56 protein-coding genes, 1 tRNA gene, 1 pseudogene and 3 other annotated features (1 of these 61 running past the window's edge) are annotated in these 57671 nt (G+C 44.1%); of the genes and pseudogenes, 49 read left to right on the top strand and 9 right to left on the bottom strand.

From position 1 onward, the window contains the following. Together ACQXR1_RS11160 and ACQXR1_RS11155 are read left to right on the top strand one after the other, a co-directional pair. A protein-coding gene (locus tag ACQXR1_RS11160) for an FtsK/SpoIIIE domain-containing protein (protein WP_430772128.1) crosses the window boundary here: on the top strand, window positions 1–511 show its final stretch. The gene continues 767 nt to the left of window position 1, outside the view; the window shows 511 of its 1278 coding nt (coding positions 768–1278); the start codon falls outside the window, past its left edge; the stop codon is at window positions 509–511. After that, a complete protein-coding gene (locus tag ACQXR1_RS11155) occupies window positions 498–1130 on the top strand; it encodes a hypothetical protein (RefSeq protein ID WP_430772126.1) in 633 nt (210 codons plus the stop codon). The genes ACQXR1_RS11160 and ACQXR1_RS11155 overlap by 14 nt, the downstream gene beginning before the upstream one ends. A gap of 8 nt (window positions 1131–1138) precedes the next feature. Here the strand turns inward: ACQXR1_RS11155 and ACQXR1_RS11150 are convergent, their stop codons facing one another. Beyond that, window positions 1139–1345, bottom strand: coding sequence for a helix-turn-helix domain-containing protein (locus tag ACQXR1_RS11150; RefSeq protein WP_317161304.1), 207 nt, complete (start codon window positions 1343–1345; stop codon window positions 1139–1141). A gap of 137 nt (window positions 1346–1482) precedes the next feature. Between ACQXR1_RS11150 and ACQXR1_RS11145 the strand changes: the two genes are divergently transcribed. Both ACQXR1_RS11145 and ACQXR1_RS11140 read left to right on the top strand, forming a co-directional pair. Then, entirely contained in the window at window positions 1483–2319 is an 837-nt protein-coding gene (locus ACQXR1_RS11145; protein WP_430772125.1) for a helix-turn-helix domain-containing protein, read from the top strand. 111 nt (window positions 2320–2430) lie between these two features. Next, a tRNA-Arg gene (locus ACQXR1_RS11140) sits at window positions 2431–2547 on the top strand. A 58-nt stretch (window positions 2548–2605) separates the two neighbouring features. Here the strand turns inward: ACQXR1_RS11140 and ACQXR1_RS11135 are convergent. From ACQXR1_RS11135 to cotQ, 3 genes are all read right to left on the bottom strand, one after another. Continuing rightward, window positions 2606–3430 carry a YsnF/AvaK domain-containing protein gene (locus ACQXR1_RS11135; RefSeq protein ID WP_071581549.1) on the bottom strand — a complete coding sequence of 275 codons (825 nt, stop codon included), beginning with the start codon at window positions 3428–3430 and terminating at the stop codon, window positions 2606–2608. Window positions 3431–3598: 168 nt separating this feature from the next. Continuing rightward, entirely contained in the window at window positions 3599–4060 is a 462-nt protein-coding gene (locus tag ACQXR1_RS11130) for a GNAT family N-acetyltransferase (RefSeq protein WP_326273023.1), read from the bottom strand. Window positions 4061–4219: 159 nt separating this feature from the next. Continuing rightward, entirely contained in the window at window positions 4220–4555 is a 336-nt protein-coding gene (gene cotQ / locus ACQXR1_RS11125; RefSeq protein ID WP_046160707.1) for an inner spore coat protein CotQ, read from the bottom strand. A gap of 446 nt (window positions 4556–5001) precedes the next feature. Continuing rightward, window positions 5002–5246 (top strand) — a binding site (T-box leader). Between the two features lie 121 nt (window positions 5247–5367). Here cotQ and ilvB point away from each other — a divergent pair. The 13 genes from ilvB (at window position 5368) to yihA (ending at window position 22458) form a co-directional block, all read left to right on the top strand. Beyond that, window positions 5368–7092, top strand: coding sequence for an acetolactate synthase large subunit (gene ilvB, locus ACQXR1_RS11120; RefSeq protein ID WP_069839666.1), 1725 nt, complete (start codon window positions 5368–5370; stop codon window positions 7090–7092). Next, on the top strand, window positions 7089–7607 hold the full coding sequence (ilvN, locus tag ACQXR1_RS11115; RefSeq protein ID WP_014664873.1) for an acetolactate synthase small subunit: 519 nt from the start codon (window positions 7089–7091) through the stop codon (window positions 7605–7607). The genes ilvB and ilvN overlap by 4 nt, the downstream gene beginning before the upstream one ends. Window positions 7608–7630: 23 nt before the next feature. Next, window positions 7631–8659, top strand: coding sequence for a ketol-acid reductoisomerase (ilvC, locus tag ACQXR1_RS11110; protein ID WP_003222549.1), 1029 nt, complete (start codon window positions 7631–7633; stop codon window positions 8657–8659). Beyond that, a complete protein-coding gene (locus ACQXR1_RS11105; protein WP_040082253.1) occupies window positions 8646–10202 on the top strand; it encodes a 2-isopropylmalate synthase in 1557 nt (518 codons plus the stop codon). The genes ilvC and ACQXR1_RS11105 overlap by 14 nt, the downstream gene beginning before the upstream one ends. Before the next feature lie 20 nt (window positions 10203–10222). Next, a complete protein-coding gene (leuB, locus tag ACQXR1_RS11100; protein ID WP_227098890.1) occupies window positions 10223–11320 on the top strand; it encodes a 3-isopropylmalate dehydrogenase in 1098 nt (365 codons plus the stop codon). Window positions 11321–11369: 49 nt separating this feature from the next. Then, complete coding sequence (gene leuC, locus ACQXR1_RS11095) at window positions 11370–12788, top strand: 3-isopropylmalate dehydratase large subunit (protein ID WP_040082254.1); 1419 nt, start codon at window positions 11370–11372, stop codon at window positions 12786–12788. A gap of 12 nt (window positions 12789–12800) precedes the next feature. Then, window positions 12801–13400: a 3-isopropylmalate dehydratase small subunit gene (gene leuD / locus ACQXR1_RS11090; RefSeq protein ID WP_014664869.1), complete on the top strand. Its 600-nt coding sequence runs from the start codon at window positions 12801–12803 to the stop codon at window positions 13398–13400. Window positions 13401–13518: 118 nt separating this feature from the next. After that, the gene (gene ddcA / locus ACQXR1_RS11085; RefSeq protein ID WP_430772123.1) at window positions 13519–14523 is read left to right on the top strand and encodes a DNA damage checkpoint antagonist DdcA; all 1005 of its coding nucleotides are present in this window, start codon (window positions 13519–13521) and stop codon (window positions 14521–14523) included. Between the two features lie 227 nt (window positions 14524–14750). Then, window positions 14751–16025 carry a trigger factor gene (gene tig, locus ACQXR1_RS11080; RefSeq protein WP_014480469.1) on the top strand — a complete coding sequence of 425 codons (1275 nt, stop codon included), beginning with the start codon at window positions 14751–14753 and terminating at the stop codon, window positions 16023–16025. Window positions 16026–16297: 272 nt separating this feature from the next. Beyond that, window positions 16298–17560, top strand: a complete 1263-nt coding sequence (gene clpX, locus ACQXR1_RS11075) for an ATP-dependent protease ATP-binding subunit ClpX (protein ID WP_003229613.1) — start codon at window positions 16298–16300, stop codon at window positions 17558–17560. A gap of 150 nt (window positions 17561–17710) precedes the next feature. After that, window positions 17711–19369 (top strand): ATP-dependent protease LonB, encoded by a 1659-nt coding sequence (gene lonB, locus ACQXR1_RS11070; protein WP_430772121.1) that lies wholly within the window; start codon window positions 17711–17713, stop codon window positions 19367–19369. A 180-nt stretch (window positions 19370–19549) separates the two neighbouring features. Further along, the gene (gene lon, locus ACQXR1_RS11065; protein ID WP_014664864.1) at window positions 19550–21874 is read left to right on the top strand and encodes an endopeptidase La; all 2325 of its coding nucleotides are present in this window, start codon (window positions 19550–19552) and stop codon (window positions 21872–21874) included. Then, window positions 21871–22458, top strand: a complete 588-nt coding sequence (yihA, locus tag ACQXR1_RS11060) for a ribosome biogenesis GTP-binding protein YihA/YsxC (protein ID WP_014114673.1) — start codon at window positions 21871–21873, stop codon at window positions 22456–22458. Before lon ends, yihA begins: the two co-directional genes overlap by 4 nt. A gap of 21 nt (window positions 22459–22479) precedes the next feature. On the opposite strand, the gene ACQXR1_RS11055 is transcribed toward yihA, so the two are convergent. Beyond that, the gene (locus ACQXR1_RS11055) at window positions 22480–22977 is read right to left on the bottom strand and encodes a hypothetical protein (protein WP_015714465.1); all 498 of its coding nucleotides are present in this window, start codon (window positions 22975–22977) and stop codon (window positions 22480–22482) included. A gap of 229 nt (window positions 22978–23206) precedes the next feature. Here ACQXR1_RS11055 and hemA point away from each other — a divergent pair, with 229 nt between their 5' ends. The 8 genes from hemA (at window position 23207) to cotN (ending at window position 32346) form a co-directional block, all read left to right on the top strand. After that, complete coding sequence (gene hemA, locus ACQXR1_RS11050; protein WP_014664862.1) at window positions 23207–24574, top strand: glutamyl-tRNA reductase; 1368 nt, start codon at window positions 23207–23209, stop codon at window positions 24572–24574. A 7-nt stretch (window positions 24575–24581) separates the two neighbouring features. Next, window positions 24582–25412, top strand: coding sequence for a cytochrome c biogenesis protein (locus tag ACQXR1_RS11045; RefSeq protein WP_003222575.1), 831 nt, complete (start codon window positions 24582–24584; stop codon window positions 25410–25412). 32 nt (window positions 25413–25444) lie between these two features. After that, the gene (gene hemC, locus ACQXR1_RS11040) at window positions 25445–26389 is read left to right on the top strand and encodes a hydroxymethylbilane synthase (RefSeq protein WP_014664861.1); all 945 of its coding nucleotides are present in this window, start codon (window positions 25445–25447) and stop codon (window positions 26387–26389) included. Beyond that, window positions 26379–27167 carry a uroporphyrinogen-III synthase gene (hemD, locus tag ACQXR1_RS11035; protein WP_429765242.1) on the top strand — a complete coding sequence of 263 codons (789 nt, stop codon included), beginning with the start codon at window positions 26379–26381 and terminating at the stop codon, window positions 27165–27167. The genes hemC and hemD overlap by 11 nt, the downstream gene beginning before the upstream one ends. Then, entirely contained in the window at window positions 27164–28138 is a 975-nt protein-coding gene (gene hemB, locus ACQXR1_RS11030; protein WP_014664859.1) for a porphobilinogen synthase, read from the top strand. Before hemD ends, hemB begins: the two co-directional genes overlap by 4 nt. A gap of 29 nt (window positions 28139–28167) precedes the next feature. Further along, a complete protein-coding gene (gene hemL / locus ACQXR1_RS11025) occupies window positions 28168–29460 on the top strand; it encodes a glutamate-1-semialdehyde 2,1-aminomutase (RefSeq protein WP_040082259.1) in 1293 nt (430 codons plus the stop codon). Between the two features lie 130 nt (window positions 29461–29590). Then, complete coding sequence (locus tag ACQXR1_RS11020) at window positions 29591–31288, top strand: LysM peptidoglycan-binding domain-containing protein (RefSeq protein ID WP_430772119.1); 1698 nt, start codon at window positions 29591–29593, stop codon at window positions 31286–31288. Window positions 31289–31320: 32 nt separating this feature from the next. Then, a complete protein-coding gene (gene cotN / locus ACQXR1_RS11015) occupies window positions 31321–32346 on the top strand; it encodes a spore coat protein CotN (RefSeq protein WP_069839659.1) in 1026 nt (341 codons plus the stop codon). An 18-nt stretch (window positions 32347–32364) separates the two neighbouring features. On the opposite strand, the gene ACQXR1_RS11010 is transcribed toward cotN, so the two are convergent. Further along, window positions 32365–32556 carry a hypothetical protein gene (locus ACQXR1_RS11010; protein ID WP_003222590.1) on the bottom strand — a complete coding sequence of 64 codons (192 nt, stop codon included), beginning with the start codon at window positions 32554–32556 and terminating at the stop codon, window positions 32365–32367. A gap of 165 nt (window positions 32557–32721) precedes the next feature. Further along, window positions 32722–32944 (top strand) — a binding site (T-box leader). Between the two features lie 59 nt (window positions 32945–33003). On the opposite strand from ACQXR1_RS11010, the gene valS reads away from it, so the two are divergent. The 16 genes from valS to rpmA all read left to right on the top strand — a co-directional run bounded on the left by valS (window position 33004) and on the right by rpmA (window position 47429). After that, window positions 33004–35646, top strand: a complete 2643-nt coding sequence (gene valS, locus ACQXR1_RS11005; protein ID WP_071581537.1) for a valine--tRNA ligase — start codon at window positions 33004–33006, stop codon at window positions 35644–35646. A gap of 59 nt (window positions 35647–35705) precedes the next feature. Then, a complete protein-coding gene (locus ACQXR1_RS11000) occupies window positions 35706–36998 on the top strand; it encodes a bifunctional folylpolyglutamate synthase/dihydrofolate synthase (protein ID WP_430772118.1) in 1293 nt (430 codons plus the stop codon). Window positions 36999–37137: 139 nt separating this feature from the next. Beyond that, the gene (locus ACQXR1_RS10995; protein ID WP_430772116.1) at window positions 37138–37884 is read left to right on the top strand and encodes a prepilin peptidase; all 747 of its coding nucleotides are present in this window, start codon (window positions 37138–37140) and stop codon (window positions 37882–37884) included. 133 nt (window positions 37885–38017) lie between these two features. Further along, a complete protein-coding gene (locus tag ACQXR1_RS10990; RefSeq protein ID WP_430772114.1) occupies window positions 38018–39016 on the top strand; it encodes an SPOR domain-containing protein in 999 nt (332 codons plus the stop codon). A 152-nt stretch (window positions 39017–39168) separates the two neighbouring features. Continuing rightward, window positions 39169–39738 (top strand): Maf family nucleotide pyrophosphatase, encoded by a 570-nt coding sequence (locus tag ACQXR1_RS10985; RefSeq protein WP_040082267.1) that lies wholly within the window; start codon window positions 39169–39171, stop codon window positions 39736–39738. Window positions 39739–39774: 36 nt separating this feature from the next. Then, window positions 39775–40470 (top strand): RadC family protein, encoded by a 696-nt coding sequence (gene radC, locus ACQXR1_RS10980; RefSeq protein ID WP_014664850.1) that lies wholly within the window; start codon window positions 39775–39777, stop codon window positions 40468–40470. 91 nt (window positions 40471–40561) lie between these two features. Then, entirely contained in the window at window positions 40562–41575 is a 1014-nt protein-coding gene (mreB, locus tag ACQXR1_RS10975) for a cell shape-determining protein MreB (RefSeq protein WP_003229650.1), read from the top strand. A 30-nt stretch (window positions 41576–41605) separates the two neighbouring features. Continuing rightward, the gene (gene mreC / locus ACQXR1_RS10970) at window positions 41606–42478 is read left to right on the top strand and encodes a rod shape-determining protein MreC (protein ID WP_040082268.1); all 873 of its coding nucleotides are present in this window, start codon (window positions 41606–41608) and stop codon (window positions 42476–42478) included. Further along, a complete protein-coding gene (mreD, locus tag ACQXR1_RS10965) occupies window positions 42475–42993 on the top strand; it encodes a rod shape-determining protein MreD (RefSeq protein ID WP_430772113.1) in 519 nt (172 codons plus the stop codon). Before mreC ends, mreD begins: the two co-directional genes overlap by 4 nt. A 52-nt stretch (window positions 42994–43045) precedes the next feature. After that, window positions 43046–43726, top strand: coding sequence for a septum site-determining protein MinC (gene minC / locus ACQXR1_RS10960; RefSeq protein ID WP_014664847.1), 681 nt, complete (start codon window positions 43046–43048; stop codon window positions 43724–43726). Window position 43727: 1 nt separating this feature from the next. Next, window positions 43728–44534: a septum site-determining protein MinD gene (minD, locus tag ACQXR1_RS10955; RefSeq protein ID WP_014664846.1), complete on the top strand. Its 807-nt coding sequence runs from the start codon at window positions 43728–43730 to the stop codon at window positions 44532–44534. 148 nt (window positions 44535–44682) lie between these two features. Next, window positions 44683–45477 carry a stage IV sporulation protein SpoIVFA gene (gene spoIVFA / locus ACQXR1_RS10950; protein ID WP_014664845.1) on the top strand — a complete coding sequence of 265 codons (795 nt, stop codon included), beginning with the start codon at window positions 44683–44685 and terminating at the stop codon, window positions 45475–45477. Beyond that, window positions 45470–46336 carry a stage IV sporulation intramembrane metalloprotease SpoIVFB gene (gene spoIVFB, locus ACQXR1_RS10945; RefSeq protein WP_014664844.1) on the top strand — a complete coding sequence of 289 codons (867 nt, stop codon included), beginning with the start codon at window positions 45470–45472 and terminating at the stop codon, window positions 46334–46336. The genes spoIVFA and spoIVFB overlap by 8 nt, the downstream gene beginning before the upstream one ends. A 57-nt stretch (window positions 46337–46393) precedes the next feature. Beyond that, window positions 46394–46469 (top strand) — a sequence feature (ribosomal protein L21 leader region). Window positions 46470–46482: 13 nt separating this feature from the next. Further along, entirely contained in the window at window positions 46483–46791 is a 309-nt protein-coding gene (rplU, locus tag ACQXR1_RS10940; RefSeq protein WP_010330275.1) for a 50S ribosomal protein L21, read from the top strand. A 2-nt stretch (window positions 46792–46793) separates the two neighbouring features. Further along, window positions 46794–47132 (top strand): ribosomal-processing cysteine protease Prp, encoded by a 339-nt coding sequence (locus ACQXR1_RS10935; protein ID WP_014477547.1) that lies wholly within the window; start codon window positions 46794–46796, stop codon window positions 47130–47132. 12 nt (window positions 47133–47144) lie between these two features. Beyond that, window positions 47145–47429: a 50S ribosomal protein L27 gene (gene rpmA / locus ACQXR1_RS10930; RefSeq protein WP_003222623.1), complete on the top strand. Its 285-nt coding sequence runs from the start codon at window positions 47145–47147 to the stop codon at window positions 47427–47429. 120 nt (window positions 47430–47549) lie between these two features. Here rpmA and ACQXR1_RS10925 read toward each other — a convergent pair. Beyond that, a pseudogene (locus tag ACQXR1_RS10925) lies at window positions 47550–47674 on the bottom strand (hypothetical protein). 77 nt (window positions 47675–47751) lie between these two features. Between ACQXR1_RS10925 and spo0B the strand changes: the two are divergent. Genes spo0B through pheA form a run of 4 tightly spaced genes read left to right on the top strand, consistent with a single transcriptional unit; the run spans window position 47752 to window position 51027 of the window. Continuing rightward, window positions 47752–48330, top strand: coding sequence for a sporulation initiation phosphotransferase Sop0B (spo0B, locus tag ACQXR1_RS10920; RefSeq protein WP_014664842.1), 579 nt, complete (start codon window positions 47752–47754; stop codon window positions 48328–48330). 32 nt (window positions 48331–48362) lie between these two features. Next, window positions 48363–49649, top strand: coding sequence for a GTPase ObgE (gene obgE / locus ACQXR1_RS10915; protein ID WP_014664841.1), 1287 nt, complete (start codon window positions 48363–48365; stop codon window positions 49647–49649). A gap of 60 nt (window positions 49650–49709) precedes the next feature. After that, entirely contained in the window at window positions 49710–50153 is a 444-nt protein-coding gene (thrR, locus tag ACQXR1_RS10910; RefSeq protein ID WP_003222630.1) for a transcriptional regulator ThrR, read from the top strand. 16 nt (window positions 50154–50169) lie between these two features. Further along, window positions 50170–51027, top strand: coding sequence for a prephenate dehydratase (gene pheA / locus ACQXR1_RS10905; protein WP_430772111.1), 858 nt, complete (start codon window positions 50170–50172; stop codon window positions 51025–51027). Window positions 51028–51051: 24 nt separating this feature from the next. Here the strand turns inward: pheA and ACQXR1_RS10900 are convergent, their stop codons facing one another. Both ACQXR1_RS10900 and ACQXR1_RS10895 read right to left on the bottom strand, forming a co-directional pair. After that, window positions 51052–51594, bottom strand: a complete 543-nt coding sequence (locus tag ACQXR1_RS10900) for a transcription repressor NadR (protein WP_014664839.1) — start codon at window positions 51592–51594, stop codon at window positions 51052–51054. Continuing rightward, on the bottom strand, window positions 51554–52741 hold the full coding sequence (locus ACQXR1_RS10895; RefSeq protein WP_430772110.1) for an IscS subfamily cysteine desulfurase: 1188 nt from the start codon (window positions 52739–52741) through the stop codon (window positions 51554–51556). The genes ACQXR1_RS10900 and ACQXR1_RS10895 overlap by 41 nt, the downstream gene beginning before the upstream one ends. Before the next feature lie 102 nt (window positions 52742–52843). Here ACQXR1_RS10895 and nadB point away from each other — a divergent pair, with 102 nt between their 5' ends. The 4 genes from nadB (at window position 52844) to safA (ending at window position 57622) form a co-directional block, all read left to right on the top strand. After that, window positions 52844–54436, top strand: a complete 1593-nt coding sequence (nadB, locus tag ACQXR1_RS10890) for an L-aspartate oxidase (RefSeq protein ID WP_069839616.1) — start codon at window positions 52844–52846, stop codon at window positions 54434–54436. After that, complete coding sequence (gene nadC / locus ACQXR1_RS10885; RefSeq protein ID WP_014664836.1) at window positions 54390–55259, top strand: carboxylating nicotinate-nucleotide diphosphorylase; 870 nt, start codon at window positions 54390–54392, stop codon at window positions 55257–55259. Before nadB ends, nadC begins: the two co-directional genes overlap by 47 nt. Further along, window positions 55246–56352 (top strand): quinolinate synthase NadA, encoded by a 1107-nt coding sequence (nadA, locus tag ACQXR1_RS10880; RefSeq protein ID WP_430772108.1) that lies wholly within the window; start codon window positions 55246–55248, stop codon window positions 56350–56352. Before nadC ends, nadA begins: the two co-directional genes overlap by 14 nt. 115 nt (window positions 56353–56467) lie before the next feature. Further along, window positions 56468–57622 (top strand): spore coat assembly protein SafA, encoded by a 1155-nt coding sequence (gene safA / locus ACQXR1_RS10875; RefSeq protein ID WP_430772106.1) that lies wholly within the window; start codon window positions 56468–56470, stop codon window positions 57620–57622. Window positions 57623–57671 lie beyond the last annotated feature (49 nt).

The following is a 57671-nucleotide window of genomic DNA, read 5'->3' as shown; positions in this document are numbered from 1 at the left end:
TGAACGCAGCAACCTGACGGAGCAATTCGAAATAAGCCATATCGACGAACTTCCGGACGATCAGCGCCGGCCGTATATAGTCGTCTGCATTGACGAGTTTCTTCTATTAAGAAAAGACGCCGAGATCATGGACGTATTAGCGGAGCTCGTCGCGATAGGACGTACGCTTGGAGTATTCGCAATTCTTTCGATGCAGCGTCCGAATGCCAAGACGCTTGATACGACTATTCGCGCGAATCTAACCGTAAGCATGGGCTTTAAGCTTCGCGATATAACGGAGGCCCGAATCGTCAATACGCCAGGCGCCGAGAAGCTAGACGTAAGCGGGCGGTTCATAATGGCGGCCGACAAAACCTACGAACTGCAGGCGCCGTATCTCGAAATGAACGAAGCAAAGGCGCTGCTAAATCCGTACTGCGTAATGAAAGCGCCGACCAAAGACGTAACGCCACCGGCAGCCGATCCGGAAATCTTAACGGAAAAGGACGTGTTTATCGATGGCCCTTACTAACCGAGATAAAGCGATCATTGCGGATCTTAATAAATTTCGCGTAATGGATCGCGATACAATTGCCGAGCTACACTTCGGAAATTTGCGCAGACCAAAATACGCAGCCAATAACGTTCTGCTGCGGTTGCTTAGGGACGGACATATTCAGCGATCGACGGCGCGCCAGCCTTACGTTTACTTTGGCGGCGAAACAACGATGAAAAAGAACAGCGCCAAGATCGATCATTTTCTTGCGATAGGTAACGTTTATAAAGAGATGCGGGGACAGTCGTTGGAGTCGTTCTTGGTGGAGCCGAAGTACGGCGAAAAGGGAACGGTCGAGCCGGATATATTTGCGTTATACCGGCGGACGCCTTTCTTTATCGAGGTACAGCGGTCGGTCTATTCGGAAAAACAGATGCGCGAAAAGTTAGACCGGTATGAAGCGTTTTTCCAGTCGGGCATTATTGCGCTGGAATCGTGGCAGAATCCTGAACGGATAATGTTTCCGCACGTACTGATTCTATCGGATACGCGATACGGACTTCCTTCGTTTCCGTTTAAGGTATTCCAGGCGCCGACCTTTACTGCGTTTATTCAGTCGATAACAAAGCCGAAAGAGAAAACGCCCGCGAATTAATCGTGGGCTTAATCGCGAAACTCAAACAATTCGTTCATATCCGTAATGCCTAAGCCCTTAGCGACTTTGGCGACATACTCGCGGTTTATTGTGCTACGTTGGTTTGCACACAGTTCAGAGATTACATTATTTCTTACGCCTATCTCTTCAGCGAATTTCGTTTTCTTTATTCCACGCTTTTCTAATATTTCCTCAAGCTTTATATAAAGGCGCATTTGTTCCACCCCTAGACATTTGATATTTATATTTTATCGCGTTATCGATATTTTGTAAATAAAATTATTGACTTATTGATAATTTGTTAATATTATTTAATTACTGATATATCGATAAAGTGAAAGGGGTTGGTGATATGCATTACTTAGCGGAACACCAAACGTTCGACTCTACGGCTCAACTTAACGAAGCTGTTTACGAACATATCAAGCGCAATACATACGAACTTAACGATACGGATCGCCAGGCGCTTAAGATGATCGCACGTTACGCGGTTAAGTTTAGCGGGGCGGCGCATCTCAAAGCGGAAACGTTGGCGAGCCTAATCGATAAATCCGTTAAGACGGCGCGGCGGGCGCTGAATAAATTAGCGAGGCTTGGCATCGTAAAGAAGGTCGCTACGACGAGGAAGATTAACGGAGGCAAAGGCGCGAACATAATCGTGATCCTGCCGGTCGGAAGCGGAGAAGAAAAACCGAAGGACGTACTTTTGTCCGAGGGTGACCAGTCGACAATGTCCAATCGCGGACAAGCCGAAAAGCCTACGGAATCAACGGTTGAAGCACCGAAAACGAAAAACGAACCATCGGATTTAATTAAGCGTTCTAAAAACCAAAATAACGTATTAGATACGGCGACTGTGCCGGCTGAAGCGTTAAAAGGCGCGCTTCCTAGCGAAATCTATAACGCAATGGCTCGCTACTTTGACGCAGATAAAATTTATAAATACTACGGAATTCTTTTGCGCGCTAAGGCAAGCGTAGACAGATCGATCAGACTCGAAGAACATGCGGCGCCTTTCGTTGAAGCGTGGCACGCAACGATTATGAAAGCGAAATCACACGAAATTAAGCGTTTCGACGATTACCTATACGCTGGGTTTAGGAAGGCGGCTTGGACGGTTAAGGCGCGCTTAAATCATGGCGGATCGCTTATGGAACGTTTCAGGAAGGCGTTTGAATCTGCGGAGTGACCTACGTTTGCCGTAGCGAGTTTCTTCTATTAATATTTACGCTTGACTATTTCGCCTACTATTCGCAATAATAGAGAACGTAGGCACCATTCGATCATGAACGTAAGACTAGCGTTTGTACGTCGGACCTTGAAATCCGATTGAATCAGCGTTTTGACATACCGAAGACATAACGAAAGGCCTTCTAAGCCGTCGGTCGGGAGTTCGAATCTCTCCTGGGACGTACCAAAAGAAAAACCTCAAATCCATTTAGGATTTGAGGTTTTTTGTTGTCGGCTTATGATTTTCATTTGTTATTTAACGGATCATCATCCAAGCCGTCAACTTTTCCTTCTTTATTCAGACGAGGTTCTTCTTTTTTCACAGTTTCAGAAATATGTTCATTTTCTTCAACAGTGCGTTTACCGACAACCACTTCATCAGTGACAACCGGTTTTTTAGTCACTTCCAGCTTTTCCTCAACGATTGGCACTCTAATTTCTTCCGAATCGTTGACGGGAGAAGCATCCGCTTTATTTTCATCCACTGGCCGGCGTTCGACATAAATTTCATCATGTCTCACCGGGATATCCATATCTCTTTTTTCTGTTTTTACTTCTTTTCCTATCTCTACTTCACCGGTTTGAACGTCTTCCTTATCGACTTTCAGCTGTTCTTCCCGGAGCGGCATCGTTTTTTCTTCTTTCGTTGTATAATCCGCCATTTCATTTGTGCTTGAAAAGCCGCCTGAAAGGGCATTGCCGTTATCAAGAGGAGCATTTACATCTGCATCTGTATCGACGGCTACCAGAAGTTTTCCGTCATCCAAATCTTCTTGATACTTGTCTATTTCATCCGTTTTAATATCCAAATCGGATAATGCTTTGCTGTGTGCAGCAGTATCATCCATTGTGAAATAATCTTTCAGTTTATCGAAAAAAGATTCAGATTCGCCCTGATGTGCATCGATGGCTTGATTGACCTCTGTTCCTGTACGTGACTCCAAATAATCTGTATCTCGCCGGCTTGTTACAACAGAGATGTCGTCAGAATCATAGCCTTTTGTGAGTAAGCCTTCAATCGCTGCGATGGTTTCCTGCGGAGTTTCGAATACACCAACTATGCTTTTCATATCAATCTCCTCCTTTATGAATTTGCATGATATCGTTCATGTCGTTTGTAATTCCCGCTGTTCTTTGAATTAAACAAAATTGAAAACATTGGGTGGGTATCAAAAGGGTGAAAAGTGTGTAAATACAAAAAAATAGATAAGACAGACTTTCCTCTGTCTTATCTATCTTCATAGTTGCAGCTCCTTCGTCATAAACACACTGTTCTGATCTTCAACATAGTCTGCAAACGGTTCGCAATACTGAAAACCAAAGCTTTCATACAATTTTCTTGCCGGCTCAAATGAAGTCATTGAACCCGTTTCTAAGCTTAGTCGCTCATAACCTCGCTTCTCGGCTTCTTCAATGATGTGCTGGAGAACTTGTTTGGCAACGCCTTTTCTTAAATGTGAAGCAGAAGTTCGCATTGATTTGATTTCTCCATGCCGGCTGTCCAGTTCTTTTAGCGCTCCGCAGCCGGCGAGTTCATCACCCTCCCAAGCGCTCCAAAATGTTATTTCAGGCTCTCTTAGTTTCTCTAAACCTAAGGCATGAGTGCTTTCTGGCGGGGATATAAGCGTCATGCTATGTAAATGCTCATTCACAAGTGAGACCACCTGACGTCCAGTTAAATCGTCTATTTTTATATGCAATTTTATTCCTCCTCAAACTTTGATCTTAATCATATTTCATCCTGTTTCCAACTATAAAGACAGAAAATCTGACAGTATTGAAGCCAATATATGAGTTGTAAAAGATGTTTGAAAGCAAAAAAAGAGGCCGAAATCGTTGTTCGGCCCTTGCAGTATTCTTTAATATCTAAAGCCTCCATGCACACCGGCTGTTCCGCTAAAACCGCCGACATGTGTCGCCGGAATACTGAACCCGCCGCTATGGCCGCTGAAGCCAGTGCCTGAAAATTGCTGTCCGAAAAAATCTGAAGTGTATGGATAAGAGGAGTACATAGCAGAGGGAGTGGTCAACGGGCTGTATGCCTGGCTGAACGGCTGTCCGTATCCGTATCCTCCAAATGGCTGCTGGCTTTGCTGGTAAAAGGCAGGGGAAGCAGGATAATGCTGCTGCGGAAAGCTGGGGAAGCTTGGAAAGCCCGCAGGAAATCCTTGCATGTCTGCAAATGATTTATTCATCGTATCACCTTTTCTTTGCAAGATACCATTAATGTATGCCGAGGGAACAAGGGGAGTGCCTATCCAGATTGAAATGGTTTGCAAGATGATCTGCCAGACTCAATTCCCATACGAATTATAGCGCGTTATAAAATCTTACACGTTTATGTAAAATTGAATTATTCTGGTGTATCCTTGATAGATTAATAAAAAAATTATAAAAACTTTTAACATTTGCAATTCCTTTTGTACCAATAATGAAAGCGTATACAATATAGATTGATTAATCAAAATTGTCTAATAATTTTAAAAAATGCTGTTGACACTGCGTCCAAAGCGGCGTAATATGAGTTCAACAAAAGATAAACGCAAGCTTCACAAGCGAAAATGATCGCAATATGATTCTGAAAAAATGAAAAACAATCGACCTTCTTGAACAGCTTGCAAGGCGTTCTGAAGGATGAATATGAAAAGCGCAGATGAGGATAAGTAGCCTTGATAAAGCTTTCCACAGAGAACCGGGTTAGCTGAGAACCGGCGAAGCTTTACAAGGTGAACTCGCCTCAGAGTGCCAGTCTGAAATGACAGTAGGACTTGGCCGGGTGAATTTGATTCACTCGTTACTAAAGCGGATAGAAATATCCATGAGACGGCCGACTAAGGCCATAAACAAGGGTGGTACCGCGGAAAGAAAAGCCTTTTCGCCCCTTTTAGCTATCGCAGTTACTGCGCGGCTGATTGTGGGTGGAAGGGCTTTTTTTATTGAATAATCAGCTATCTAGCTAATGAAAAGATGATCTTTAAAGGATGAAAATCCAAAAGGAGGAACTAAAATGAGGACTAATGTACAGGTGGATTCAGCATCTGCCAAATGTACACAGACGATGAGCGGAGCATTAATGCTGATTGAATCATTAAAAAAAGAGAAAGTAGAAATGATTTTCGGTTATCCGGGCGGGGCTGTGCTTCCGATTTACGATAAGCTATACAATTCAGGGTTGGTACATATCCTTCCCCGTCACGAACAAGGCGCAATTCATGCAGCGGAAGGATACGCAAGAGTCACTGGAAAACCGGGTGTCGTTATCGCCACATCAGGACCGGGAGCGACAAACCTTGTTACAGGCCTTGCTGATGCCATGATTGATTCATTGCCGTTAGTTGTCTTTACAGGGCAGGTGGCAACCTCTGTTATCGGGAGTGATGCATTTCAGGAAGCAGACATTCTAGGGATTACGATGCCAGTGACAAAACACAGCTACCAGGTTCGCCAGCCGGAAGATCTGCCGCGCATCATTAAAGAAGCGTTCCATATTGCAACAACTGGAAGACCCGGCCCAGTATTGATCGATATTCCGAAAGATGTAGCAACTATTGAAGGAGAATTCAGCTACGATCATGAGATGAACCTCCCGGGATACCAGCCGACAACAGAGCCGAATTACTTGCAGATCCGCAAGCTAGTAGAAGCCGTGAGCAGTGCGAAGAAACCGGTGATCCTGGCGGGTGCGGGCGTACTGCACGGAAAAGCGTCAGAAGAATTAAAAAATTATGTCGAACAGCAGCAAATCCCTGTGGCGCACACCCTTTTGGGGCTCGGAGGCTTCCCGGCTGACCATCCGCTTTTCCTGGGGATGGCGGGAATGCACGGCACGTATACAGCCAATATGGCGCTTCATGATTGTGATCTTTTAATCAGCATCGGCGCCCGTTTTGATGACCGTGTCACAGGAAACCTGAAACACTTTGCCAGAAACGCAAAGATTGCCCACATCGATATTGATCCAGCTGAAATCGGAAAAATCATGAAAACACAGATTCCTGTAGTGGGAGACAGCAAAATTGTCCTGCAGGAGCTGATCAAACAAGATGGCAAACCAAGTGATTCAAGCGAATGGAAAAAACAGCTCGCCGAATGGAAAGAAGAGTACCCGCTTTGGTATGAAGAGAATGAAGAAGAGGGTTTTAAACCTCAGAAATTGATTGAATATATTCATCAATTTACAAAAGGAGAAGCCATTGTCGCCACGGATGTAGGCCAGCATCAAATGTGGTCAGCGCAATTTTATCCGTTCCAAAAAGCAGATAAATGGGTCACGTCAGGCGGACTTGGAACGATGGGATTCGGCCTTCCGGCGGCGATCGGTGCACAGCTGGCTGATAAAGATGCCACTGTCGTCGCGGTTGTCGGAGACGGCGGTTTCCAAATGACGCTTCAAGAACTCGATGTCATTCGCGAATTAAATCTTCCGGTCAAGGTAGTGATTTTAAATAACGCTTGTCTCGGAATGGTCAGACAGTGGCAGGAAATTTTCTATGAAGAACGCTATTCAGAATCTAAATTCGCTTCTCAGCCTGACTTCGTCAAATTGTCCGAAGCATACGGCATTAAAGGCATCAGAATTTCATCAGAGGCGGAAGCGAAGGAAAAGCTGGAAGAGGCATTAACGTCAAGAGAACCTGTTGTCATTGATGTGCGGGTTGCCAGCGAAGAAAAAGTATTCCCGATGGTGGCTCCGGGAAAAGGGCTGCATGAAATGGTGGGGGTGAAACCTTGAAAAGAATTATCACATTGACTGTGGTGAACCGCTCAGGCGTGTTAAACCGGATCACCGGTCTATTTACAAAAAGGCATTACAACATTGAAAGCATTACAGTTGGACACACAGAAACAACAGGCGTTTCCAGAATCACCTTTGTCGTTCACGTTGAAGGAGAAAATGATGTTGAACAGTTAACAAAACAGCTCAACAAACAGATTGATGTTCTGAAAGTCACAGACATCACAAATCAATCGATTGTCCAGAGGGAGCTGGCCTTAATCAAGGTCGTCTCCGCACCTTCAACGAGAACAGAGATTAATGGAATCATAGAACCGTTCAGAGCCTCTGTCGTCGATGTCAGCAGAGACAGCATCGTTGTTCAGGTGACAGGCGAATCTAACAAAGTTGAAGCGCTTATTGAATTGTTGAAACCTTATGGCATTAAAGAAATCGCGAGAACAGGTACAACGGCTTTTGCGAGGGGTACCCAGCAAAAGGCGTCATCCAATAAAACAATATCTATTGTATAAAACATAACAAGGGAGAGATTGAAATGGTAAAAGTATATTATAACGGTGATATCAAAGAGAACGTATTGGCAGGCAAAACAGTAGCGGTTATCGGATACGGTTCGCAAGGCCACGCACATGCCCTGAACCTTAAAGAAAGCGGAGTAGACGTGATCGTCGGTGTTAGACAAGGAAAATCTTTCACGCAAGCCCAAGAAGACGGACATAAAGTATTTTCAGTAAAAGAAGCGGCAGCCCAAGCTGAAATCATCATGGTTCTGCTTCCTGATGAACAGCAGCAAAAAGTATACGAAGCTGAAATCAAAGATGAATTGACAGCAGGAAAATCATTAGTATTTGCTCACGGATTTAACGTGCATTTCCATCAAATTGTTCCTCCGGCGGATGTAGATGTATTCTTGGTAGCGCCTAAAGGTCCGGGACACTTGGTCAGAAGAACATATGAGCAAGGAGCCGGCGTACCTGCATTGTTCGCAATCTATCAAGATGTGACTGGAGAAGCAAGAGACAAAGCTCTCGCATATGCAAAAGGAATCGGCGGCGCAAGAGCGGGCGTATTAGAAACGACATTTAAGGAAGAAACAGAAACAGATTTGTTCGGTGAGCAGGCGGTTCTTTGCGGCGGATTAAGCGCGCTTGTCAAAGCAGGATTTGAAACATTAACTGAAGCAGGTTATCAGCCTGAACTTGCATACTTCGAGTGTCTTCATGAGCTGAAATTAATCGTAGACCTTATGTACGAAGAAGGACTTGCAGGAATGAGATATTCAATTTCTGACACAGCACAGTGGGGAGATTTCGTATCAGGACCTCGCGTTGTGGATGCTAAAGTAAAAGAATCGATGAAAGAAGTATTAAAAGATATCCAAAACGGTACATTCGCAAAAGAATGGATCGTCGAAAACCAAGTAAACCGTCCTCGTTTCAATGCTATCAATGCGAGCGAGAACGAGCATCAAATCGAAGTAGTGGGAAGAAAGCTTCGTGAAATGATGCCGTTTGTGAAACAAGGCAAGAAGAAGGAAGCGGTGGTCTCCGTTGCGCAAAATTAATTTTTTCGATACGACGCTTCGTGATGGTGAACAGTCTCCTGGAGTGAACTTGAATACACAGGAGAAACTTGCCATAGCTAAGCAGCTCGAAAGACTCGGGGCAGATATCATTGAAGCGGGATTTCCCGCTTCGTCCCGAGGTGACTTTTTAGCTGTTCAGGAAATCGCTAGAACCATTAAAAATTGTTCAGTGACTGGTCTGGCCCGTTGTGTAAAAGGTGATATTGATGCTGCTTGGGAAGCGTTAAAGGATGGTGCTTACCCGAGAATTCATGTTTTTATCGCCACATCGGACATTCATTTGAAGCACAAGCTGAAAATGACACGTGAGCAAGTCATTGAAAGAGCAGTTGAAATGGTGACATACGCAAAAGAACGTTTTCCGGTTGTGCAATGGTCAGCTGAAGATGCCTGCCGTACTGAGCTGCCGTTTCTGGCAGAAATCGTCGAGAAAGTGATTGACGCAGGCGCCAGTGTTATCAATCTTCCAGACACTGTCGGCTACCTGGCTCCAGCGGAATACGGAAATATCTTTAAATATATGAAGGAAAACGTTCCGAACATTCACAAAGCAAAGCTATCAGCTCATTGTCATGATGATTTGGGAATGGCAGTTGCAAACTCTCTTGCTGCGATTGAAAATGGCGCTGATCAAATTGAATGCGCTGTGAACGGGATCGGTGAAAGAGCCGGAAATGCGGCATTAGAGGAAATTGCCGTTGCCCTTCATATCAGAAAAGATTTCTATCAAGTCGAAACAGGTATTACATTGAACGAGATTAAGAGAACAAGCGATTTAGTAAGCAAGCTGACCGGCATGGCTGTCCCGCGCAATAAAGCAGTTGTGGGCGATAATGCATTTGCCCATGAATCAGGCATCCATCAGGACGGCTTTTTAAAAGAAAAATCAACTTATGAAATTATTTCACCGGAGCTTGTCGGTGTAACCGCAGATGCGCTTGTCCTAGGTAAACATTCTGGACGCCATGCATTTAAAGACCGGTTGACTGCTTTAGGATTCCAATTTGACAGTGAAGAGATTAATAAATTCTTTACGATGTTTAAAGAGTTGACTGAGAAGAAAAAAGAAATCACTGATGAGGATCTTGTTTCTCTTATTTTAGAAGAAAAAGTAACAGATCGCAAGATTGGGTATGAATTTCTTTCTCTGCAAGTACATTACGGAACTAGTCAGGTCCCTACGGCTACCCTTTCTTTGAAAAATCAAGAAAACGCAGAGCTTATTCAGGAAGCTGCAACTGGGGCCGGAAGTGTGGAAGCAATCTACAACACGCTTGAGCGCTGCATCGATAAAGACGTGGAGCTCTTAGACTACCGCATTCAGTCTAACAGAAAAGGCGAAGATGCATTTGCCCAGGTGTATGTAAGAGTTTTGGTGAACGGAAAGGAATCAGCAGGGCGGGGCATAGCGCAAGACGTATTAGAAGCATCAGCGAAAGCCTATTTGAACGCAGTAAACCGTCAATTGGTTTTCGAGTCGAATATGAGCGGACTTAAAAACCACACAGCTGTCGGATCATAAAAGAAAGGAGAACGGTTAATTTGAAGAAACGTATTGCTCTATTGCCCGGAGACGGGATCGGCCCTGAAGTATTAGAATCAGCGACAGACGTACTGAAAAGTGTTGCCGAACGCTTTAACCATGAATTTGAATTTGAATATGGCTTGATTGGAGGGGCGGCGATTGACAAACATAACAACCCCCTCCCAGAGGAAACCGTTGCCGCTTGTAAAAATGCAGATGCGATATTGCTTGGCGCTGTCGGCGGACCGAAATGGGATCAAAACCCTTCGGAGCTGAGACCGGAAAAAGGGCTGCTCAGCATCAGAAAACAGCTTGATTTGTTTGCGAATTTACGGCCAGTGAAGGTGTTTGAAAGCCTTTCTGACGCTTCGCCTTTGAAAAAAGAATACATCGATCATGTTGATTTTGTTATCGTCCGAGAGCTGACAGGCGGCTTGTATTTCGGCCAGCCGAGCAAACGCTATGTAAACACTGAAGGTGAGCAGGAAGCAGTAGACACCCTGTTTTATAAGCGGACGGAAATTGAACGCGTGATCAGAGAGGGCTTTAAAATGGCAGCAGCCAGAAAAGGAAAAGTAACCTCTGTTGATAAAGCAAACGTTCTAGAATCAAGCAGACTGTGGCGTGAAGTGGCTGAGGACGTTGCAAAAGATTTTCCTGATGTAAAGCTGGAGCACATGCTTGTGGATAATGCAGCCATGCAGCTGATTTATTCACCGAATCAATTTGATGTCGTGGTGACTGAAAATATGTTTGGTGACATTTTAAGCGATGAAGCGTCGATGCTTACAGGATCACTCGGGATGCTCCCGTCAGCCAGCCTATCAAGCTCAGGTCTTCATCTGTTTGAGCCTGTTCATGGCTCCGCGCCTGATATTGCCGGCAAAGGGATGGCAAATCCATTCGCGGCCATATTGTCAGCGGCAATGCTTTTGAGAACATCTTTCGGGCTTGAAGAGGAAGCGAAAGCTGTAGAAGATGCGGTAAACAAAGTCTTGGCTTCCGGAAAAAGAACAAGAGACTTGGCACGGGGTGAAGAGTTCAGCAGCACTCAGGCCATTACGGAGGAAGTTAAGGCAGCAATCATGAGTGAAAATACAATTTCTAATGTGTGACAGCTTACGATAAGCGGTCTTAGTTCATAGGTAGAGGGAGGAAATAAAGATGATGCCTCGAACAATCATCGAAAAGATTTGGGATCAGCATATTGTAAAACATGGTGAGGGAAAACCCGATCTTCTCTATATTGATTTGCATCTCATTCATGAGGTGACGTCACCTCAGGCATTTGAAGGTTTGAGACAAAAGGGAAGAAAGGTCAGAAGACCCCAAAATACATTTGCGACAATGGACCATAACATCCCGACCGTCAATCGTTTTGAGATAAAGGATGAAGTTGCGAAACGCCAAGTAACGGCGCTTGAAAGAAACTGTGAAGAATTTGGCGTGCGCCTTGCCGATCTTCACAGTGTGGATCAAGGGATTGTCCATGTCGTCGGCCCTGAACTGGGCTTAACGCTTCCAGGGAAAACGATCGTGTGCGGCGACAGTCATACATCAACACATGGCGCTTTCGGCGCTCTTGCATTCGGAATCGGGACGAGTGAAGTTGAACATGTCCTTTCCACACAGACTCTTTGGCAGCAGCGTCCGAAAACACTTGAAGTGCGCGTAGATGGAACGCTTCAAAAAGGGGTAACGGCAAAGGATGTCATTCTAGCTGTCATCGGCAAATACGGTGTGAAATTCGGCACTGGCTACGTCATTGAATACACTGGGGAAGTATTCAGAAATATGACGATGGATGAACGAATGACCGTTTGCAACATGTCAATTGAAGCAGGAGCAAGAGCAGGTTTGATTGCACCTGACGAGGTAACATTTGAATATTGCAAAAACCGCAAGTACACGCCAAAAGGCGAAGAATTTGACAAGGCTGTAGAGGAATGGAAAGCGCTGCGCACAGACCCGGGCGCTGTTTACGATAAATCTATCGTCCTTGACGGCAACGACATTTCTCCTATGGTGACATGGGGCATTAACCCGGGAATGGTTCTTCCTGTCGATTCTGAAGTTCCAGCGCCGGAAAGCTTTTCTGCAGAAGATGACAAAAAAGAAGCGATTAGAGCTTATGAATATATGGGGCTGACTCCCCATCAGAAAATCGAAGACATTAAAGTGGAGCACGTATTTATCGGTTCCTGCACAAATTCCCGCATGACTGACCTTCGTCAGGCTGCTGATATGATCAAAGGGAAGAAGGTAGCTGACAGCGTTAGAGCCATCGTCGTGCCAGGATCCCAAAGTGTGAAGCTTCAGGCTGAACAAGAAGGGCTTGACCAGGTTTTCTTGGAAGCTGGATTTGAGTGGAGAGAGTCAGGCTGCAGCATGTGTTTGAGTATGAATAATGATGTTGTTCCTGAGGGAGAGCGCTGTGCGTCAACCTCTAACCGCAACTTTGAGGGCAGACAAGGAAAAGGTGCAAGAACACATCTCGTCAGCCCGGCAATGGCTGCGATGGCTGCCATTCACGGACACTTCGTTGATGTCAGAAAGTTTTATCAGGAAAAAACAGTTGTGTAAGGAGTGCGCGAGATGGAACCTTTGAAATCACATACGGGGAAAGCGGCCGTATTAAATCGGATCAATGTTGATACTGACCAGATTATTCCTAAACAATTTTTGAAGCGGATTGAAAGAACAGGCTACGGGCGTTTTGCATTTTTTGACTGGAGATATGATGCGAATGGTGAACCGAATCCTGAATTTGAATTAAACCAGCCTGTTTATCAAGGAGCTTCCATTTTAATAGCAGGAGAAAACTTCGGCTGTGGATCATCGCGCGAACACGCTCCGTGGGCGCTTGATGATTATGGGTTTAAAATTATCATTGCGCCGTCATTTGCTGATATTTTCCATCAGAACTGCTTTAAAAACGGGATGCTTCCAATCCGCATGCCATATGACAATTGGAAACAGCTAGTCAGCCAATATGAAAACCAGTCATTGCAAATGACTGTTGACCTTGAAAATCAGCTGATTCATGACAGTGAAGGCAATCAAATTTCATTTGAAGTTGATCCGCATTGGAAAGAGATGCTCATCAACGGCTATGATGAAATTTCATTAACGCTGCTGCTTGAAGATGAAATCAAGCTATTTGAATCGAAAAGAAGCTCTTGGCTTCAAGCCTGAAGAAGCGGCCGGTCTTAGTCCGGCGGCTTTTTTTGCCTGGTGAAACCTTTCATTTCTTGTGTTTGTTCACAGGTGTTGATACACTTGAACAAAATAAATGCCTGAAAGGAATATAGGTATGACGCATGACAAGAAAAACGCAAAAATTATTCCTTTTCCTCATCTGAAAGACCGCCTCGTGGAAAAAGGGATGTCATCACTCAAGGAAAAAAAGTATCAAGAAGCGCTTGAGCTGTTTTCTGAAGCAATAAAATATGATGATACTGAATCTGATCTTCACTTAGGGATGGCCATCTGCTTTTTAGAGCTGGGCGAACTGGAAGAGGCAAAAAGTGTGTGCGAGAAGATGCTCAAAGAAGGTTATGGCCATTATTTTACGGTTTTGCAGGTGTACATGACCATCTTAATTCAGCTCAAAAAATACGAAGAAGTCAAAAGCACTATTGAAGCCGTTTTGGAAGAAAATCAGCTGCCGGCAGAAAGCGCCGAGCAATTTTACAAGCTGCTTGATTTCAGCCGGAAAATGACCGATCCGGATCGAGAGGACGAGGCTTGGGACGAAGAATACGAGGATACAATTGACACCGAGAAAGTGCTGGCAAGCCCTGAGGAGCAAATGAATCTCATTCATTCCTTAAAAGACCGTAACGTAGCAAAGTATACAGGGTTGCTCAAAACAATCCTTCAAGACCCCTCAGCCCACCCGATTATCAAAACGATGATTGTTATGCTGTTGGCCGAGCATGAGTACAGTAAACCTGTGCACATTAGTAAATTTGGCGAGTCGTTGACAATTGAACCGTCTGAGATTGTCCCGCCTGATGCCGCTCCGATTCTGCACCGTGTTCTCAGGGTCCTGGATGAGACACTTGGAAATGAAAATCCAACCTTGTATGCGGCAGTAGAAGAATTGTGGAGAAGACATTTATACGTTTTATATCCGTTCCAGCCGAAATTGCTGTCGGCTGATCTTTGGGCGGCTGCCCTGCATAAAGTCGGCTACGAGATGCACGGGATTGAAATTGAAAGAGAAGAACTTCATATGATGTATGAATTTACCGACAGAGAACTCGATGAAGCTTGCACTATGATAAAAGATATTGAAGAAATTTCTTATTTGTAAATCACGCCATATAGTTGAAAGCGCTATGTGTTATGTTATAATATAGTGGTTGTATTTGTGTATAACGGGTTATAAGAAATACGGTTGGACAGGCTTTGCAGTTCATTATTAACATCTATACATAATGATTCTGATCTTTGGCAGCTTTGTTTTTGTTGGACGAAGCCGAATGATTGCTTTAGAATGGAAGACCGACACAACCTGAATAGATTTTTGGAGGGAAACACATGTCTGTAAAATGGGAAAAACAAGAAGGCAACGAAGGCGTTTTAACGGTTGAAGTTGATGCTGAAACGTTTAAAACAGCACTTGATGATGCATTTAAAAAAGTAGTAAAACAAGTTTCAATTCCTGGATTCCGTAAAGGTAAAATTCCTCGCGGATTATTCGAACAGCGCTTTGGCGTAGAAGCTCTTTACCAAGATGCTTTGGATATTCTTCTTCCTGTAGAATACCCTAAAGCGGTTGAAGAAGCTGGAATCGAGCCTGTAGACCGTCCTGAAATCGATGTTGAAAAAATCGAAAAAGGCGAAAGCTTAATCTTCACTGCGAAAGTAACAGTAAAACCTGAAGTGAAGCTTGGCGACTACAAAGGCTTAGGCATTGAAAAAGACGACACAACTGTAACTGACGAAGATGTTCAAAACGAACTAAAAGCGCTTCAAGAGCGTCAAGCTGAGCTTGTTGTAAAAGAAGAAGGCGCTGTTGAAGAAGGAAACACAGTTGTTCTTGATTTCGAAGGATTCGTTGACGGCGAAGCATTCGAAGGCGGAAAAGCTGAAAACTACTCTCTAGAAGTAGGTTCTGGTTCATTCATCCCTGGCTTCGAAGATCAATTAGTCGGCCTTGAAGCAGGTGCGGAGAAGGATGTTGAAGTGACATTCCCTGAAGAGTACCATGCTGAAGATCTTGCAGGCAAACCAGCTGTGTTCAAAGTGAAAATTCACGAAATCAAAGCGAAAGAGCTTCCTGAGCTTGACGATGAATTCGCTAAAGATATCGATGAAGAAGTGGAAACACTCGCTGAATTAACTGAAAAAACTAAGAAACGTTTAGAAGAAGCGAAAGAAAACGAAGCTGACGCTAAATTGCGTGAAGAGCTTGTTCTGAAAGCTTCTGAAAATGCTGAAATCGATGTGCCGCAAGCAATGGTTGACACTGAGCTTGACCGCATGCTGAAAGAATTCGAACAGCGTCTGCAAATGCAAGGCATGAACCTTGAGCTTTACACTCAATTCTCAGGCCAAGATGAAGCTGCGTTAAAAGAGCAAATGAAAGAAGATGCTGAAAAACGCGTAAAATCTAACCTGACTCTTGAGGCGATTGCGAAAGCGGAAAACCTTGAAGTATCAGATGAGGAAGTTGATGCTGAGCTTACTAAAATGGCTGAAGCATACAACATGCCTGTTGAAAATATTAAACAAGCCATCGGTTCTACTGACGCGATGAAAGAAGATTTAAAAGTTCGCAAAGCAATTGATTTTCTTGTAGAAAACCGTTAATATGGTGCATAATAATAGTAATAATAAAACAGGGCGCGAATCATTCGTGCCTTGTTTTGTACAATTATGAGTTATCTCTTTTTCTTGGGGCAAGATAGTTAATGCAGGGCAGTTTTTTGTCATACATATAGAATGTGCAAGTCAGAAACACATTGTTACCGTCTTTTTGGAAAGTATGGTAAAATGCAATACATACTCGTTTCGTTTCAAGAATCATTTTCTTTTGCTCTGCCGGTAAAAGAAAAAGTGAGACAAGATTAAGGGGTGAAAGAATGTTTAAATTTAACGAGGAAAAAGGACAATTGAAATGCTCGTTCTGTGGAAAAACACAAGATCAGGTTCGTAAGCTTGTAGCTGGGCCTGGTGTATATATATGTGACGAATGTATCGAACTCTGCACTGAAATTGTAGAGGAAGAACTCGGAACAGAAGAAGAAGTAGAATTTAAAGACGTACCAAAGCCTCAGGAAATTCGTGAAATCTTGAATGAATATGTCATCGGCCAAGACCAAGCGAAGAAATCACTTGCTGTTGCTGTGTATAACCACTATAAGCGCATTAACTCCAACAGCAAAGTCGATGATGTTGAGCTTTCAAAAAGTAATATTTCATTAATCGGGCCTACAGGAAGCGGTAAAACCCTTCTGGCGCAAACGTTGGCTCGCATTTTAAATGTGCCGTTTGCGATTGCAGACGCTACATCTTTGACTGAAGCTGGATACGTGGGTGAAGATGTAGAGAATATTCTCTTGAAACTCATTCAAGCTGCTGATTATGATGTGGAAAAAGCCGAAAAAGGCATTATCTATATTGATGAAATCGATAAAGTGGCTAGAAAATCTGAAAACCCGTCTATCACACGTGACGTGTCAGGTGAGGGCGTACAGCAGGCATTGCTTAAAATTCTTGAGGGTACAGTGGCGAGCGTGCCGCCTCAAGGGGGACGTAAGCATCCTCATCAAGAATTCATTCAAATTGACACAACAAATATTTTGTTCATTTGCGGCGGAGCTTTCGATGGTATCGAACAAATCATCAAACGCCGTTTAGGCCAAAAAGTGATTGGATTCGGTGCTGACAACAAAGCTGCTGATCTTGAGAAAGAAGATCTTCTTTCAAAAGTGCTTCCTGAAGATTTGCTCCGCTTCGGGTTAATTCCTGAGTTTATCGGACGTCTTCCGGTTATTGCAAGCCTTGAAAAGCTTGACGAAGAAGCTTTGGTTGCGATCTTAACAAAACCGAAAAACGCTCTTGTTAAGCAATTCAAGAAAATGCTTGAGCTTGACAATGTTGAGCTTGAATTTGAAGAAGAAGCGCTTTCTGAAATCGCTAAAAAAGCGATTGAACGCAAGACTGGCGCACGCGGACTCCGTTCTATCATTGAAGGCATCATGCTTGATGTGATGTTTGAGCTGCCTTCTCGTGATGACATTGAAAAATGTGTGATTACCGGGGCAACTGTGACACACGGAGAGCCTCCTCGCCTCTTATTAAAAGACGGCACTGAGGTTAGCCAAGATAAAACATCTGCATAAAGATAAACACAAACCTCCTGAATGAATCATTCAGGAGGTTTTTTGCATGTAAACTCTTCCGGAAAAACGTTTATTCCCGCCTCCTATGGGAGATACTAGCAATCAGAGGAATGAATTGGATACATAAATTGTTTTTCAGGAGGGACCACCATGAGTTGGACAGGGATCGCGTTATTTATTCAGCTGTTTTTTGGGATCATCATTGGTTTGTATTTTTGGAATTTGCTTAAAAATCAAAGGACACAAAAGGTCACGATAGATAAAGAATCAAAGAAGGAAATGGAGCAGCTTCGGAAAATGCGCGCTATCAGCTTGTCCGAGCCATTATCTGAGAAGGTCCGCCCCAAAAGTTTTCAAGATATTGTCGGACAGGAAGACGGTATTAAAGCATTAAAGGCGGCTTTGTGCGGACCGAACCCTCAGCATGTCATTGTCTATGGACCGCCGGGAGTTGGAAAAACGGCTGCTGCGCGGCTTGTGTTGGAAGAAGCAAAAAAACATAAACAATCACCGTTTAAAGAGCAAGCTGTTTTTGTGGAACTCGATGCGACAACAGCCCGTTTTGATGAAAGAGGAATTGCCGATCCGCTCATCGGCTCTGTCCATGACCCGATATACCAAGGGGCCGGAGCAATGGGGCAGGCTGGGATACCGCAGCCGAAGCAGGGAGCTGTCACTCATGCCCATGGCGGTGTGCTGTTTATTGATGAAATAGGGGAGCTGCATCCGATTCAAATGAATAAAATGCTGAAGGTGCTTGAGGACAGAAAAGTCTTTTTAGACAGTGCGTATTACAGTGAGGAAAATACACAAATTCCGAATCACATTCATGATATTTTTCAAAATGGGCTGCCGGCTGATTTTCGCCTGATTGGCGCAACCACAAGAATGCCAAACGAAATTCCGCCAGCTATCAGGTCCCGCTGTTTGGAGGTTTTTTTCCGCGAGCTTGAAAAGGACGAACTGAAAACTGTTGCCAAAACAGCAGCGGATAAAATTGAAAAAAATATCTCTGAAGAAGGCCTCGATCTTTTGACCAGCTACACGCGGAACGGACGGGAAGCTGTCAATATGATTCAAATCGCAGCGGGGATGGCTGTTACGGAGAATCGGAAAGACATTACCATTGAGGATATTGAATGGGTCATCCACTCTAGTCAGCTTACACCGAAGCATGAGCAAAAAATCGGTGTTGAACCGCAGGTCGGCATTGTAAATGGGCTTGCAGTCTATGGGCCTAACAGCGGGTCGCTTCTGGAAATCGAAGTAAGTGTAACCGCGGCTCAAGATAAAGGATCAATTAATATCACAGGAATTGCTGAAGAAGAAAGCATCGGCAGCCAATCAAAATCAATCAGGCGAAAAAGCATGGCGAAGGGTTCGGTTGAAAATGTGTTAACCGTGCTCCGGACAATGGGAATGAAGCCGTCTGATTATGATATTCACATCAATTTCCCAGGAGGGGTTCCGATTGATGGGCCGTCAGCAGGCATCGCGATGGCGGCGGGGATTTTCTCGGCGATACACAAAATTCCTATTGACAATACCGTTGCGATGACAGGCGAAATCAGCTTGAACGGCCTTGTGAAACCTATCGGAGGCGTTATACCGAAAATAAAAGCGGCCAAGCAGTCCGGTGCGAAAAAGGTGATTATTCCATATGAAAATCAGCAGGCGATCTTAAAGCAGATTGACGGAATCGAGATTATTGCAGTGAAGACGTTCCAAGAAGTGCTTGATAAAATTTTAGTGAATCCGCCAACGGAACAAAAACCGTTCCATATTGAAATTAATAAAGAATCCGTTTAAACCCTATTTTTATAATAGGGTTTTTTTCATGAAGGACATCTTTTCCTTTTTCATATCAGAAAGAAAGGGTATACTACGAGGAGACTGCTTTATAGAAAATGGAACCATGCCGTTTATTGTACAAGGATGAAAAAGTTGTATTATAATGGTTCATACTAAAGTCACGGAGGTGTCAGTCACATGGCAGAAGAATTAAAACGCAGCATCCCGCTCCTCCCTTTAAGAGGTTTATTAGTGTACCCGACGATGGTTTTGCATTTAGATGTAGGACGTGACAAGTCGGTTCAGGCTCTTGAACAGGCAATGATGCATGATCATATGATATTTTTAGCCACTCAGCAGGATATTTCGATAGACGAACCTGGTGAAGACGAGATTTTCACTGTCGGCACCTATACAAAAATTAAGCAAATGCTGAAGCTTCCGAACGGTACGATTCGTGTGTTGGTGGAGGGCCTCAAGCGCGCCCAAATCGTTAAATATAATGAACACGAGGAATACACGTCGGTCGACATTCAACTCATTCATGAAGATGATTCAAAAGATACAGAAGACGAAGCGTTGATGCGGACTTTGCTAGACCACTTTGATCAGTACATAAAAATTTCTAAAAAAATCTCGGCCGAAACGTACGCCGCGGTTACTGATATCGAAGAGCCGGGGAGAATGGCAGACATCGTTGCTTCTCATCTGCCCCTTAAACTAAAGGATAAGCAGGATATTTTAGAAACGGCAGATGTCAAAGACAGGCTGAACAAGGTCATTGATTTTATTAATAATGAAAAAGAAGTGCTGGAGATTGAGAAAAAAATCGGCCAGCGTGTCAAACGTTCAATGGAACGTACGCAGAAGGAATACTATTTGCGTGAACAGATGAAGGCGATCCAAAAAGAGCTTGGCGATAAAGAAGGCAAAACTGGCGAAGTTCAGACGCTGACTGAAAAAATTGAAGAAGCAGGCATGCCTGATCATGTGAAGGAAACAGCCCTTAAGGAATTGAACCGATATGAAAAAATTCCGTCAAGTTCTGCGGAAAGCTCCGTCATCCGCAGCTATATCGACTGGCTGATTGCTCTCCCGTGGACGGATGAAACAGATGATAAGCTTGATTTGAAAGAAGCAGGACGTCTCTTGGACGAAGAGCATCACGGACTTGAAAAAGTAAAAGAACGTATTTTAGAATATTTGGCTGTCCAGAAGCTGACAAAATCCCTGAAAGGCCCGATCCTCTGTTTGGCAGGACCTCCAGGTGTCGGAAAGACGTCTTTAGCCAAATCAATTGCAAAAAGCTTGGGACGGAAATTCGTCAGAATCTCACTCGGAGGAGTACGGGATGAATCAGAGATCCGCGGACACAGACGAACCTATGTCGGAGCAATGCCAGGACGGATTATTCAGGGGATGAAAAAAGCCGGCAAGCTGAACCCAGTTTTCTTATTAGATGAAATTGACAAAATGTCATCTGATTTTAGAGGAGACCCGTCATCTGCTATGCTTGAAGTGCTTGATCCAGAGCAAAACAGCAGCTTCAGTGATCACTATATTGAAGAAACCTTTGATTTATCAAAAGTGCTGTTTATCGCAACGGCGAACAATTTGGCTACAATTCCAGGACCGCTCAGAGACAGAATGGAAATTATTAATATCGCGGGCTACACAGAAATAGAAAAACTTGAAATCGTAAAGGATCACTTGCTTCCAAAGCAGATCAAAGAACACGGGCTGAAGAAAAGCAACTTGCAGCTGCGTGATCAGGCGATTCTTGATATTATTCGATACTATACGAGAGAAGCTGGTGTAAGAAGCCTTGAACGCCAGCTTGCCGCAATTTGCCGTAAAGCTGCAAAAGCCATTGTTGCTGAAGAGCGAAAACGGATTACGGTTACTGAGAAGAACCTTCAAGATTTTATCGGAAAACGCATTTTCAGATATGGACAAGCTGAAACAGAGGATCAAGTTGGTGTAGTGACAGGGCTTGCCTATACAACCGTTGGCGGAGATACGCTTTCGATTGAAGTATCGCTTTCACCGGGAAAAGGGAAATTAATCCTGACTGGAAAGCTCGGTGATGTAATGAGAGAGTCAGCTCAGGCAGCATTCAGCTATGTGCGATCCAAAACAGAAGAACTTGGCATTGAACCTGACTTTCATGAGAAGTATGATATTCATATACATGTACCAGAGGGTGCGGTGCCTAAGGATGGTCCGTCAGCCGGCATTACGATGGCAACAGCACTTGTTTCTGCTTTAACGGGGCGGGCAGTTTCTCGTGAAGTCGGCATGACTGGGGAAATTACGCTTCGCGGGCGCGTGCTGCCAATCGGCGGACTGAAGGAAAAAGCGCTTGGCGCACATAGAGCGGGATTGAAGACCATTATTGCGCCTAAAGAGAATGAAAAAGATATAGAGGATATTCCTGAAAGCGTCAGAGAGGGGCTGACATTTATATTGGCATCCCACCTAGACGAAGTTTTGGAACATGCCTTAGTAGGAGAGAAGAAATGAAAGTCACAAAGTCAGAAATCGTGATCAGTGCAGTAAAACCGGAACAGTACCCTGAAGGAGGGCTACCGGAAATTGCATTGGCCGGAAGATCAAACGTAGGAAAATCGTCTTTTATCAATTCATTAATCAATCGCAAAAATCTTGCGAGAACATCGTCAAAGCCTGGAAAAACACAAACGCTTAATTTCTATATTATCAATGATGAGCTGCATTTTGTGGATGTGCCGGGGTACGGTTTTGCCAAAGTGTCAAAGTCTGAGCGTGAAGCTTGGGGCAGAATGATTGAAACCTATATCACGACACGCGAGGAATTAAAAGCAGTGGTACAGATCGTTGATTTGCGGCATGCGCCATCCAATGATGATGTACAGATGTATGAATTCTTAAAGTATTACGGCATTCCTGTTATTATTATTGCTACAAAGGCGGATAAGATCCCGAAAGGAAAATGGGACAAACACGCGAAGGTTGTCCGACAAACATTAAATATTGATCCGGAAGACGAGCTGATTCTCTTTTCCTCAGAAACGAAAAAGGGGAAAGACGAAGCTTGGGGAGCGATCAAAAAAATGATAAACCGGTAGAGAATCCTCTACCGGTTTTATTTATCGTATAGATTTTTTCCGTTTTATCAATAATAACAATAAACTGATTCCAATAAAGACAAACGGCCAATACTCCTTCAGAAGTGCTGTTGGAATATGCGCAGACTCAAGCCACGCCATAATTTGTTTGAAAAAGTACAAAAACAGGGAAAAACAAATCATCGACACAGCCTCATATACATATTCTTTTTTTTGAACGGTTGAAACGAGTAGTGAGAAGCCGATCATAAAGAGAAGCATTTCAAAATCATCCGGCCACCATACCCATTTCGGCTTGGCAAAAAAGTGTAAACCGATCCCGAAGAGAAGCAAACCGATAAAGAAATGGGGTGCAACGGCTTCTTTTTTTCCTTGATATACAAAGGCTGCGCCTAACAGCATGAGGAGAACAGGCCATTGATCCTGTCCCGAAAACAGTTCAGCTTGGCCGCTTTCAAGCCATGCATATACAGAAGCGGCAAGCAGCAGACAAGGGAATAAAATTGATTTTTGTTTCATGCATATCACCTTCTTGTTTTTTAGAGCTGATGTGTAGTAAATTTCTGCTGTTTTTGGTATTGTCAATAGGAATGCTTCTTTTCCCTGAAGCTTTTTCTAATATAGCATAAGAATTTTAAAATCTGTTCACATTTTGTGAAAGAATCTATGTTATAATTATTATAAATAATGAGTTCTATGTTAGAATAATTATAAATTAAGATTGGGTGTTGGGGGTGTAATTAAAGCGATGCATATACTTGTTGTGGGAGTAGATTATAAATCCGCCCCTATTGAGATACGTGAAAAAGTAAGTTTTCAGCCGAATGAGCTGGCAGACGCAATGGTGCAGCTGAAAGAAGAGAAAAGCATTCTGGAAAACATCATTGTCTCCACCTGCAACCGCACTGAAATTTATGCGGTAGTCGACCAACTCCATACCGGCCGTTATTATATAAAAAAGTTCTTAGCTGATTGGTTTCAATTAAGCAAAGAAGAGCTGTCACCGTTCTTAACATTTTATGAGAGCGATGCAGCTGTTGAGCATTTATTCCGTGTAGCCTGCGGATTGGATTCGATGGTGATTGGTGAAACGCAGATTCTCGGACAGGTACGCGACAGCTTTAAAACAGCTCAGCAAGAAAAAACGATCGGGACTATTTTTAATGAGCTGTTTAAGCAGGCCGTGACAGTGGGCAAACGGACTCACGCCGAAACAGACATTGGCTCAAATGCGGTGTCCGTAAGCTATGCTGCAGTTGAACTTGCTAAAAAAATCTTCGGAAATCTCTCAAGCAAGCACATATTGATTCTCGGTGCGGGAAAAATGGGCGAGCTTGCTGCGGAAAACCTGCACGGACAAGGAATCGGCAAGGTCACTGTCATTAACCGAACATACTTGAAAGCGAAAGAGCTTGCTGACCGTTTCTCCGGTGAAGCGAGAAGCTTGAATCAGCTTGAAAGCGCGCTTGCGGAGGCTGATATTCTAATCAGTTCAACCGGTGCAAGTGAATTTGTCGTGTCCAAAGAGATGATGGAAAACGCGAATAAGCTTCGCAAGGGACGTCCGCTGTTTATGGTGGACATTGCAGTGCCTAGAGATCTTGATCCGGCGCTGAATGATCTTGAAGGTGTTTTTCTTTATGATATCGACGATCTGGAAGGCATTGTAGAAGCGAACATGAAAGAGCGGAGAGAAACCGCTGAAAAAGTTGAACTGTTAATTGAAGAAACTATTGTCGAATTTAAACAATGGATGAATACACTTGGTGTTGTGCCGGTTATTTCTGCATTGCGCGAAAAGGCGCTTGCCATCCAGTCAGAAACGATGGACAGCATCGAGCGTAAGCTGCCTCATTTAAGCACAAGAGAGAAAAAACTGTTGAACAAACACACCAAAAGTATCATTAACCAAATGCTGCGTGATCCGATTTTAAAGGTGAAAGAGCTTGCAGCAGATGTTGATTCTGAAGAAAAGCTCGCGTTGTTTATGCAGATTTTTGATATTGAAGAAGCTGCGGGACGTCAAATGATGAAAACCCTTGAAAGCAGCCAGAAGGTCCACTCTTTTAAAAAGGCTGAATCAAAAGCGGGCTTTAGCCCACTTGTAAGTGAGTGAAAGCTGAATGATTGATACTGCAATGGCAAGACTTAATGAGGGGACAATCGTCATTTACGCGTTAAGTGTACTCTTTTATTTTATAGATTTTCTTCAACACAACCGGAAGGCTGGAAAAATGGCCTTCTGGTTGCTTTCTATTGTCTGGACTCTGCAAACCGTGTATTTGGCCTATTTTATGTGGGTGACGGGGCGGTTTCCGGTATTAAATGTCACGGAGGCGCTTTATTTTTATGCCTGGGTGCTTGTCACGCTGTCACTTGTACTGACAAAGCTTTTACGTGTTGACTTTATTGTGTTTTTTACAAATGTTATAGGATTTTCTATGATCGCCATTCACACATTTTCACCGACAGAGCAGCAGTCAGCGGCTTTTTCCGGGCAGCTTGTGTCAGAACTTTTGGTGATTCATATTACAATGGCGATTCTTTCATACGGCGCTTTTTCCCTTTCTTTCGTTTTTTCTGTGTTGTACATGTTTCAATATCATCTGCTGAAAAAGAAAAAGTGGGGAAAATGGCTGTTGAGAATAGAAGATTTATCAAAGCTTGATTATATGGCGTATGTTTTAAATGTGATCGGCGTTCCGATGCTGCTGCTGAGTTTGATTCTCGGCGTTATTTGGGCATATGTCTCTCTAGAAACGCTGTATTGGTTTGACGCCAAAGTGCTTGGTTCATTTGTCGTCCTGCTGCTGTACAGCTATTATCTTTATATCAGGCTGATTAAAGAGCTGCAAGGAAAGGTCGCTGCACTGTGGAATACGGCTTGTTTTCTCGTGCTGATGATCAATTATTTCCTGCTTGGAAGCCTGTCGCAATTCCATTGGTTCAGTTAAATGATGTCCCAAGCAGATTCGGGAGGAAAGAAATGATGAGAACGATTAAAGTAGGTTCCAGACGAAGCAAACTCGCTATGACTCAAACAAAATGGGTTATCCAAAAACTGAAAGAAATCAACCCTTCGTTTACTTTTGAAATTAAAGAGATCGTGACAAAGGGTGACCGGATTGTCGATGTCACACTCTCAAAAGTGGGTGGAAAAGGGCTGTTTGTCAAAGAAATTGAACAAGCGCTTTTAAACGAAGAAATTGATATGGCAGTGCACAGCATGAAGGACATGCCTGCTGTTTTGCCTGAAGGCCTTGTGATCGGCTGTATTCCTGAACGGGAAGATCCTCGTGATGCCCTTATTTCAAAGAATCGCGTAAAGCTTTCAGAAATGAAGGAAGGCGCTGTCATTGGCACAAGCAGTTTAAGAAGAAGCGCACAGCTTTTGATTGAGCGGCCTGACCTTACAATTAAATGGATTAGAGGGAATATAGATACGAGACTTCAAAAGCTTGAAACAGAGGATTATGACGCGATTATTTTAGCCGCTGCCGGCCTTTCCAGAATGGGGTGGAAGCAGGATGTCGTAACCGAATTCCTTGAGCCTGAGCGCTGTTTGCCTGCTGTGGGGCAAGGAGCACTGGCGATTGAGTGCCGAGAATCGGATGAAGAGCTGTTGGCGTTGTTTTCTCAGTTTACAGATGAATATACAAAACGGACTGTTTTGGCAGAACGTGCTTTTTTAAATGCGATGGAGGGCGGCTGCCAGGTTCCGATCGCAGGCTACTCCGTGTTAAACGGACAGGATGAAATTGAAATGACAGGGCTTGTCGCTTCTCCTGACGGCAAAATCATTTTTAAAGAAACCGTCACCGGAAACGATCCGGAGGAAGTAGGAAAGCGCTGTGCCGCTCTTATGGCTGACAAAGGAGCAAAAGATTTAATTGATCGTGTAAAACGGGAGCTTGATGAGGATGGAAAATGATTTTCCCCTGAAAGGAAAAACAGTGCTTGTCACCCGGAATAAGGCACAGGCAACATCATTTCAGCACAAAGTGGAGGCGCTTGGCGGAAAAGCGGTTTTGACCTCTTTGATTACGTTTCGCCCCGCTTTGCCGAATGATGTTGCGGAACAGGTGAGAGAGGATCTTGCCGCGCCAGGCTGGCTTGTTTTTACAAGCGTGAATGGGGCAGACTTCTTTTTTTCTTATCTGAAGGAAAATCAGCTTATTCTCCCTGCACATAAAAAAATTGCGGCCGTCGGTGAAAAAACCGCCCGCCGTTTAAAAACGCATAACGTATCGGTTGATGTGATGCCGCAGGACTATATTGCTGAACAATTGGCTGCCGTTCTTAAGCAGCATGCTGAACCGGGAGAGCGGATTACCGTGATGAAGGGGAATTTGTCACGTGATGTGATAAAACAAGAGCTTGTTCCGCTCGGTTTTGAAGTGAAGGAATGGGTTCTCTACGAAACGATTCCGGACGAAGAAGGCATCAAGGCACTGAAGAAGGCTGCGGGTCAATATTCCTTTGACTATGTAACATTTACGAGTTCATCAACCGTACATACGTTTATGCATGTCTTGGGAGAAGAATTAAAAAAGTGGAAGGCGAATGAGACTGCCTGTATAACCATCGGACCTTTAACAAGGGACGCCCTTCTGACGTATGGCATTACATCATATACACCAGATACATTTACAATAGATGGCATGCTTGAGTTAATGTGCAGCATGTCTAGAGAGGAAGAGAGAATATGAGTCAATCATTTAATAGACACCGCCGCCTGCGGACATCAAATGCAATGAGAGAGATGGTAAAGGAAACACGTTTGCATCCATCCGATTTTATCTATCCGATTTTTGTCGTAGAAGGGCTTGAAGGCAAAAAAGCTGTTCCGTCAATGCCTGATGTTTATCATGTATCATTAGATCTATTGAAGGATGAAGTAGCTGAGCTGGTCAAACTGGGAATTCAATCTGTTATCGTGTTCGGCATCCCGGAAGAAAAGGATGATTGCGGAACTCAAGCGTACCATGATCATGGTATCGTTCAAAAAGCCATCACGGAAATTAAAAAACACTTCCCTGAAATGGTGGTTGTCGCTGACACGTGCTTATGCGAATATACAGACCACGGCCATTGCGGACTTGTCAAAGACGGGGTCATCCTCAATGATGAATCGCTTGAGCTTTTGGCGCAGACAGCTGTCAGCCAAGCGAAGGCAGGTGCGGATATCATTGCGCCATCAAACATGATGGACGGATTTGTTACAGTGATCAGAGAAGCGCTCGATAAAGAAGGATTCGTCAATATTCCAATCATGTCTTACGCTGTAAAATATTCAAGTGAGTTTTACGGTCCGTTCCGTGACGCAGCAAACAGCACACCGCAATTTGGTGACCGCAAAACATATCAGATGGATCCTGCCAACCGTATGGAGGCACTCCGCGAAGCACAATCAGATGTCGAGGAAGGCGCGGACTTTTTGATTGTCAAACCTTCGCTTTCCTATATGGATATCATGCGTGACGTGAAAAATGAGTTTGCTTTGCCGCTCGTCGCTTATAATGTAAGCGGAGAGTATTCAATGGTGAAGGCTGCAGCGCAGAACGGCTGGATCAAAGAAAAAGAAATCGTGTTGGAAATTTTGACAAGCATGAAGCGCGCGGGTGCCGACCTGATTATTACGTATCATGCGAAAGACGCAGCAAAATGGCTTGCGGAGTAATTTTATTCAGTTGACAGGAGTTGAGGCAGATGAGAAGCTATGAAAAATCAAAAACGGCTTTTAAAGAAGCGCAAAAACTCATGCCGGGTGGTGTGAACAGTCCCGTTCGCGCATTTAAATCGGTAGACATGGACCCGATTTTTATGGAGCGCGGAAAAGGCTCGAAAATCTTTGATATTGACGGGAATGAATATATTGACTACGTCTTGTCATGGGGGCCTTTAATTTTAGGACATACGAATGACCGTGTTGTTGAAAGCCTTAAAAAAGTGGCTGAATACGGGACAAGCTTCGGTGCTCCGACAGAAGTGGAAAATGAACTCGCAAAGCTCGTCATTGATCGTGTGCCATCTGTAGAAATTGTACGTATGGTCAGCTCCGGAACGGAGGCTACAATGAGCGCCCTCCGTTTGGCAAGGGGCTATACGGGCCGCAACAAGATTCTAAAATTTGAGGGCTGCTACCACGGACACGGCGATTCCCTCTTGATTAAAGCAGGTTCAGGTGTAGCCACTCTTGGTCTGCCTGACAGCCCTGGTGTGCCTGAAGGCATTGCAAAAAACACCATAACCGTTCCGTATAATGATTTAGAAAGTGTAAAGCTTGCTTTCCAGCAATTCGGTGAAGACATTGCGGGAGTCATTGTAGAGCCGGTTGCCGGAAATATGGGCGTTGTTCCGCCGCAAGAAGGCTTCCTGCAGGGTCTGCGTGATATCACTGAGCAATATGGCTCCCTGCTGATTTTTGATGAAGTGATGACAGGCTTCCGCGTCGACTATAACTGCGCTCAAGGCTACTTCGGCGTAACGCCTGACCTGACTTGTTTAGGAAAAGTAATCGGGGGCGGACTTCCTGTTGGCGCTTATGGCGGAAAGGCAGAAATCATGGAGCAGATCGCTCCGAGCGGTCCGATCTATCAAGCGGGTACATTGTCAGGCAACCCGCTTGCGATGACGGCTGGATTAGAAACATTGAAGCAGCTGACACCTGAATCCTACAAGAATTTCATCAAAAAAGGCGACAGGCTGGAAGAAGGAATTTCAAAAGCCGCCGAGGCACATGGCATTCCGCATACCTTTAACCGTGCAGGCTCCATGATTGGTTTCTTCTTTACAAACGAACCTGTCATCAATTATGAAACAGCGAAATCATCAGATTTGAAGCTGTTTGCAAGCTATTATAAAGGGATGGCAAATGAAGGGGTATTCCTTCCGCCATCACAATTCGAAGGGCTGTTTCTCTCAACGGCCCATACTGATGAAGATATTGAAAACACAATCCAGGCAGCTGAGAACGTATTTGCTGAGATCAGCCGCAGATAAGAGTGAAAACCGGCATCAAGGACTCCTTGTGCCGGTTTTTTCGTGCGCTCCCACTCATATTTTCTCCAGTTCATACATACACCTTTAGTGACATCTAATTTTAAGGATTAGATGAAAGGAGGATATGAACTTGCCGCAAAATCATCGATTGCAATTTTCTGTAGAAGAATCGATCTGTTTCCAAAAAGGACAGGAAGTTTCTGAACTGCTTTCAATTTCATTAGATCCTGATATCAGGGTTCAGGAAGTAAATGATTATGTATCAATCAGAGGATCGCTTGAACTTACAGGTGAGTACAACATAGATCAAAACAAACATACCGAAGAGATGTATACAGATAAGCGGTTTGTTGAGCAAGTCAGAAAGAGAGAGGATGGAAGTGCGGAACTGGCTCACTGTTTTCCTGTGGATATTACCATTCCAAAAAATAAAGTAAGCCATTTACAGGATGTCTTTGTTTTTATTGACGCATTTGACTATCAATTAACGGATTCGCGCATTTTAACAATTCAAGCTGATTTAGCGATCGAAGGTCTTTTGGATGATACGCAAGACAAAGAACCGGAGATACCTTTATATGAAGCTCCTGAGGCGTTCAGGGAGGAAGAGCTTTCAGAGCCGCCGGCACATAATGTAGAAGAACCAGGTGCATCATCGGCAGAGAAAGCAGTTCTTCAGGATGAACCGCCAGAACTTTTTGTCTCAAAAGCAGGGCTCCGTGAAGAACTGGAGACAGAAAAAGCAGAATCTGAGCCGCCTGAATCGGTTGCTTCAGAACCAGAGGCCAGAGAAGATGGAAAAAAGGAAGACGAGGCTGAAGAGCCTGCAGTGATGGAAGCAGAGGTTCGTACAGAATCGGAAAAAGCAGAATCGGAGCCAGAACCTGCTGCTTCAGAAATAGAGATTCAAGAGATCGTTAAAGCAAAAAAAGAAACGGCAGAGCCGGCAGCTGCAGCAGATGTTCGTGAAAAAGCAGACTCTCCAGCGGAGGATGAGCTTCGTGAACACGCTGGCGCAGAAGAATCGCCTGCATTGGAAGCTGAACATCATTCAGAGACTGTGGTCAAAGAGGAAAAAGCAGAAACATCTATTCATGAATACGCATTGCGTCAAGAGGCTCAAAATGAAGAAGAGCCTCAATCGGATCAGGCTGGTACGGCGCTTTGTCAAGAAGAGCCGGAACCGGATGGAGCTTTGGAGAATGTACCAGAGGCCGCTCTCTCCATAGAAGATAGCAGAGAATCAGCTTCAGCTGTATATGCGGAGAATGATAAAGCCGATTTACATTTCCATTTCCATCAAAAAACAGGCTCAGAGGAGGATCAAGAAGAATCGCCTGAACCGGCCTATCGGACCTTCCTGCCCGAACAAGAAGAGGAGGATTCTTTTTATTCAGCGCCTAAGCTGCTGGAGGAGGAAGAACAAGAGGAAGAAAGCTTCGAAATTGAAGTGAGAAAAACACCACCGGCTGAAGAGCCTATGGAAGAAACACCTTTTCAATCCTTCCAGCTGCCTGAATCCTCTGAGACTGAAAGGAAGGAAACGAATGCTGTTCCTAGGGTTTCTCCTGCTGCTGAAACGAAGGAACCTCAAACAAAGGAAAGTGATAATTCTCTTTATCTAACGAAACTTTTTACAAGAGAAGAGGATGAGTTTTCGAGAATGAAAATCTGCATTGTGCAGCAGGAAGATACGATCGAACGTTTATGCGAACGGTATGAAATTACATCCCAGCAGCTGATCAGGATGAATTCTTTAGCCTTGGATGATGAATTAAAAGCAGGACAGATTCTCTATATTCCTCAATATAAAAATAGCCATGCATAAACCGTAAGCGATCGGAAAATGTGGTGAATGAAATGGAAGATACCCAATCGGTTCTTCAGGAATACGGACTGACTGCTCAATTTATTGAGCCTGTCAGTCCTCTTGTTTGGAAAGTGTATACAGACTATGGCGTATTTGCCCTGAAAAAGTTGAAAGAGGGTCGCGGCAGGCAATTTACAGATCATATGGTGGCGATTGAGGAAAAAGGTTTTCGTTCATTTGTTCCTGTATACAGAACAAATAGCGGTGAGTTTTTCTCAGCAGGCAGGCAATACGGAGATACCTACTATTTAATGCCTTGGCTCCAATTTGACCAAGAAGAAGAACGTGATCAGAAACATGCTTATTTATTTAGAGAGACAGCCCGCCTTCACGAAAGAACCATGCAGGAACTAAAGGTTAGGCGTGATGAGATTGAACGGTATTACGATCAAACGAAAAAAAAGTGGGAACATGATAAGATCTTCTATGAACAGTTTGTGGATAGAGCAGAGAAGGAGTGGTACCTTTCTCCTTTTGAACTTCAGGCCATCACCTATTTTTCAGAAACCATTTCCGCGGTGAACTTTGCGCTGGAGCGGCTGGAGAACTGGTATGAGTCGGCAAAGGAAAAGGACGTTTCAAGGGTTGTAATGAACCACGGCAGCCTGTCTATACACCATTTTCTATATAATGATACCGGGACCGGATATTTTACAAACTTCGAAAGAGCTTCTGTCGGTCCGCCGCAAAACGACCTGCTCGGCTTTTTCACAAAAATGTTCAGAGGCTTTCCGAAAGCTTGTCCGGAATGCGTCGAATGGTTTTATGGATACACGAAATCATTTCCTTTACGTGAAGCGGAAGTCAGTCTATTTCTCAGCTATATGGCTTATCCGCAAGCCATGTACAAGGTGCTGAACGGTTATCAAGCCGGGAAAAGACAGCATGAAAAAGAAGAATGTACACAATTATTAAAGGCGTATTGGCAAATGAAAAATATAGAGCCGTTTGTGATGAAAATTCATCAGATTGAACAAGAGAAAAAATTTCAGGCTGAAAACGAGTCCACGTCTTAATGGCGCGGACTTGTTTGTTTATATCCATTCTAAATGAAGGGCGCAAGCTAAAAAGATTAGGATTGCGAGCAGCAAAACATCAAAGGTTGTCGGAAAGAAAATGGTTCTGATTCCTTGAAAAATCGTAATGGGAATAATCACTTGTGCGGATACAAGCCGAATTTGCCTGACCCATGGCGGCAGCGAATAAGAGCTGAAACGTTTCTTCACAGTGCATCCTCCTCTACGCATTTACAAGCATCATATGTAAACTTGGGCAATAGGTGCCTGCCTATCTGTATAGAAAGCGGTGTTTTTGGAAAAGATGATTGACGAATCAAAAACACTTTTACTATAATAAAGAACATAAATAATGTATACAATGAGCTGATAAATACACCTGCTTAGAACGGGAAGAGTACAAAAAAGGCGCATGCAGAGAGAGAAGCCGTTTGCTGAAAGGCTTCTTATGCTGTCTGATTGGAAGGTCGCCCGGGAGCATAATTTCTTGAAGGAAGAGTAGAGAAATTCGGGAAACACCCGTTATCCGTTATAAGTGCATGAACTGATAGAGTTCATGAAAAAAGGTGGTACCGCGAAAGAGTTTTTCGTCCTTTTACAGGGATGAAGAGCTCTTTTTTCGTTCTCAGCCATTTTTAAACATGCTGGAGGGTTATGATGGAAACGAATGAACAAACAATGCCGACGAAATATGATCCGGCAGCGGTTGAAAAAGACCGATATGATTTTTGGCTAAAAGGCAAATTTTTTGAAGCGGGCAGTGACCAGGCAAAAGAGCCATACTCTGTTGTCATCCCGCCGCCAAACGTAACTGGAAGACTACACCTTGGCCACGCATGGGATACAACGCTGCAAGACATTGTAACAAGAATGAAACGCATGCAGGGCTATGATGTGCTGTGGCTGCCTGGCATGGACCACGCCGGCATCGCGACACAGGCTAAAGTGGAGGCGAAACTTCGTGAAGAAGGCAAATCCCGCTACGATTTAGGCCGTGAAAAATTCCTCGAAGAAACGTGGAAGTGGAAGGAAGAGTATGCTGACTTTATTCGCAGCCAGTGGGCGAAATTAGGTCTTGGCCTTGATTATTCCCGGGAACGTTTTACGCTGGATGAGGGCTTAAGCAAAGCGGTACGGGAAGTATTCGTTAAGCTTTATGAAAAAGGCCTGATCTACAGAGGCGAATATATTATTAACTGGGACCCAGCGACAAAGACAGCCCTATCCGACATTGAGGTGATTTACAAGGATGTTCAAGGCGCGTTCTATCATATGAGCTATCCGCTTGCTGATGGGACAGGTTCAATTGAAATTGCGACGACACGTCCTGAAACGATGCTCGGTGATACAGCAGTTGCCGTTCACCCTGAAGACGAACGCTATAAACACCTTATCGGAAAAACGGTGATCCTGCCGATTGTAAATCGTGAAATTCCGATTGTCGGTGATGACTATGTTGATATGGAATTTGGTTCAGGTGCGGTGAAAATTACGCCTGCTCATGATCCGAACGACTTCGAGCTTGGCAACCGCCACAATTTAGAACGCATTCTTGTCATGAATGAAGACGGCACGATGAATGAAAATGCATTGCAATATCAAGGTATGGATCGTTTTGAATGCCGCAAAAAGCTCGTAAAAGATTTACAGGAATCGGGAGTTCTCTTTAAAATCGAGGATCATATGCATTCTGTCGGCCATAGTGAACGAAGCGGGGCTGTTGTGGAGCCTTATCTTTCTACACAATGGTTTGTGCGCATGCAGCCGCTTGCTGATGCAGCGATTGAGCTGCAAAAGAAAGAAGAAAAAGTTAACTTTGTGCCAGACCGTTTCGAGAAAACGTATTTACACTGGATGGAAAACATCCGCGATTGGTGTATCTCCCGTCAGTTGTGGTGGGGCCATCGTATTCCTGCCTGGTATCATAAAGAAACAGGAGAGCTATATGTCGGGCTTGAAGCGCCGGAGGACAGCGAAAATTGGGAACAGGATACAGACGTGCTGGATACATGGTTCAGTTCTGCGCTATGGCCTTTCTCCACAATGGGCTGGCCTGATGTAACGGCTGAAGACTTTAAACGCTACTATCCGACAGACGTTCTCGTGACAGGGTATGACATCATTTTCTTCTGGGTGTCACGTATGATTTTCCAAGGCATTGAATTTACAAACGAGCGCCCGTTCAAGGATGTTTTAATTCATGGCTTAATCCGTGACGAGCAAGGCCGGAAAATGAGTAAATCTCTTGGCAACGGTGTCGATCCGATGGATGTCATTGACAAGTACGGAGCTGATTCTCTGCGTTATTTCCTTGCGACTGGAAGCTCTCCTGGCCAGGATCTGCGCTTCAGCTATGAAAAAGTGGAATCGACATGGAATTTTGCCAATAAAATTTGGAACGCCTCTCGTTTTGCATTAATGAACATGGATGGCATGACGTACGATGAGCTTGATTTGTCAGGCGAAAAATCAGTCGCTGACAAGTGGATTTTAACGCGATTAAATGAAACGATCGAGCACGTGACCCAGCTTGCTGACCGATATGAATTTGGTGAAGTCGGACGCCATTTATATAACTTTATTTGGGATGATTTCTGTGACTGGTATATTGAAATGGCGAAGCTTCCGCTTTATGGAGAAGACGAAGCGGCTAAGAAAACTACCCGTTCCATCCTTGCTTACGTGCTTGATCAAACGATGCGTCTGCTCCATCCGTTTATGCCATTCTTAACGGAGGAAATTTGGCAGCACCTTCCTCACCAAGGGGAATCGATTACAGTAAGTCAATGGCCTGTTGTCGTGCCGGAGCATACTGATACGGAAGCGGCAGCTGACATGAAGCTTCTTGTTGAGCTGATCCGTTCTGTGCGTAATATCCGCAGTGAAGTCAATACGCCAATGAGCAAGCAGGTTGAACTGTATATTAAAACAAGCACAGAAGAAATAGCAGCCCGCCTCGAAGCGAACCGTTCATATGTTGAACGCTTTACGAATCCGAGCGTTCTTAAAATCGGCACGGATATCGAGGCTGTTGATAAAGCGATGACGGCCGTTGTTTCAGGAGCAGAGGTTATTCTTCCGCTTGAAGGCTTAATTAATATTGATGAAGAAATTGCCCGTCTGCAAAAAGAATTCGATAAGCTGACGAAAGAAGTCGAGCGCGTCCAAAAGAAACTTGGAAATGAAGGATTTATGAAAAAAGCGCCTGCACACGTAATTGATGAAGAACGTGAAAAAGAAAAAGATTATGTGGCAAAGCGTGACGCTGTTCAAAAACGAATGGCTGAGCTGAAGGGCTAATGAAAAGCCGGGGCGGTTTCTAGAGAAACCGCCTTGTCTTATAAAAGAGGGGATTATCATTGTTTACTGCATATCAAGAAGCGCGCAGCTGGATTCACGGGCGGCTGAAATTCGGGGTGAGACCCGGGCTTGGCCGAATGGAGCAGCTGATGGCGCGTTTAGGACATCCTGAAAAAAAAATCCGCGCGCTCCACGTCGCAGGAACAAACGGTAAAGGATCAACTGTCGCTTTTATCCGTTCTATGCTGCAGGAAGCCGGATATACGGTAGGAACGTTTACATCGCCTTATATCATTACGTTTAATGAACGGATCAGCGTAAACGGGACACCGATTACAGATGAAGAATGGACAGCACTCGTTAATCAAATGAAACCGCACGTTGAAGCCCTTGATCAAATGGAACACGGGCAGCCGACAGAATTTGAAATTATGACGGCCTGTGCATTTTTATATTTTGCAGAATTTCATAAGGTAGATTTTATTATTTTTGAAACAGGTTTGGGCGGCAGATTCGATTCTACGAATGTAGTAGAGCCGCTTTTAACTGTGATCACAAGCATCGGACACGATCATATGAACATTTTGGGAAACACCATTGAAGAAATTGCAGGAGAAAAGGCCGGTATTATTAAAAAAGGTATTCCAATCGTTACAGCAGTTACCCAGCCTGAAGCTTTACAGGTCATCCGCCATGAAGCTGAACGGCATGCTGCGCCGTTCCAGTCATTACATGATACCTGTGTTATTTTCAATGAAAAGGCTCTGCCTGCAGGAGAACAGTTTTCATTCAAAACGGACAAAAATTGCTATGAAGATATTCGGACATCCTTGATTGGCACCCACCAAAGACAAAATGCTGCTTTATCCATTTTGGCTGCGGAGTGGCTCAATAAGGAGAATATTGCCCATATCAGTGATGAAGCGTTAAGAAGCGGGCTTGTGAAGGCTGCTTGGCCCGGACGGTTAGAGCTTGTTCAAGAAGATCCTCCGGTTTACTTAGACGGTGCGCATAACGAAGAAGGTGTTGAAAAGCTGGCGGAAACGATGAAGCAGCGTTTCGCCAATTCACGCATTTCTGTGGTGTTTAGCGCATTAAAGGACAAACCGTATCAGAACATGATTAAAAGACTGGAAACCATAGCTGATGAGATTCATTTTGCTTCTTTTGATTTCCCGCGTGCTTCTCTTGCAAAAGAACTCTATGATGCAAGTGAAATCAGCAATAAAAGCTGGAGTGAAGATCCAGACGATGTGATCAATTTCGTAGAAAGCAAAAAGGATTCACATGAAATTGTGCTGATTACCGGATCTCTTTATTTTATTTCTGACATTCGCAAACGGTTGAAATAAACGCATCAGGCTCCGGCAGAATCGAAAAAAGATTCTGCCGGCTTTTTTATGTGTAAAATTGCATAATCCCGATTGGAGTTCAGGTTTCTCATTTTGCTACAATCTATACCAGAACTCAGTGAGTAAAGGTGTGTTGTCTATGCTATTCATTCTTTTTATCTTCGGGCTTATCCTTGGTTCTTTTTACTATACGGCCGGGCGCCGTATCCCCTTACATCTATCTATTATCGCGCCCCGTTCATCATGCTCGTTTTGCCGGCGGGCTTTGACCCCTGCAGAATTAATTCCCATCCTGTCATTCCTATTTCAAAAAGGTAAATGTAAAAGCTGCGGGCATAGGATTTCTTTTATGTATCCCGCGGCTGAGCTTGTGACAGCGTGTTTATTTGCCGCCGCAGGAATACGCTTTGGCATGTCGCTGGAATTGTTAACCGCTGTCGTGTTTCTCTCTCTTCTCATTATTGTTGCAGTGACAGATCTTCATTATATGCTGATTCCAAATCAAATATTGATTTTTTTCCTTCCCTTTTTGGTCGCTGCGAGATTGATTTCTCCGCTTGATTCCTGGTATGCAGGCCTGTTAGGTGCTGCAGCCGGATTTCTATTTCTGGCTTTAATTGCCGCAATCACTCATGGGGGAGTAGGGGGAGGAGATATTAAATTATTTGCGGTGATTGGCTTTGTGCTTGGTGTGAAAATGCTGGCGGCTGCCTTTTTCTTTTCTGTTTTGATAGGCGCATTGTACGGGTCGGCAGCTGTTCTGACTGGTAGACTCGCCAAAAAGCAGCCGCTTCCCTTTGCCCCCGCAATAGCGGCAGGGAGTATTTTAACCTATTTATACGGGGACTCTATCATTTCGTTTTATATCAAAATGGCATCGGGATGACTGCTGAAAAATTTGACGAACGTTTTTTGGACAAGACGACAAAAGTCTTGTTCTTTTTTTTTTCGCCTGTGCTAAAGTGTGTAGCATGAAAAGCCGACAAGAACGGTCAAGCAAATGAAGGGAGGAAGCGGAATTGAAAAAAAGAAAGAATAAAAAAAACAGTAAAGCCGCAGAAAAAGCCCTCAAGGTGACGATTAATGGAAAAGAAGAGACAGTTTACGAACAAGAGACGCAAGAAACAGAGGCGGATAAAAGCATGACATTTTCAAATTGGGAGGAAAAAAGAAAGGCAGAACAAGAGGTTGCGGCATCCCAGGAACATCCTGATGAAGATGAATTTAATTGGGATTCCGAGGAGGACAAGGTGTTTAAAGAGGACCCTAAAGTTGTTCCTCCTTATCAAAAGAAAAAATCAAAGTCTTATGCAAAAGGAAAGACCGGGACTGCCAAACCAGTAAAAAGAGTGGCTGCGACGATTGCCTTCGCGGCTGTCATTGGCACTGGGTTAGGGCTATTCGCGTTAAGCATGTCGGGGAATAAAGAAGCGTCAGCACCGGCCTCTTTAGAGGATTCTCTAGGCAGCCAAACGGCAAAAGCCGGAGATGCTTCTGCTGATAAACAAACCTCAGGCACAGAAAAACAAGCGGCACAAACTGAAGGTGCATACAAAACATACGCTGTGCAAGCCGGGAAATTTTCAAATGAAAAGGGTGCCGAAACGTTAACAAAACAATTGACCGAAAAGGGTTATTCCGCCGTGTCACTGTCAAAGGATGATGGGTACACGTATGTTATTGCAGGCTTAGCAAGTGAAAAGGATGTCTCACAGCAGTTAGGACAGCTTTTAATCGACAGTGATTTTGAAGCTTGGGGAGGTAAGGAGCTTTCTTTATCAATAGAGTCGGATATGACCGATTCTTTTAAGGAAACAGCGGAGCTTGCGACAAAGGCGATTCTCGGAGAAGACTTTACAAAAGCGAGTGTAGAAAAAATAGAAAAGTCGCTTGGTGAAACAAAAGCGTCAGAAACAGGAGAGAAAAAAGCGATTCTGCAGGCATTAAAGGAGTTAGAGGAGCCAAGTGCTGCAGCCGGATGGAAGGCTCAGCAGCAGCTGTTAGCCGTCGTTAAATAAGAAAAAATGCGTGAGCCTTCGTCCTTTAGTGACAGGCTTTTTTTATTTTGTCATGAAAAAGTTATTTTTCTGAAATTGTGACAAGCCCCGTGATTTGGTAGGATAAACGAGTATCTTTTTTTCTTAAGCAAACCCCTGAAAGGATGACGAACATGACAAAACCGCTAATACTTGCATCACAATCTCCGCGCAGGAAAGAACTCCTCGATCTTCTCCAGCTGCCCTACTCCATTATTGTCAGTGAAGTAGAAGAAAAATTAAATCGAAACCTTTCACCAGAAGAAAACGTCCAATGGTTGGCAAAACAAAAAGCTAAGGCTGTTGCTGATCTCCACCCGCATGCAATTGTTATCGGTGCTGATACAATGGTATGCCTTGACAGCGAATGCCTCGGAAAACCGCAGGATCAAGAAGAAGCTGCATCCATGCTGCGGAGGCTTTCAGGCCGAAGTCACTCAGTAATAACCGCGGTCAGCATTCAAGCTGAAAATCACAGCGAGACTTTTTATGATAAGACAGAAGTTGCGTTTTGGCCCCTCAGTGAAGAAGAGATTTGGACGTATATTGAAACAAAAGAGCCGATGGATAAAGCAGGTGCATACGGCATCCAAGGAAGAGGCGCGCTTTTTGTAAAGAAAATAGACGGAGATTATTATTCAGTCATGGGCCTTCCTATATCAAAAACAATGAGAGCTCTACGTCATTTTGATATAAAGGCATGATGATTTTATAAACGGGAAGGGAAAGAAAAGGAGTGCTTGGTCATACACGATCTGCCATTAAAACTCAGAGATTTCCCAACGAAAGAAAAGCCAAGAGAACGGCTCCTGAAAGTCGGAGCCGAGAACTTAGCGAATCATGAACTTTTGGCTATATTATTGCGGACAGGGACTAAACACGAATCTGTTTTGGAGCTGTCAAACCGGCTGCTGCGCTCTTTTGACGGGCTGCGTCTGCTGAAGGAAGCATCGGTTGAAGAGCTGTCAAGCATCCCGGGAATCGGTATGGTAAAAGCGATTCAAATACTGGCAGCAGTTGAGCTCGGAAGCCGGATTCATAAATTAGCCAACGAAGAACATTTCGTCATTCGCTCCCCGGAAGACGGCGCTAATCTTGTCATGGAGGATATGCGCTTTTTAACCCAGGAGCATTTTGTCTGTTTATACTTAAATACAAAAAATCAAGTCATCCATAAACGCACCGTATTTATCGGAAGCCTAAATTCATCTATTGTCCACCCGCGAGAGGTGTTTAAAGAAGCGTTTAAGCGATCTGCCGCTTCCTTTATCTGTGTTCATAATCATCCTTCTGGAGATCCGACGCCGAGCAGGGAAGATATTGAAGTGACAAGACGGCTGTTTGAATGCGGAAACCTGATTGGCATCGAGCTGCTCGACCATTTGGTGATCGGGGACAAAAAATTTGTGAGTTTAAAGGAAAAAGGATATTTGTAACACTTTTTTTTTCGTCGAATTAAGCTATAATAGAGTTTATGAGTTTTTCCCTTTAGGGTATTTTTGCTTTAAGAAAGGAAGATACATACATATGTTTGGAATTGGTGCAAGAGACCTTGGTATAGATCTTGGAACTGCGAATACGCTTGTTTTTGTAAAAGGAAAAGGAATTGTTGTGAGAGAGCCGTCAGTTGTCGCTTTGCAGACGGATACGAAATCGATTGTTGCTGTCGGAAATGATGCGAAAAATATGATTGGACGGACACCGGGCAACGTGGTGGCTCTGCGCCCGATGAAAGACGGCGTTATCGCTGATTATGAAACTACGGCGACGATGATGAAATATTACATCAATCAGGCCATTAAAAATAAAGGCATGTTTGCCAGAAAACCATATGTAATGGTATGTGTTCCATCAGGTATTACAGCTGTTGAAGAACGCGCTGTTATCGATGCGACAAGACAGGCGGGAGCGCGTGACGCGTATCCGATTGAAGAGCCATTTGCTGCAGCAATCGGAGCCAATCTGCCAGTTTGGGAACCGACTGGAAGCATGGTTGTTGATATCGGAGGCGGTACGACAGAAGTTGCGATTATTTCCCTCGGAGGCATCGTAACGTCTCAATCAATCCGCGTAGCCGGTGATGAGATGGATGACGCGATTATCAACTACATCAGAAAAACATACAACCTGATGATCGGTGACCGTACGGCTGAAGCGATTAAAATGGAAATCGGATCTGCAGAAGCTCCTGAAGAGTCCGATAACATGGAAATCCGCGGACGCGATCTGCTGACAGGTCTGCCGAAAACAATCGAAATTACAGGAAAAGAGATTTCTAACGCTCTACGCGACACTGTATCTACAATTGTTGAAGCCGTGAAGAGCACACTCGAAAAAACACCGCCTGAGCTTGCAGCAGATATCATGGACAGAGGTATAGTGTTAACCGGCGGCGGAGCGCTTCTTCGCAATTTGGACAAAGTCATTAGCGAAGAAACGAAAATGCCGGTCCTTATCGCCGAAGATCCGCTTGATTGTGTAGCGATCGGAACAGGGAAAGCACTGGAGCACATCCATCTTTTCAAAGGGAAAACTAGATAATCGGGAGTTCAATAGAAGAGGTGTAACACGATGCCGAATAAGCGGTTAATGCTATTACTTCTGTGTATTATCATATTGGTGGCTATGATTGGATTTTCGCTGAAGGGCGGCCGCAATACCACCTGGCCTGAGAAAGTGATCGGCGATACGACGGGAGTATTTCAAAATATTTTTCATACGCCTGCCGAATTTTTTGCAGGAATATTTGAGAACATCAATGATTTAAAAAACACATACAAAGAAAACGAGCGTCTGAGAGAAAAGCTTGACGGACAGACACAATATGAAGCCAAGCTTCAAGAGCTTGAAGAAGAAAACAAATCCTTGCGTGCCGAGCTTGGCCATGTCAAATCGATTAAGGATTACAAGCCGATTTTGGCAACGGTCATCGCCAGAAGCCCTGATAATTGGGCGAAACAGGTCACCATTAACAAGGGGACTCAGCAAAACGTAGCGAAAGATATGGCCGTTACGAACGAAAAAGGTGCATTAATCGGCAAGATCAAAAGTTCCGGACTGAACAATTTCACTTCAACTGTTCAGCTTTTAAGCGATACTGACCGCAATAACAGAGTCGCGACGAAAATTTCCGGAAAAAAAGGCAGCAAAGGCTACGGCTTGATCGAAGGATATGACAAAGAGAAAAAACGTCTGAAGATGACAATTATTGAGCGTAAGGATAAACAAGACGTGAAAAAAGGCGATCTTATTGAAACATCAGGCACAGGCGGTGTTTTCCCAGAAGGGCTGACAATCGGTGAAGTGACTGATATCGAGTCAGATTCCTATGGATTAACGAAGGTTGCTTATGTAAAACCTGCGGCTGACCTTACCGATTTAAATAATGTGATCGTTGTTAACCGTGACGTGCCGACTGTCGATACAGAGGAGGAAGGATCGTGAAACGTTTCTTTCTCCCTTTCGTTATGATGCTTGTTTTTTCTGCGGAAAGCATTTTTACAGATTTGGTGCATTTTCCTTTCGTTACAGACGACCAAGTGCTCGCTCCGCGTTTTTTGATGCTTGTATTGATATTCATGTCGGCTTTTATCAACCAAAAACACGCGATGATTTACGGATTTATTTTTGGTTTTCTATATGACATGAACTATACAAGTCTATTAGGCGTTTACATGTTTGGTTTTGCAGGGCTATGCTATTTGGCTTCAAAAGCGTTTAAAGTGCTGCATACAAACGCTTTTGTAGTGATATTGATAGCGGTTCTGGCTGTCTGTCTGCTCGAATTTTACGTATTCGGCATTCAGTCTTTGATTCATAAAGATATTATGACGTTTAACGGATTTGTGCTTGACCGGTTTATACCGACAATTTTATTGAATATTGTAGCAGCTCTTATTCTTGTTCTGCCGTTTAGATTATTTTTTATGAGTCTAAAGAAAGAATTGAGAGATGAGTAAAAAGGATTTTATCTTTTTTTGACGAAATGAGTATGTTGTTGAGGTGAATATTGTGAAGACCAAAAAGCAGCAATATGTAACGATAAAAGGAACAAAGAATGGGTTAACATTGCATCTGGATGATGCGTGTTCTTTTGATGAGCTTCTCGATGGTCTTCAGAATATGCTGTCAATTGAACAATATACCGATGGAAAAGGCCAGAAAATCAGCGTCCATGTTAAGCTGGGAAATCGCTTTTTATATAAGGAGCAAGAGGAACAGCTGACTGAATTGATTGCGTCAAAGAAAGATTTGTTTGTTCATTCTATTGACAGTGAAGTCATTACTAAAAAAGAAGCACAGCGGATAAAAGAGGAAGCCGAAATTATTTCTGTTTCAAAAATTGTCCGTTCAGGCCAGGTGCTGCAGGTAAAAGGCGACTTGCTCCTGATCGGTGATGTGAATCCCGGCGGAACAGTCAGGGCCGGAGGGAACATTTTTGTTCTGGGCTCCCTGAAAGGAATCGCGCACGCCGGTTTTAACGGAAATAATCAAGCGGTCATCGCCGCCTCTGAAATGCTGCCGACACAATTAAGAATCAATCATGTGTTAAATCGCTCCCCAGACCACATTCAAAAAGGGAACGAAATGGAATGTGCTTATTTAGATACAGACGGAAATATGGTCATTGAACGCCTTCAACATTTGGCTCATTTAAGACCTGATCTAACAAGGCTTGAGGGAGGAATGTGAATTGGGTGAGGCTATCGTAATAACTTCGGGAAAAGGCGGAGTAGGTAAAACAACAACATCTGCGAACCTCGGTACCGCCTTAGCCATTTTAGGGAAGCGCGTATGCTTAGTGGATACTGATATAGGACTGCGCAACCTTGATGTTGTAATGGGTCTTGAAAATAGAATTATTTACGATCTTGTAGACGTTGTAGAGGGCAGATGCAAAATGCATCAGGCGCTCGTAAAAGACAAACGTTTTGATGATCTGCTCTATTTAATGCCTGCTGCTCAAACGAGCGATAAGACAGCTGTTGCTCCTGAACAAATTAAAAACATGGTCCAAGAGCTCAAACAGGAATTTGACTATGTCATCATAGACTGTCCTGCGGGAATCGAGCAAGGGTACAAAAATGCCGTTTCCGGAGCTGATAAAGCGATTGTGGTCACTACGCCTGAAATCTCAGCCGTTCGTGATGCTGACCGTATTATAGGGCTGCTGGAGCAAGAAGAAAATGTTGAATCGCCGCGGCTTGTTGTAAACAGAATCAGAAATCACCTGATGAAAAACGGTGACACGATGGATATCGACGAAATCGTACAGCATCTGTCGATCGATTTGCTCGGAATCGTGGCTGATGATGATGAAGTCATTAAAGCTTCCAATCATGGCGAACCGATTGCGATGGACCCGAAAAACCGCGCTTCCATTGCATATCGAAATATTGCCCGCCGTATTTTAGGTGAATCTGTTCCTTTACAAGTGCTTGAAGAGCAAAACAAAGGAATGATGGCTAAGATTAAGTCATTTTTCGGCGTAAGATCTTAATGTGATAGAATCAAAGAGAAGAATCTGACAAAGCAAATGCTGTGTCAGGTTTTTTTGTTTTTGTCTGCTTTGTTCCTGACTAAACCGAATATTTGCCATGGACAAGACATATGATGTACAAACCCAACGAATGCAAAGGATGATGGCAATGAGTCACAGAGCAGATGAAATCAGAAAACGATTAGAGAAAAGAAGAAAACAGCTTTCCGGCTCAAAACGTTTCTCTACTCAGACAGTTTCTGAAAAGCAGAAACCCCCGTCCTGGGTGATGGTAACGGATCAGGAAAAGCATGGAACACTTCCGGTCTACGAAGATAACATGCCAACATTCAACGGAAAACACCCATTGGTGAAAACAGATTCAATTATCCTGAAATGTCTTCTTTCGGCCTGCCTTGTTCTCGTTTCGGCTATAGCCTATAAAACAAACATTGGACCTGCCAGCCAGATTAAACCCGCAGTTGCCAAAACTTTCGAAACTGAATTTCAATTTGCTTCGGCAAGCCATTGGTTTGAAACGAAATTTGGAAATCCGCTTGCTTTTCTGGCTCCTGAACACAAAGATAAGGAACAGCAGGTTGAAGTAAGCAAAGATCTGGTCGCGCCTGCATCCGGGAAAGTACAGCAGGATTTTCAGAACAATGGGGAAGGAATTAAAGTTGAAACAAGCAGCGATACGATTGATAGCGTAAAGGAAGGCTATGTGGTTGAAGTCAGCAAAGACAGCCAGACGGGATTGACGGTTAAGGTGCAGCATGCTGACAACACCTACAGTATTTATGGCGAGCTCAAAGATGTGGATGTTGCTTTATATGATTTTGTGGATAAAGGCAAAAAGCTTGGTTCAATTAAGCTTGATGATCATAATAAAGGGGTCTATTATTTTGCCATGAAAGACGGCGATAAATTTATTGATCCGATTCAGGTGATTTCATTTGAATAAATGGCTCGACCTTATCTTAAAGATCCATGTGCATCCTTTTCTTTGGATTATTGCGGCGCTGGGGCTGCTCACAGGCCATATGAAAGCATTATTATGTCTGCTCCTGATTGTATTGATTCATGAGCTGGGGCATGCTGCTCTGGCTGTGTTTTTTTCTTGGAGAATCAAGCGTGTATTTTTGCTGCCGTTTGGCGGAACGGTTGAAGTGGAAGAGCATGGGAATCGGCCGTTAAAGGAAGAATTTGCGGTCATTATTGCCGGCCCTCTTCAGCACATCTGGCTTCAGGTTGCTGCCTGGATGCTTGCAGAAGCCTCAGTGATTCATCAGCATACCTTTGAACTCTTCACCTTTTATAATCTTTCTATTTTATTTGTCAATCTACTGCCGATTTGGCCGCTGGATGGCGGAAAACTGTTATTTTTGTTGTTTTCCAAACAGCTGCCCTTTCAAAAGGCTCACCGGCTCAATCTAAAAACGTCGCTCTGCTTCTGCCTGTTGCTTGGGTGCTGGGTTTTATTTGTGATTCCTCTGCAAATCAGCGCATGGGTTTTGTTTGTCTTTCTGGCTGTTTCTTTGTTTGAGGAATATAGGCAAAGGCACTATATCCATGTGAGATTTCTTCTTGAAAGGTATTACGGAAAAAACCGGGATCTTGAGAAACTTCTGCCGCTGACAGTAAAGGCGGAGGATAAAGTCTATCACGTGATGGCCGAGTTCAAACGCGGCTGCAAACATCCAATTATTATTGAGAAATCAGGCGAGAAGCTCAGCCAGCTTGACGAGAATGAAGTGCTGCACGCTTACTTTGCCGATAAGCGGACGAATTCCTCCATGGAGGAACTGCTGCTGCCTTACTAAAATCGATTGACAAACGTCTTGTATTTTGGTATATTTTTTAATGTTATGGATGTAGCACCATTGCTACAACCGCTCAGTACAGGTGTTAAGAGCTTTTACAGCCCCCTGGTATCTGGCGAGTCTTAGTCTAATAGGAGGTGCAGAGAATGTACGCAATCATTAAAACAGGCGGTAAACAAATCAAAGTTGAAGAAGGCCAAACTGTTTACATCGAAAAACTTGCTGCTGAAGCAGGTGAAACAGTTACTTTTGAAGACGTTTTGTTTGTTGGCGGAGACAACGTGAAAGTCGGCAACCCTACAGTTGAAGGCGCGACAGTAACGGCTAAAGTTGAAAAACAAGGCCGCGCGAAAAAAATCACTGTTTTCAGATACAAAGCAAAGAAAAACGTTCATAAAAAACAAGGTCATCGTCAGCCTTACACTAAATTGACGATCGAAAAAATCAACGCGTAAGCATGATTCAGGCAACAATCAGAAGGTCTCATGATAAAGGCATATTGTCTTTTGAAATGACGGGCCATGCGAATTTTGCTGAACATGGACAAGATCTTGTTTGTGCCGGAGTGACAGCCGTTGTGTTTGGAGCCGTTAACGCGGTCATTGTGCTCGCAGGCTTCGAGCCGCTTCTTGATATAGGAGAGGACGGGGGTTATTTTTATTTTGAATTTCCTGAATCTCTTGATCCGGATGCGCGCCAAAAAGCTCAGCTGCTGATTGAAGGCATGATTGTTTCGCTAGAGACAATCGAACGAGATTACAAAGACAACTTGCGTGTGACCACAAACATAATATAGGAGGTGAGCTACATGCTTAGATTAGATCTTCAGTTTTTCGCTTCTAAAAAAGGAGTAGGTTCTACAAAGAACGGACGTGACTCTGAGGCTAAACGTTTAGGTGCTAAACGTGCTGACGGTCAATTCGTAACAGGCGGTTCTATCCTTTACCGTCAACGCGGAACAAAAATTTACCCAGGTGAAAACGTGGGCCGCGGCGGAGATGACACTCTATTTGCGAAAATCGACGGAACTGTTAAATTCGAACGTTTCGGCCGTGACCGCAAAAAAGTGAGCGTATATCCTGTAGCTCAATAATGATTCAAAAAACTCCGGTCGTTGATGACTGGAGTTTTTTTTGCAATACGCGGAGTAAACACCTAGAATGAAATGCAGAGTATGTGCGAGCAGACCCCGCCAAGAATGAGAATAAACATCTCAAACCCACTGGATATGTTCCCCAAGCAGTAATACATAAAATGTTCTGCCTGGCTGCAAATCAACCAAAGCGCCAGAAAAAAGGAACATGATATTTCTGGGAAAAACAATTGTTTTTCTAACAAAGCCTTCTCTGTTATAATTCATAATACACACTTATACAGACTCCTAAATAAGAAATTAAATGATTGGGAGTGCGAAAATGAAGGATGTTTCAAAAAATCAAGAAGAAAATATAAGCGACACGGCATTAACAAACGAACTGATTCATCTGCTTAGCCATTCCCGGCATGATTGGATGAATAAGCTGCAGCTGATTAAAGGAAACTTAAGCTTACAGAAGTATGATCGCGTCTTTGAAATGATTGAAGAAATGGTTATAGACGCAAAGCACGAATCAAAGCTCTCAAACCTGAAAACACCGCATTTGGCGTTTGATTTTCTTACATTTAATTGGAAAACCCATTATATGACGCTTGAATATGAAGTTCTTGGAGAAATTAAGGATTTGTCGGCTTATGACCAAAAGCTGGCGAAACTGATGAGAAAGCTGTTTGATTTGTTTGATCAAGCGGTCAGCAGAGAGAGTGAAAACCATTTAACGGTTTCGCTCCAAACAGATCATCCTGACAGACAATTGATTCTATACCTTGATTTCCACGGCGCCTTTGCCGATCCATCTGCTTTTGATGATATTCGGCAGAATGGATATGAGGAAGTTGATATCATGCGTTTTAAAATCACAAGTCACGAATGTCTGATTGAAATTGGATTGGACTAGCGGAGTTTTTAACGGTTAGAACGGAGGACATTATGTTTGTAGATCAGGTCAAAGTATATGTAAAAGGCGGCGACGGCGGCAACGGGATGGTTGCGTTTCGCCGTGAAAAGTATGTGCCAAAAGGCGGCCCTGCCGGCGGCGACGGAGGAAAGGGAGGAGACGTCGTTTTTGAAGTGGATGAAGGTCTCCGCACCCTAATGGATTTTAGATACAAAAAACACTTTAAAGCGATTCGCGGCGAGCATGGCATGTCCAAAAACCAGCACGGACGAAATGCTGATGATATGGTCATTAAAGTTCCGCCGGGCACCGTTGTGACAGACGATGATACAAAACAGGTCATCGCTGATTTAACAGAGCACGGACAGCGGGCTGTCATTGCAAGAGGCGGAAGAGGCGGAAGAGGGAATAGCCGCTTTGCTACACCGGCTAATCCCGCGCCTCAGCTTTCAGAAAACGGCGAGCCGGGAAAAGAACGCTACATTGTTCTTGAATTAAAAGTGCTTGCAGATGTCGGACTCGTCGGGTTCCCGAGCGTGGGAAAATCGACGTTGCTGTCTGTTGTCTCGTCTGCAAAGCCGAAAATAGCGGATTATCACTTTACAACGCTTGTGCCGAATCTCGGCATGGTTGAAACGGATGACGGGCGCAGCTTTGTAATGGCAGATTTACCAGGACTGATTGAGGGCGCACACCAAGGCGTCGGACTTGGCCATCAGTTTTTGCGCCATATTGAACGGACACGGGTTATTGTTCATGTCATTGACATGTCCGGCTTAGAAGGCCGCGATCCGTATGATGATTATGTCACGATTAATCAGGAACTGAGCGAGTACAATCTGCGACTCACTGAGCGTCCGCAAATTATCGTTGCAAATAAAATGGACATGCCGGAGGCTGCAGAAAATCTTGAAGCCTTTAAAGAAAAACTGACGGATGATTATCCGGTATTCCCGATCAGCGCGGTGACAAGAGAAGGCCTTCGCGAGCTTCTGTTTGAGGTTGCCAATCAGCTTGAGAACACACCGGAGTTCCCGCTGTATGATGAGGAAGAGCTTACACAAAACCGTGTCATGTACACGATGGAAAATGAAGAAGTGCCATTTAACATTACACGCGATCCAGACGGTGTATTTGTGCTTTCAGGAGACAGCCTTGAGCGATTATTCAAGATGACTGATTTCTCACGTGATGAATCGGTTAAACGGTTTGCGAGACAGATGCGCGGAATGGGTGTTGATGAAGCACTCAGAGAACGCGGAGCCAAGGATGGAGATATTATCAGGCTTCTGGAATTTGAATTTGAATTTATTGATTAATGAAAGTTGGCTGAGAAGAGAGCCTGGTGTCAGGCTCTCTATTTTAAAGGGGAGATGCAAATGAAAGAGGAGACATTTTATCTTGTCCGTGAAGATGTATTGCCCGATGCAATGAGAAAAACGTTGGAAGTCAAAAAGCTGCTTGATCGAAAAAAAGCAGACTCAGTAGCAGATGCCGTTCAAAAGGTTGATTTAAGCCGAAGTGCATTTTATAAATACAGAGATGCTGTTTTTCCATTCTATACTATGGTTAAAGAACAAATTATCACACTTTTCTTTCATTTAGAGGACAGGTCAGGTGCGTTATCTCAGCTCCTTCAGGCGGTAGCTGATTCTGGTAGCAACGTTCTTTCCATTCACCAGACCATTCCGCTTCAAGGGAGAGCAAATGTGACACTGTCTATCAGTACGTCTGCAATGGAAGAAGACATTCATACATTAATGAATAAGCTCAGGAAGTTTGATTTTGTAGAAAAGGTTGAAATATTAGGTTCAGGTGCATAAGGGAGAGAAAATCGTCATGAAAGTCGGTTATTTAGGTCCAGCAGCTACATTTACACATCTAGCAGTCAGTTCTTGTTTTCAAAACGGCGCCGAACATGTGGCTTACCGCACCATTCCGGAGTGTATAGATGCGGCAGTTGCAGGCGAAGTTGATTTCGCTTTTGTTCCTTTGGAAAATGCATTAGAAGGATCAGTAAATCTGACAATAGACTATTTAATACATGAACAGCCCTTGCCAATCGTGGGTGAAATGACGTTGCCGATCCATCAGCATTTGCTCGTCCATCCCTCTAGAGAGAATGCGTGGAAAGAGCTCGACAAAATTTACTCACATTCGCACGCGATTGCGCAATGCCATAAATTTCTCCATCGTCAATTTCCTTCCGTTCCATATGAATACGCCAATTCTACCGGGGCGGCAGCAAAGTTTGTCAGTGACCATCCCGAGCTGAATATCGGGGTCATTGCCAATGAGATGGCAGCTTCTACATACGAATTAAAAATCGTGGAACGGGATATACAGGATTATAGGGACAATCATACAAGATTTGTTATCCTGTCCCCGGATGAAAACATATCTTTTGAAGTGAATTCAAAATTGAGTTCCAGGCCGAAAACGACCTTAATGGTCATGCTTCCGCAGGATGATCAGTCGGGGGCGCTGCATAGAGTGCTGTCTGCATTTTCTTGGAGAAATTTAAACTTGTCAAAAATTGAGTCACGTCCGACTAAAACGGGATTAGGCCATTATTTCTTTATTATTGATATTGAGAAAGCGTTTGATGATGTATTGATTCCAGGAGCCATGCAGGAGCTTGAAGCGCTTGGCTGCAAAGTGAAGCTTTTGGGTGCATACCAGTCCTACCAATTATAAAAAAAGCCCTCTAGAGGGCTTTTTTTAGTCTTTAATTAAAATGCCGGCTTCTTCGAGTGCTTGGCAGGCTTGATCGATGCGGTGTTCATCAGATGCTGTCAATGTATGCAGATGCACGCCGTCGGTCAGCTGTGACAAGTAGGCAGCATTCGTAGAATTGATTTTTTTAATGAAATGGCTAACTTCCTTCCGGGTGCCTACTTGGATGGCTGCAGTTAAATCTCCGTAAACGGGATGCTCAATTTTTACGTCTTTCACTGTAACGCCTTCGTCCACGATGAGCTGCAGTTCCTCTTCTGTCCGTTCAGGACTGTGCAGACATGCTATGATCCTTTCCGCCTGCTGGTGCTGCTGAGCGGCCGCATCCATGTATACATATCCTTGGCTTGTGGCGATAATCGGTTCATTTTTCGCTTTCAAGAGCGATATATCCTGTACAATAACCTGTCTTGAAACGTTTGCTTTTTTTGCGAGTTCTCCTCCTGTCAGCGGTGATGCAGATTCCTTCAGCCACAGAAGAAGCTGGTCACGCCTGTTGGCGCCCATAAGCTTTAATTCCTCGGTCAATATCAAATTCTCCTTTCTTTTGTCCCCAAAGCATTGTAAACGTATGTAATAACTGATCCAGCTGGTCAGCTGTTGTATGCCTGCCAAAAGAGATGCGGATAAATTGCAGAGCCTCTTGTTCCGTTTTTCTTAATGCTTTCATCGTTGCTGACGGACCGTGGTAACCGGCAGAACAAGCGCTGCCCGTTGAAATGCAAATATTGCTCCGATTACATTCTAACATAACATATTGTCCTTCAAATGAGTGGAAAAAACACCCTACAATATGCGGAAGACATTCTGTTTGTGAAGTGTCTGCCGCAAGGGTTACAGGGAGAGACCGCATACGGATTTGGTCTAGAAAGTATGTTCTTAATGCCTCATTGCGGGATATCTGTTTTTCCATTTCGCTTACGATCCATTCCGCCGCGGCAGTGAAGGCTCCGATCCCGGGAACATTTACGGTGCCGGCCCTGAATCCTCGTTCGTGAGTAGTGAGAGGATAAACGGGTTTCCAAGGGACATCCGGCCGGATATAGACCGCACCCACTCCTTTAGGTCCATGGATTTTATGGCTCGATATTGAGAGTGCATCTACTCCCAAATCTTCTGTATTGATAGGAATTTTCCCAAACGTTTGAACAGCGTCGCAATGAAGAAGAATACCCCTGTTATGCAGGTATGAAGACAGACGTTGAATGGGCTGAATGATCCCGGTTTCAGAATTGGCATGCTGAATCGATATCAAGCCTGTCTCTGGACGGATATGAGCTGCTAATATTTCCTCGGTAATAAGCCCGTATTCATTCGGTTGAATGATGGTGACATCAAATCCATGCTGTTCCAGATATGCAGCACAGTTTTGAATAGACTGATGCTCCATGGCGGTCGTAATAAAATGTCTTTTCGTTTTTGGCAGGCCGTTTAGCAATGATTGAATGGCCAGAAAATTAGATTCAGTGCCGCCGCTTGTAAAATAGATGCCGCTTGCTTTACCGCTAATGATGTTGGCGATTTTTTCACGGCAGTACTCCAGTATGTGATTTGCTTTTCCTCCTGCATCGTGCAGGCTGCTTGCATTTCCGTACATATCCATGCTGAGCTTCTGATAAACGTTAAGAGCCTCCTCACAAATCGGCGTTGTCGCTGCATAATCTAAATAAATCATCCGGTCTTCCTCCATCCGTTCTCCATAAAAAACTCTTGAGTTTATTTTATCCTTGTGTAAATATAGGTGTCAAGACAGGTGTAAACAACAGGAGGGTGACATATGTCTAAAAAGACGATTGCAGTCATCGGTTCAGGGGCGGCGGCACTTTCTTTAGCGGCAGCTTTCCCGCCGTCATACGAAGTGACTGTTATCACAAAAAAAAGCGCCAAAAACAGCAATTCTGTCTATGCACAAGGCGGGATTGCTGCGGCCTATACAAAAGGTGACTCGATTGAAGCCCATCTGGAGGATACGTTATACGCAGGGTGCGGCCATAATAATCCAGCTATTGCAGCAGATGTTTTACATGATGGAAAAATGATGATTCAAAGCCTATTGGAGCGTGAATTTCCATTTGACCGCAATGAACGAGGCGATGTTTGTCTCGGAAGAGAAGGAGCCCACTCATACAACCGTATATTTCATGCGGGCGGAGACGCAACAGGCAGGCTGCTTGTCGATTATTTGCTCAAACGGATCGACAGCAAAATTAAGTTAATCGAGCATGAAACGGCAGCAGAGTTGCTTATAGAGGATGGCCGCTGTATCGGCGTTATGACAAAAGACTGCAAGGGGCGGCTCAAGGTAAGGCATGCAGACGAAGTTGTGCTGGCTGCCGGCGGCTGCGGGAACCTGTTTCTTCACCATACGAATGATCCCTCTGTCACAGGTGACGGTCTTTCTCTGGCTTACAGGGCCGGAGCGGAAGTAACGGATTTAGAGTTTACACAGTTTCACCCGACACTGCTTGTGAAAAATGGTGTTTCCTATGGGCTTGTTTCAGAAGCTGTCAGAGGGGAAGGCGGATGTTTAGTAGACGAAAACGGCCGCCGGGTTATGGCTGAACGGCACCCTTTAGGTGACCTGGCTCCAAGGGACGTTGTCTCACGGGTTATTCATGAGGAAATGGCAAAAGGAAATCACGTTTATATTGACTTCAGTGCGATTTCTGATTTTGAAGCGCGTTTCCCTACCATCACCGCCATTTGTGAAAAAGCAGGGGTTGATATCCATAGTGGAAAAATCCCTGTTGCGCCGGGAATGCACTTCTTAATGGGGGGTGTTTCAGTTAATCGCTGGGGAGAAACGACAGTACCGGGGCTTTATGCGATTGGCGAGACTGCATGCTCTGGTTTACATGGAGCAAACCGGCTTGCGAGCAATTCCTTATTGGAGGCGCTGGTGTTTGGTAAAAGAGCAGCAGAGCATATTATGCAAAAACCGGTTTATAACAGGCAATATCAAGCGACTCCCAAAAACGTATTCTACGAGGTGCCAGATATAGAGGTGCATGAACTGCAAAGCCAAATGACAAGCCACATGTCTATTCTGCGGGAACAAAGCAGTTTGATTGAGCTTAGCATCTGGCTTCATACGCTGCCTTTTCAAAAAATGAATGTGAAGGATATCACAATTCGGCAGCTGGAGCTTTCTCATTTATGGCAAACTGCAAAGCTGATGACGTTTTCTGCGCTTTTACGGGAGGAAAGCAGGGGGGCTCACTTCCGCACCGATTTTCCTCATGCTGAGGTGAGCTGGCAGGGAAGACAAATTGTCCATACAAAAAAAGGAACGAAGATCAGAATAAACGAGGGGATTTGGAACAATGAATCATTTACAGCTGAAAAAATTACTGAATCACTTTTTTCTTGAGGATATTGGGTCAGGGGATCTTACATCGCAGTCTATTTTTGGAGAGCAGAGCTGTGAAGCGGAGATTGTTGCAAAGTCAGAGGGGATCTTTGCAGGGGCTGCGGTGATAAAAGAAGGCTTTGCTTTATTAGATAAAAATGTTCAAATCATTTTACACAAAAAAGATGGGGACATTTTGCGAAAAGGTGAAGTGATTGCAGTATTACGAGGTCCGGCGGCAGCGCTTCTTTCAGGAGAGCGGGTCGTATTAAATCTTATTCAGAGGCTGTCAGGAATTGCGACGATGACAAGAGAGGCTGTCCACAGGCTGGATGATGAACAGATTAAAATTTGTGACACGAGAAAAACAACACCGGGGCTGAGAATGCTGGAAAAATACGCTGTCAGAGCGGGTGGCGGGTATAATCATCGATTCGGCTTGTATGACGGTGTCATGATTAAAGACAATCATATTGCTGCATGCGGCTCTATTTTAGAGGCATGCCAGAAAGCTCGTCAGGCCGTGGGGCACATGGTAAATATCGAAGTGGAAATTGAAACGGAGGACCAGCTTCGAGAAGCAATTGAAGCAGGAGCAGATGTTATTATGTTTGACAACTGTCCGCCAGATACGGTCCGTCATTTTTCAAAGCTCACACCGGATCATATAAAAACTGAAGCCTCTGGCGGGATTACGTTAGAATCTTTGCCTGCTTTTAAAGGGACGGGTGTGAATTATATTTCCTTAGGATTTCTGACTCATTCCGTCAAAAGTTTAGATATCAGCATGGATGTTACGTTATCAAATGAATCTGTGGAGGAATGCCGTTATGTCAATTCTTGATGTGATCAAACAATCGAATGATATGATGCCGGAGAGTTACAAAGGACTGTCAAGAAAGGATATGGAAATGCGTGTTGCCGCCATTAAGGAAAAGTTCGGCAGCAGGCTCTTTATACCAGGCCATCATTATCAAAAGGATGAAGTGATACAATTTGCTGACCAAACAGGCGACTCCCTGCAATTGGCCCAAGTAGCGGAAAAAAACAAAGAAGCGGATTACATCGTATTTTGCGGCGTTCACTTTATGGCAGAGACCGCTGATATGCTGACAGGCGAGCAGCAAACGGTTGTCCTGCCAGATATGAGAGCTGGATGTTCTATGGCTGACATGGCTGACATGCAGCAAACCAATAGGGCATGGGAGAAGCTTCAGCATATATTTGGAGATACGATCATACCTTTAACTTATGTGAACTCCACTGCGGAGATCAAGGCATTCGTCGGAAAGCATGGCGGAGCAACTGTGACTTCTTCGAATGCGAAAAAAGTGCTTGAATGGGCGTTTACACAGAAAAAAAGAATTTTATTTTTGCCTGATCAGCATTTAGGGAGAAATACGGCTTATGATCTGGGCATTGCGCTTGAAGATATGGCGGTGTGGGACCCGATTACAGATGAATTAGTGACTGAATCCGAGCATACGAATGTGAAAGTGATTTTGTGGAAAGGGCATTGTTCTGTTCACGAGAAATTCACCACTAAAAATATCCATGATATGAGAGAGCGTGACTCCGACATTCAGATCATTGTGCACCCGGAATGCTCCCACGAAGTCGTGACACTAAGCGATGATAGCGGATCAACTAAATATATTATCGACACAATCAACCAGGCTCCGGCGGGAAGCAAGTGGGCAATCGGGACAGAAATGAATCTTGTCCAGCGGATCATTCATGAGCACCCTGATAAACAAATCGAATCACTCAACCCTGACATGTGCCCTTGCCTGACAATGAACCGAATCGATTTGCCGCATTTGTTGTGGTCGTTGGAACAAATTGAAAAAGGAGAGCCTTCAGGCGTCATTAAGGTGCCAAAAGCCATTCAGGAGGATGCACTCCTTGCCCTGAATCGAATGCTTTCGATCACGTAGATCAGAAATATTTCCCTTCCTGTACTCATAACTTCTTTTGTTCAGGCATATGTTGTGAAGAAACATATTGTAAGCACAGCTGAACTGTTCACGTTTTGCATAGGAGGGGAAAACGTTGAAAATCCATATCGTTCAAAAAGGCGATTCGCTCTGGAAAATAGCTGAAAAGTACGGAGTCGATGTTGAGGAAGTGAAAAAACTCAATACACAGCTTAGTAATCCAGACTTAATCATGCCTGGAATGAAAATAAAAGTGCCGTCAGAAGGCGTCCCGGTCAGAAAAGAGCCAAAAGCGGGCAAAAGTCCTGCGGCCGGGAATGTGAAGCAAGAACATCCATATGCGAAAGAGAAGCCTAAATCCGTTGTCGACGTAGAAGACACAAAGCCGAAAGAAAAGAAGTCTGTGCCGTATGTCCCGCCGATGCCTAATTTGCAGGAAAATGTGTATCCTGAAGCTGATGTGAACGAGTATTATGATATGAAACAGCTTTTCCAGCCTTGGTCGCCTCCTAAACCGGAGGAGCCGAAAAAACATCATGACGGAAATATAGATCATATGTATCATATGCAAGATCAATTTCCACAACAGGAGGCTATGAGTAATATGGAAAATGCAAATTATCCGAATATGCCTAATATGCCAAAGGCGCCAGAAGTAGGCGGTGTAGAAGAAGAAAACGTTCATCACACAGTTCCGAATATGCCGGCTGTTCAGCCTTATTTTCATTATCCGGCTCATTTTGTACCATGTCCGGTGCCTGTTTCGCCAATTCTTCCAGGATCCGGATTGTGCTATCCGTTCTATCCTGCACATGCTTATCCGTATCCGATGCATGGATATCAGCCAGGCTTTGTCTCGCCTCAGTATGACTCGGGTTATGAAAACCAGCATCATGAAAACAGCCACCACGGAAATTACGGTTCATACGGTGATCCGCATTACGCATCTCCGGCTTATGGATCTCCGTATGGACATATGCCATATGGCCCTTATTATGGCACTCCCCAAGTAATGGGAGCGTACCAGCCTGCTGCGGCTCCTGGTTACATGCCGTACAAAGATCATGACGACTGCGGCTGTGACGGTGATCATCAGCCATATTTCTCTGCGCCTGGCCACTCGGGACTGGGATCTTATGGAAGTCCTAATATGCCATATGGCACAGCTAACCCAAATCCAAACCCATATTCGGCAGGAGTTTCTATGCCAATGACGAATCAGCCTTCTGTAAACCAAATGTTTGGCCGGCCGGAAGAAGAAAATGAGTGATCGTTCGGAACGATGTAAATCGTTCCTTTTTTTGTTTTCAAGCAGATCA

The sequence above is a fragment of the Bacillus sp. ATD genome (assembly GCF_050585765.1).
In the GTDB taxonomy this organism is placed as follows: Bacteria; Bacillota; Bacilli; order Bacillales; family Bacillaceae; genus Bacillus; species Bacillus stercoris.
The sequence above is the reverse complement of the archived record's forward strand: the minus strand, read 5'-3'. Positions and strand labels throughout refer to the sequence as shown.

Excerpts from the sequence above, each read along its gene's own strand:
- ACQXR1_RS11155 (WP_430772126.1), top strand. The coding sequence starts at position 498 with ATGGCCCTTACTAACCGAGATAAAGCGATCATTGCGGATCTTAATAAA.
- ACQXR1_RS11150 (WP_317161304.1), bottom strand. The coding sequence starts at position 1,345 with ATGCGCCTTTATATAAAGCTTGAGGAAATATTAGAAAAGCGTGGAATA.
- ACQXR1_RS11145 (WP_430772125.1), top strand. The coding sequence starts at position 1,483 with ATGCATTACTTAGCGGAACACCAAACGTTCGACTCTACGGCTCAACTT.
- ACQXR1_RS11135 (WP_071581549.1), bottom strand. The coding sequence starts at position 3,430 with ATGAAAAGCATAGTTGGTGTATTCGAAACTCCGCAGGAAACCATCGCA.
- cotQ (WP_046160707.1), bottom strand. The coding sequence starts at position 4,555 with ATGAATAAATCATTTGCAGACATGCAAGGATTTCCTGCGGGCTTTCCA.
- ilvB (WP_069839666.1), top strand. The coding sequence starts at position 5,368 with ATGAGGACTAATGTACAGGTGGATTCAGCATCTGCCAAATGTACACAG.
- ilvC (WP_003222549.1), top strand. The coding sequence starts at position 7,631 with ATGGTAAAAGTATATTATAACGGTGATATCAAAGAGAACGTATTGGCA.
- leuC (WP_040082254.1), top strand. The coding sequence starts at position 11,370 with ATGATGCCTCGAACAATCATCGAAAAGATTTGGGATCAGCATATTGTA.
- leuD (WP_014664869.1), top strand. The coding sequence starts at position 12,801 with ATGGAACCTTTGAAATCACATACGGGGAAAGCGGCCGTATTAAATCGG.
- ddcA (WP_430772123.1), top strand. The coding sequence starts at position 13,519 with ATGACGCATGACAAGAAAAACGCAAAAATTATTCCTTTTCCTCATCTG.
- tig (WP_014480469.1), top strand. The coding sequence starts at position 14,751 with ATGTCTGTAAAATGGGAAAAACAAGAAGGCAACGAAGGCGTTTTAACG.
- clpX (WP_003229613.1), top strand. The coding sequence starts at position 16,298 with ATGTTTAAATTTAACGAGGAAAAAGGACAATTGAAATGCTCGTTCTGT.
- lonB (WP_430772121.1), top strand. The coding sequence starts at position 17,711 with ATGAGTTGGACAGGGATCGCGTTATTTATTCAGCTGTTTTTTGGGATC.
- lon (WP_014664864.1), top strand. The coding sequence starts at position 19,550 with ATGGCAGAAGAATTAAAACGCAGCATCCCGCTCCTCCCTTTAAGAGGT.
- yihA (WP_014114673.1), top strand. The coding sequence starts at position 21,871 with ATGAAAGTCACAAAGTCAGAAATCGTGATCAGTGCAGTAAAACCGGAA.
- ACQXR1_RS11055 (WP_015714465.1), bottom strand. The coding sequence starts at position 22,977 with ATGAAACAAAAATCAATTTTATTCCCTTGTCTGCTGCTTGCCGCTTCT.
- hemA (WP_014664862.1), top strand. The coding sequence starts at position 23,207 with ATGCATATACTTGTTGTGGGAGTAGATTATAAATCCGCCCCTATTGAG.
- ACQXR1_RS11045 (WP_003222575.1), top strand. The coding sequence starts at position 24,582 with ATGATTGATACTGCAATGGCAAGACTTAATGAGGGGACAATCGTCATT.
- hemC (WP_014664861.1), top strand. The coding sequence starts at position 25,445 with ATGATGAGAACGATTAAAGTAGGTTCCAGACGAAGCAAACTCGCTATG.
- hemD (WP_429765242.1), top strand. The coding sequence starts at position 26,379 with ATGGAAAATGATTTTCCCCTGAAAGGAAAAACAGTGCTTGTCACCCGG.
- hemB (WP_014664859.1), top strand. The coding sequence starts at position 27,164 with ATGAGTCAATCATTTAATAGACACCGCCGCCTGCGGACATCAAATGCA.
- hemL (WP_040082259.1), top strand. The coding sequence starts at position 28,168 with ATGAGAAGCTATGAAAAATCAAAAACGGCTTTTAAAGAAGCGCAAAAA.
- cotN (WP_069839659.1), top strand. The coding sequence starts at position 31,321 with ATGGAAGATACCCAATCGGTTCTTCAGGAATACGGACTGACTGCTCAA.
- valS (WP_071581537.1), top strand. The coding sequence starts at position 33,004 with ATGGAAACGAATGAACAAACAATGCCGACGAAATATGATCCGGCAGCG.
- ACQXR1_RS10995 (WP_430772116.1), top strand. The coding sequence starts at position 37,138 with ATGCTATTCATTCTTTTTATCTTCGGGCTTATCCTTGGTTCTTTTTAC.
- ACQXR1_RS10985 (WP_040082267.1), top strand. The coding sequence starts at position 39,169 with ATGACAAAACCGCTAATACTTGCATCACAATCTCCGCGCAGGAAAGAA.
- mreB (WP_003229650.1), top strand. The coding sequence starts at position 40,562 with ATGTTTGGAATTGGTGCAAGAGACCTTGGTATAGATCTTGGAACTGCG.
- mreC (WP_040082268.1), top strand. The coding sequence starts at position 41,606 with ATGCCGAATAAGCGGTTAATGCTATTACTTCTGTGTATTATCATATTG.
- spoIVFA (WP_014664845.1), top strand. The coding sequence starts at position 44,683 with ATGAGTCACAGAGCAGATGAAATCAGAAAACGATTAGAGAAAAGAAGA.
- rplU (WP_010330275.1), top strand. The coding sequence starts at position 46,483 with ATGTACGCAATCATTAAAACAGGCGGTAAACAAATCAAAGTTGAAGAA.
- ACQXR1_RS10935 (WP_014477547.1), top strand. The coding sequence starts at position 46,794 with ATGATTCAGGCAACAATCAGAAGGTCTCATGATAAAGGCATATTGTCT.
- rpmA (WP_003222623.1), top strand. The coding sequence starts at position 47,145 with ATGCTTAGATTAGATCTTCAGTTTTTCGCTTCTAAAAAAGGAGTAGGT.
- spo0B (WP_014664842.1), top strand. The coding sequence starts at position 47,752 with ATGAAGGATGTTTCAAAAAATCAAGAAGAAAATATAAGCGACACGGCA.
- obgE (WP_014664841.1), top strand. The coding sequence starts at position 48,363 with ATGTTTGTAGATCAGGTCAAAGTATATGTAAAAGGCGGCGACGGCGGC.
- thrR (WP_003222630.1), top strand. The coding sequence starts at position 49,710 with ATGAAAGAGGAGACATTTTATCTTGTCCGTGAAGATGTATTGCCCGAT.
- pheA (WP_430772111.1), top strand. The coding sequence starts at position 50,170 with ATGAAAGTCGGTTATTTAGGTCCAGCAGCTACATTTACACATCTAGCA.
- ACQXR1_RS10895 (WP_430772110.1), bottom strand. The coding sequence starts at position 52,741 with ATGATTTATTTAGATTATGCAGCGACAACGCCGATTTGTGAGGAGGCT.
- nadB (WP_069839616.1), top strand. The coding sequence starts at position 52,844 with ATGTCTAAAAAGACGATTGCAGTCATCGGTTCAGGGGCGGCGGCACTT.
- nadC (WP_014664836.1), top strand. The coding sequence starts at position 54,390 with ATGAATCATTTACAGCTGAAAAAATTACTGAATCACTTTTTTCTTGAG.
- nadA (WP_430772108.1), top strand. The coding sequence starts at position 55,246 with ATGTCAATTCTTGATGTGATCAAACAATCGAATGATATGATGCCGGAG.